The following is a 57671-nucleotide window of genomic DNA, read 5'->3' on the forward strand; positions in this document are numbered from 1 at the left end:
ATGAAGAATGACACTCTAAAAGGGCAATACAGAATCAATGAACAGATTCGTGCCAAGGAAGTTCGCATAGTAAGCGATGATATTGAACCGAAAGTATATCCAATCTTTCAGGCTCTGAAAATGGCTGAAGAAAAAGAATTGGATTTAGTGGAAATTTCTCCTAATGCTCAACCCCCTGTTTGTCGTATTATTGATTATTCTAAATTTCTTTATCAATTAAAGAAACGTCAGAAGGAACAGAAAGCGAAGCAGGTGAAGGTTAATGTGAAGGAGATTCGTTTTGGTCCCCAGACAGATGACCATGATTACAACTTTAAGTTGAAACATGCTAAAGGATTCTTGGAAGACGGTGATAAGGTGAAGGCTTATGTATTCTTTAAAGGTCGTTCTATCCTTTTTAAGGAACAAGGTGAAGTATTGTTGCTTCGTTTTGCGAATGATTTGGAAGACTATGCTAAAGTGGATCAGATGCCGATATTGGAAGGTAAGCGTATGACTATCCAGCTTTCTCCGAAGAAGAAAGAAGCTCCTAAAAAGTCTGCAACGGCCGGAGCACCGAAACCTGCTACTCCTGCACAAAAAGCAGAGAAGCCGGAAACGAGCGAAGAATAAGAAAAGGATGCGTAACGCGCAGGTATAGTGCGTTGCCATTATATATTTAATAATTTAAAAACAAGTAAGATGCCAAAGATGAAGACTAACTCCGGTTCTAAAAAAAGGTTTACCCTTACCGGAACAGGTAAAATCAAAAGAAAGCACGCTTTTCACAGTCACATTTTGACTAAGAAATCCAAGAAGAGAAAAAGAAATCTGTGCTACTCTACAACTGTTGATACAACAAATGTAAGCCAGGTTAAGGAACTCTTAGCAATGAAGTAATCAAAAGCGTAAAAGTATTATTAAAGTATTAACCGAATGCATTAGCCTGAAGTTCGCTGCGTGAAGTAGCGGCGCTAACATTCAAAAAAAGTAAAACTATGCCAAGATCAGTAAATCATGTTGCTTCAAAAGCAAGAAGAAAGAAAATTTTGAAATTGACCAGAGGTTACTTTGGTGCAAGAAAGAATGTATGGACCGTAGCTAAAAACACTTGGGAAAAGGGTTTGACTTACGCGTTCCGTGACCGTAGAAATAAGAAAAGAAACTTCCGCGCTCTTTGGATACAACGTATCAACGCTGCTGCACGTCTTGAAGGAATGTCTTATTCTAAATTGATGGGCGGTCTGCACAAAGCCGGTATTGAAATAAACCGTAAGGTTTTGGCTGATTTAGCTATGAATCACCCGGAAGCTTTCAAAGCTGTAGTTGCTAAAGCTAAAGCTGCTTAAGCATCAATAGTTTACGAGTTACAAAGTGTCAGTTACTAAGCTAGTAACTGACACTTTTCTTTTGTTAGGCGGATAAAAGGGAGTGAAAAAAATGTTAGTAGGTAAACAAATTCCTTTTTTTTCTTGTTAGTCTCATAGATTCTTATTACATTTGTGATACAAAAATATTAGCCGTATCGACTGGATCGGGAAACTCTTCAAATTAATCTGATGCACCGAGAAAGCTTCGTTCTTCAATGGCGGGCCACATCCTTCGGGACAGCTTTAAGCCGGTGGATTACAAAGAGGGCGAGCGCTCAAATCTTGTTCTATCAGAGTTTCATCACATCGTCGATGCGGCTTTTTTTATATACTTTTCTATGATATTTTATTTCTCCGGTACAGGTAATTCTAAGTGGATTGCAAATCAGCTTTCCAAAGAGCAAAAAGAAGAGTTGGTTTTTATTCCCGATGCGCTAAAGAATGAAGCATTGGAGTTTAGTTTGCAGGCAGGTGAAAAGATCGGTTTTGTATTTCCTATCTATTCGTGGGCTCCTCCTGAAATCGTACTTAATTTTATTCGGCAACTCTCTTTAAAGGGGTATAAAAGACAATATTTGTTTTTTGTTTGTTCCTGTGGGGATGATACCGGGCTTACGCAGCAGGTGCTGGAGAAGGCTTTGAGTCATAAAGGCTGGAAGTGTCATGCAGGCTTTTCTGTGACTATGCCCAATAATTATGTATTGCTTCCCGGTTTTGACGTAGATAAGAAAGAATTGGAGGAGAAAAAACTGGCAGATGCTATTCCGACTCTCAATCAAATAAATGCTTCAATAAGTAGGAGAGAGGAGTTGTTTCTTTGTCATGAAGGGAGTATTCCTTTTATTAAGACGAGGATTATCAATCCTTTATTTAATCGCTTTCAGATGTCTCCCGGGAATTTTTATACTACGGATGCTTGTATTGGATGTAAGCGTTGTGAGAAGAGTTGTCCGGTAGGGAATATTATGATGATGGGCAGAAAGCCTGTTTGGGGGATGGATTGCACCTCATGCCTGGCATGTTATCATGTTTGTCCGCAGCATGCGGTGCAATATGGGAAAAGAACGAAAGATAAAGGGCAGTATTTCAATCCTAATTAATCTACTCGCCAATTAATCTACTCGTCTTTGATTTTAATGCAGCAATTGGATAAGTCTTCAATGATAGCCAGGCTTTCTACTCTGACGCTTTGCTCCTCAAGTTTTTTACGCCCATTTTGGAAGGCTTTTTCAATAATGAATCCCATTCCTACCAAGTTTGCTCCGGATTGCTTGATGAGGTCGATAATGCCTAATGCGGCATTGCCATACGCGAGGAAGTCATCCACGAAAAGAACATTGTCATTTGGAGTGAGGAAATCGGCACTGATAACGACTTCATAATCACGATCTTTAGTGAATGAGTGCACAGTGGTGCTTAGTGCATTCTGGATGGTTTTAGGAGACTTCTTCTTTGCAAATACAACTGGTAAATCCATCAGGTAGCCTGTCATGATAGCAGGGGCGATGCCGCTGGCTTCGATTGTCATAATCTTATTTACGTTTGTGGCTGCAAAACGGCGGACAAACTCAACTCCGATTGATTTCATCAGGACAGGGTCCATTTGATGATTAATAAAACCGTCTACTTTCAGGATACCTCCTTCGTAGCACTTTCCGTCTTGCAGAATTCTTTTTTTAAGTAATTGCATGCTGTATGATATTAATTAAATAATGTGCTAATATTCCATTCCGCATGGTGAACAGCGGTTGGTATATTAGCACATGGAAATTTGAATTGTTACTTGTTGTCTCTTAAGTCTTTTACTCGGACGGCTTTTCCTTCGCTTTGCGGGAGAGAGCCTTTTTTTACCAGTTTAACTTTGGGAGTCACCAATATTTCATCCTTTAATTGGCGGGTTATATCCTTGCGGATCTTCTCCAGTTCAATATAATTGTCAGTGGAAAGGTCGCTTAATTCTACTTCGACGATCATCTCGTCTTGGTTGTTGACTGTTTCCAGTGTAATCAGGTAATTGCTGCCTAATTCGGGAAATTGTACGAGTATCTTTTCTACTTGCATCGGGAAGATATTTACTCCCTTGATAATGAACATATCATCACTGCGCCCCTTGATACGATCAATACGGATGTGCGTGCGGCCGCAGGGGCATTTTCCCGGAAGAATACGGGTTAAGTCACGGGTGCGATAGCGGATTAACGGCATCATCTCCCGGTCGAGAGTCGTAAGTACTAATTCTCCGATTTCTCCTTCCTGAACGGGTTCTCCTGTTTCCGGATCGATAATTTCTACCAGATAACAGTCTTCCCAGAAGTGCATTCCGTTTTGTTCCTGACATTCGAAAGCAACACCGGGACCGTTCATTTCTGTCATACCGAAGCTGTTGTATGCTTTTACGCCCAGCATCTTTTCTATTTTCCGGCGTTGTTCGTCGGTGTGAGGTTCAGCACCGATAACCAGCGTTTTCAGTGTGGTTCCTTTGGGATCAAGGCCTTCTTCCTGAAAGACTTCGGCAAGGCGGATGGCATAGCTGGGGATAGCATGTAAAGCGGTAGTCTTGAAGTCGTTGATGAATTTAATCTGTCGTTTACTGTTTCCGGCTGCGGCAGGGACTGTCAGACAGCCCAGGCGTTCTGCACCGTATTGGAAGCCTAACCCTCCTGTAAACATACCGTATCCGGAGCTGTTTTGGAAGACGTCGGTCTTGCGTATTCCTACTGCGTACAGGCAGCGGGCTACCAGGTTGGCCCAGGAGTCGAGATCGTGCTGTGAATGGACAATAACTGTCGGGTTTCCGGTAGTACCACTAGAAGAGTGAATACGTACACCATCATTGCTCATATCACCTGCTACCAGCCCGAAAGGATAGTGGGCACGCATATCGGCTTTGGTAGTAAAGGGCAATTTGCGGATATCGTCTAATGATTGTATGCTATCTGCAGTGATGCCATGTTTGCTGAAAACTTCTTTGTAATATGGGGAGTTTGCAGCTATATTGATTGTTTTCTTAAGCCGTCGAAGTTGTAATTCCTGCAACTTCTCCCGGCTCATGGTTTCTAGTTCTTCTTCCCAGTATTGTGTATTCATGATAATGCCTGTTATTACATTAGCTTTTCTGCAATTTCCTTGCCGGCAGCCAATGCTTTAAGATTCATTTCTACAATTGCTTCTCCCTTGCGCAGGAAGATTTCACGGATGCTGTCTTGTACTTTTCCGTAGTCGATGCCAAGGAATGGAATGGTTGCTCCCAGTAAGACTATGTTGGCAACGCGGGCGGAGCCTACTTCTTTGGCTACTTTGTCTACGTTCAACACAATTTTGTGAGGCAGCTTATTGATTTCTGCCATTACTTTGTCTGCTTCCGGATAATTGGGGATATTGACAAACGGAGTTTCGTTAGTCACTAACCAACCGTTAGGGCTAAGATAAGGGAGGTAGCGCAATCCTTCCATGGGTTCCAATGAAATGATAAGGTCGCATTTACCTGATGGGATCAAGTCTGAAGCAATCGGCTGGTCGCTGATACGGAGGTTGGATTGAACATCTCCTCCGCGTTGGCTCATTCCGTGCACTTCTGCTTGTTTCATATATAATCCTTCTTTCAAGGCAGCTTTGCCGATCACTGTAGCAATAGACAGAATTCCCTGTCCACCGACTCCTGATAATATAATGTCTTTCTTCATGGCTTACTTACTTCTTTTTTTGCGTGCTAATGTCTGGATACACTCTCTACGTGGAATAATGACAGATACACCACGGTATTCGATCTCTTCGCGAATGATTTGCTTCATCTCCTCATAGTTTTTCTTCAACGGAGTAACGACGCGGATATGAGCCGGATCTACTCCGATACCTGCACAGATCGCTTCGATACGTCCGGTTCCGGCAGAGTCCTGTCCGCCTGTCATGGCGGTAGTTTCATTGTCGGAGATGACGATGGTTACACTGGCATTCTCGTTCACACAATCTAATAGTCCGGTCATTCCGGAATGGGTGAATGTGGAGTCTCCGATGACAGCTACAGCCGGGAAAAGACCTCCGTCAGCCGCACCTTTCGCCATCGTGATGGAGGCGCCCATGTCTACGCATGAGTTGATTGCATTGAAAGGAGCATTCGCGCCTAATGTGTAACAGCCGATGTCGCTGAATACTTTATGAGATGGGTATTCTTCTTTCAGAACTTCGGTTAGTGTGATATACATATCGCGATGTCCGCAACCTTCGCAAAGTGCAGGCGGACGCATTTCTACGACAGAAGGAATGCCGAATTCCGATTTATTCTCTTTGCCTACGGCGCGGGCTACAGAGTCCGGATTTAATTCTCCATCCTGTGACAGAGTGCCGTCCAAGCGTCCTTTTACTTTAACGCCGATGCCCAGATAACCTTTCAATTGTTTTTCTACAAATGGTTGTCCGTCTTCCAGAACGAGGATTTCGTCACAGGAGTCAATCAATTGATGTAATTGCTTTTTAGGCAATGGATACTGGCCGATTTTAAGTACCGGATATTCGCAACCTTCAGGATAGTTTTCCATCAGATAGTTGTAGCCGATGCCACAAGCGATAATTCCTAACTTTTTGTTAGGACCATCTGTATATTTATTATAAGGTGATTCTTCCGAAGCTTTGATAAACTCGTCTTGGCGCGCAAGTAATACTTTGTAGCGTTTACGGGCATTTCCAGGTAACAAGATGAACTGACGAGGATCTTCGCTGAAAGAGATGCCATTCTGTGGTTTTTGTGCTTTGCGTTCTACTCCAGAGCGGGAGTGTGCAAGGCGGGTTACCATACGCATCAAGATAGGTTCGCCCAATTTTTCAGAGAATTCGAAACCACTGTATACCATATCATACGCTTCCTGCTGATTGCTGGGTTCGTACATAGGAATCAGTGAGAAATCTCCGTAGAAACGGCTGTCTTGTTCGTTCTGCGAAGAGTGCATGCTGGGGTCATCTGCTGCTATCACGATCAATCCGCCTTTCACACCTGTGATGGCAGAGTTGACAAAACAGTCGGCAGCTACATTCATACCTACGTGCTTCATACAAACTAATGCCCGTTTACCAACGAATGACATACCCAACGCAGCTTCCATCGCTGTTTTTTCATTGGCGCACCAACGGTTGTGTATATTCTGTTCGGTCGTTATTGGGGCCATTTGAATATATTCCGTAATTTCAGTTGAAGGAGTACCAGGATAGGCATAAACACCTGAAAGTCCGGCATCCAGTGCAGCTTGTGCAATGGCTTCATCGCCAAGTAAGAGTTGCTTGCTCATATATATTTCTTTTATTTAGTGTTGATCACAGTTTGTTAATCTATCGGGCAAAGATAGGCTTTTCCGTTCGTTTTATCACAAATTTACTTGAAAATCTTTCTTTCATTCAGGGCTTTCCAGTATTTTCTTGCATTTGCCATGTGGTCAGCATAATTGGATGCAAAGTTGTGAGTTCCGGAAAAATCTTCTTTAGCACACATGTAGATATAGTTATGTTTGGTATAGTTTAATACGCTGTCTATTCCCTTTTTAGAAGGGATACGGATGGGGCCTGGAGGCAGTCCGGTATTTATGTAGGTGTTATAGGGGGAGTCGACTTTTAAATTTTCGTTGGTGATTCGGCGCAGACCGAAATCCTGTAGTGCAAATTTGATGGTAGGATCTGCCTGCAAAGGCATATCTTGATGTAAACGGTTGATATATAATCCGGCTACTATTGGCTTTTCTTCGTTGTTGTTGGTTTCTTCTTCGACGATGGAAGCAAGAGTGCTGACTTCTTCCGGTGTCATGCCGATAGCGGTGGCTTGTGCCAGACGTTCTTTGTTCCAGAAGCGTTCGTGCTCATTCTTCATTCGTTTAAAGAAATCGTCTACGCTCATGTCCCAATATACCTGATAGGTTTCCGGTATGAAAAGGCTGGGGAGTGTTATGGTTGTGTATCCCATTTGAGCCTGGAAAGTAGAGTCGAATAACTGGCTGGCGATTTCGGCAGAGTCTATCATGAGTTGTTTTCCAATGCTTCGTGCTAATCGGTCTAATGTCCGGACACTTCCTATGGTAAGGTTGATCGCTTCCTGATAGCCTCTGGAAAAGCGGCTATATACATGATAAACATTGTCATTGGGGCGAATGGCATAACGACCGGTATGGATATTCTGATCGAAATCCTTGTATTTTGCCATCCACTGGAATCCGGTGAACTTATTGACATGCCCGAATTCTTTTATTTTATGGTAGATAGAATCGGCAGTATCATCCCGGTCTACATAAATATATACGGTTTTAGATGGGTGAAATTGGGGGGCAAACAGATAATAATAAAAGGTGCCTCCGGCAACTGCACAAAGGAGGAATGCTCCGATTAGAATTGATAGTAGAATATTTCTCTTTTTTTTCTTCATCTTTTGAGGTGTATTTAAAAAGTTCGTCAAAGATAAAAAGAATTTGGATAGGAGTGTTCTCTTTTTAGGATGAATCATAAGAAGACTATATCAAAAGTATGTTTTCTTTCGATGCGGTAATGAATCCATTCTTTCACGTTGCGTTTGCCTTGCTTGATTTATTCAGTTGCTTATTGTGCTGCTTGGCATTCATTGCAATTATCTTTTTGTTTCCAGCGTAGTTCCATTATTCCCATATATTGTGGGACTATTTTCTCGCAATATATGGGAATGTTTTCTCATAAAATAAGAGAATACTTTCCCACAATATGTGGGAATAAGACAATCTCTTGACGTTACAATGTGAAACCTTGAGAGTAATACAACAACTCCCTTTTATTGAAGTGCAAGTCTGTTTGTAACTAGAATGCCATTGGCACAGGGAAATGAATTCATTTCAGAGAAACGAGTTTTGCTACTTAATTAGGCCACAGGGAGTAATTAATATCTGCTTCTATTTTGTTTTCTATCTCATCGGGCAGAGGTGCGAAGAAATCCATGTTAGTCAGGCTCTCGATGCTATCTATTGTTACCGTATAGGATGATAGAGGTTCTACTGCCTGCTCATTATTGAATAAGAAACCGATAGCTCGCATCGGCTTGACAAAAGGAGAAAGGACTACTTTAAAAAACTTTTGAGGTACTACGACTTTATTCTTTCCGATTGTTTTGGGATGTTTTTCAATAATAGGGCCACATATAATAATGATGGCGCTGTCTGCTATAGCCCAATCCCGGATCTTTTCTTCCAGGTTTTTCCATCCTCTTCTGTTTAGTTGTGGATGTTGCGGACACATATTGCTGAAATAAAATGATTCTTTCATGGCTTCAGGACTCCATTTCATATCTGCTGCGGGAGCCATGTGTCCTTTGTCGTATCCTGAACGGGTATAGTCGGCATTTGTGGCAATCGGACCTGTCACTAGTGGATCGGCAATAAAGCGATTACCTCTTTTTTCTTTTCCTTTGGTTTCTTCCCTGGTTAATTCGTAAGAAACCCAGTTGGGAATTTTTAAATCTTTGTTATATGATACCGTATATCCGCTATGGCGGATGATTTGTTCTTGCCGGGGAACTAGTGATACAGGTGTCTCCAGATCTTTGCCAAGTGGAATTTGAAGGGAGACATCGGTTTGAGGTTCATTATTATTCTGGGTATTAATCTGTTGGCAATATAAATAGACGCCAAAAAGAATAGGAATGAGCACAATGATGGCGATGATACATCCTAATCTGTTATTGGAATGTGATTTCTTTTTGAATAGCTTTCTGTTTTTACCTTTTTTACTTCGATTCATTGGTTAGCTAGTAATGGCGGGTTTGTTTTATTCTTCTTTTCTCATGCTGAATTCACAACCGCAATATTGTTGGTTGTAGAAGTTATACTCTTTAATGATGGCGATGCGTCGTTCGCTAAGTCCGCCTTTCCGCCAATTCTGTTCCCAGTATGTGACATCCGGGTATGAAGCGGTGGCATATTGTCCGGCTTCATTAATCTGCTCCAGACTTTTCCAACGACTGGAAGCAAGCGTTGTGGTTATTACGGAAAGGCCATGTTCATGCGCATAACGGGCGGTCTCCAATAAGCGTAGTTTAAAGCAACGTAGGCAGCGTCCTCCTCTTTCGGGTTCCTGCTCCATTCCTGCTATATGGCATCGCCAGTTTTCATGATCGTAATCAGCATCTATTATCTCCAATCCCAATGATTGGGCATAGCGTGTACATTCGTCTTTTCTTATCATATACTCTTCCAGCGGATAGATATTAGGATTGCAATAATAGATAACAGGGGTGATGTGATGTTGCATCATACATTCAATAATGGCTGATGAACAAGGAGCACAACAGGTATGAAGTAAGACTTTATCGGCTCCTCCCGGAACTTCGAGTTGGAATTTCTTTTTCATGCTGTAAAGTTAGTACATATTTACGATACGAGTCAATGGTTTATGCTTTATTCAGAATAGTTTTTTATAAAAATAGGAGGGAGGATATCTCCTTTATACTGTTTTTTATAAAATCTTGTTTATTGAACTAATTCACTAAATGAGTATGAATTAACTAATTAATCTCATCTTTTTTACTATTTTTGTCCATTCAAGTTTATAACAATTCAATAATGGATGAATTAAATTGCGGGCAAGGAGAGCAAAATGCAGGCCCGGAGAAGAAAAAAAGTACCTCGAAAATAGTGAAGAGAACTTTAGTTGTGACTGCATTGGCTTTGGCGGTATATGTTGTATATTCCGTAGTTTATTTATTTGTCTCACCTGATCGTAATATTCAGCAGATCTATCTGGTTCCGGAAGATGCGGCATTTATTATTCAGTCATCGGCTCCGATTGAAGATTGGGAGAAGTTTAGTGGAAGCGAGACGTGGCAATGCCTGAAGAAAGCGAAATCTTTCGAGGAAGTAACGAAGAGCGTAGAGAAGCTCGATTCGGTTGTCAAAAGCAATAAGGTGCTATTGTCGCTTGTCGGTGAACGGGATATGCTTATTTCGCTTCATAAGACTCGTGCCACAGAGTGGGATTTTTTGCTTATCTTGGATATGCAGAAAACATCGAAGATGGATTTATTGAAAGACCAGGTTGAAACCGTATTGGTCATGAGTGGTTTTACTGTGACTAACCGGATGCATAATGGTATTAATATCCTTGAAATGCGCGATTCCGAGACGAGGGATATTTTCTATATTGCTTTTGTCGATAATCATTTGGTTGGTTCATACACATCCGGACTTGTCGAGTCGGCTATTGATTCGCGTAATAAACCTAAAATCGGGCTTGATCAGTCTTTTATTGAAACAGAGAAGTTGGTTTCCGGTAAGGGACTTGTCAGAGTCTTTGTCAATTATGCGCGTGTACCTCAATTTATGTCTATTTATTTAGGTACAAGAAATGAGTACATTGATCTGTTTAGCAATTCCATGAATTTTGCCGGACTTTATTTAAATACGAATAAGGAGCGGATGGAAGTGAAAGGATATACATTGAAAAAAGATTCTGCCGATCCTTATGTCACTGCTTTGTTGAATTCGGGAAAACATAAAATGAAAGCACATGAGATTCTGTCCGGGCGGACAGCTCTTTATACGAATATAGGTTTCAATAGTCCGGTGACCTTTGTAAAGGAACTGGAGAATGCACTGTCGGTTCACAATAAACAGTTGTATGATTCTTATCAAAGTTCCCGGAAAAAGATAGAAGGGTTATTCGGTATATCTTTGGAAGAAAACTTTTTGAGTTGGATGTCAGGAGAGTTTGCTATTACCCAATCCGAACCAGGTTTGTTAGGACATGATCCCGAACTGATTCTGGCTATCAGGGCTAAAAGTATTAAAGATGCCCGTAAGAACATGGAATTCATTGAAAAGAAGATTAAGCGACGTACTCCAGTTAAGATTAAGACTGCTAATTATAAGGATTTCGAGATTAATTATGTCGAAATGAAAGGCTTTTTTCGCTTGTTCTTTGGAAAGCTATTTGATAAATTTGAGAAGCCATACTATACTTATGTTGACGATTATGTAGTTTTTAGTAATAAAGCTGCTTCTTTACTTTCCTTTGTAGAAGATTACGAGCAGAAGAATTTATTAAAAAATAATCCGGGTTTTGAAAATGCACTGTCATATTTAAAATCAAGTTCTACTATTTTCTTATATACAGATGTGCGCAAGTTTTATTCCCAGTTGAAACCGATGATGAATCCTGCTACATGGAATGAAATACAATCAAACAAAGACGTTTTGTATTCATTTCCTTACTGGACTATGCAGATTATAGGAGAGGATCAGTCGGCTTCTTTGCAGTATGTGATGGATTATAGCCCATATCAACTGGAAGAGGTTGACGTTGCTATTGCTACCGATGAAGATGATAAGGAAATGAACGAAGATGCAGAGACCGAAAAAGAGCAGATGAGCGAACTGAAACGTTTCTATATCGAAAAGTTTGAAGGAAACGTTTTACGGGAGTTTTATCCGGAGGGAGCATTGAAGAGTGAAGCGGAAGTAAAAGAAGGGAAACGCCATGGTCGTTACCGCCAATATTATGAAGATGGGACATTGAAACTTCGTGGAAAGTATGCAAATAATAAACCGAAGGGTACATGGAAGTACTATACCGAGGACGGAAAATTTGAACGCAAAGAAAAGTTTTAGATAACGTCAACAAAAGTTGATTTAAAAATTAAGCTCAAAAAATAATCGGATTCTTTTTGTTTTCTCAAATAAAGCTGTAATTTTGCACGCCGTAAACGAGAGACAAACGCCGCTATAGCTCAGTTGGTAGAGCAACGCATTCGTAACGCGTAGGTCGCCAGTTCAAGTCTGGCTAGCGGCTCTCAAATTAGAACGCTGATTATTATTTAATAATCAGCGTTCTAATTTTTACAGGATTTCCTGTTCTTAAAAAGGAAAATCCTGTGTATGTAATAGATGTGAAATATAAAAATGTAATCTATGTTGAGTCGTATTATTGTTTTAGTTGTCGCCGGAGTAGCTGTAGTCTATATCGTTCGCTTTATAGATAACTTTTTCTCCCAGCGTAGAAGATAAAACTAGCTTTCAAACATTCTACTGCGTGCCAACATGCACGCGCCGACGATTCCTGCTTTATCTTTCAACTTAGAGGTGATAATGGCTGAATCTTTATTAACCAGATTTAGAGAGTACTTGCGTACAGCTGTTTTTATAGGTTGTGTGATATAATCACCGGTTAAAGATAAAGTTCCACCTATAATTACTAGTTCCGGATTGAAGATATTGATTAACCCGGCAATCTGTTTGCCTAGTTTCTGCCCGATTTCTTCTACGATTTCAATGCAAAGCAGGTCTTCTTTATTCACGGCAGCAATTATCTCATCAAGAGTGATCGGGTTTTCCTCGGTTGTGATTCGCGTAGATAGTATGGAACTTTCCCCACTTTGAATACGCTCCAATAAAATACGATGAAGTGCTGAACCGGAAGCTTCCGTCTCCAGACAGCCTTTTTTGCCGCAATGGCAGATTATTTCATTATCATAAGCACTCATGTGTCCAAATTCACCGGAGAATCCGGATTTTCCAGTATAAATCTTACCATCAATAATGATTCCGATACCTACTCCCCAACTTACATTCACAAAAATGATATCTTTTTCTCCTTTCACGCAGCCTTGCATATATTCACCATAAGTCATTGCACGCGTGTCATTATCAACAGTTACTTTATATCCCAATTTTTCGGATAATACATCTGCTAACGGCCTTTCCTCGAAATTGAACTGGCTGAAGCTATACCCTGATTCAGGATTTACACGTCCCGACACATTGACATTAATATTTAAGATCTTCTCTTTATTAATAGTGAGCTTCTTTATAAAATTAAGAATATGTTTGCATAACTCATTCATCCCTTCGATTGAGTTCTCAAACTTATAAGGTATATTCATTTTCAATTCTACCATATCGCCTTTGAAATTTATTAGTCCGATATTGACGGCGAATCTTTTGATGTCTACCCCCAAAAAGTAACCGGATTCCGGATTGAGCCCATAGAGATTGGGATGGCGTCCACCACTTGTTTCTAATTTGCCATAATCATTAATATATCCGTCATCACACATTTCACCAATAAATTTGGTGACGGTCGGTACACTTAAATCCAGCTCTTTTGAAAGATCGGGAATTGTAGAACTGCCATTATATATATAATGTGTAATAATCCTCTTTTTGACGAGAGCGCTTTTAGAGCCCTTTTCTATTTCTTTCAAGAATTGTTGGTTCATAACTATGCATATTTGGTAATTCACACAAAGATAATTAATTTTTTTATTAATATGTGGTTTTGGAGCCTTGAAAATTAGAATATCTTGTATGTTATATTCCCTATATATTGTGTAATGGACTTATATATAGGATAATATAGTTATGGTTGAATGCGGATATAATAAATAAAATATGATGATTTATAAGGTAATTACCCCATCTATTAATTAATAATGTAGGCAATAGTGATTTTATTAATAAAATATTTTATTATCTATTGTTTATTTAATAAATATAGCTATATTTGTGCCGTGATATTATTAATAAAAGTCTATATCCTTAAATGAATTAAGTATGAGAAACTATTTTTTAGGTCTGTGTTTATTATTTGCTTTGTGTTTCACGGCATGCTCTCATTCAGATGATTCTGTTGATGTGCTAATTATTGGTGGTGGTGCTAGTGGGGTAACTGCTGGTATTCAGTCTGCTCGAATGGGGGCTGTGACATTGATAGTGGAAGAAACAGAATGGCTGGGTGGAATGCTCACTTCTGCAGGTGTAAGTGCTGTTGACGGAAACTATAATTTACCGGCAGGCCTATTTGGAGAGTTTCGCGGACATTTGGCAGATTATTATGGTGGACTTGATTCTCTAAAAACCGGTTGGGTGAGTTCAGTGTTATTTGAACCTTCAGTTGGAAATAAAATTTTCCATGAAATGGTTAATGCAGAGGAAAATCTAAAAGTATGGCATAATGCTACTTTGGTCAAATTGGAGAGAGAAAATGATTCTTGGATTGCTCAAATTCAGATGCAAGATCATACGATTAAAAAAGTAAGTGCTAAAATATTGATTGATGGTACCGAGTTAGGGGATATAGCAAAAATGTGCGGTGTGAAGTATGATATCGGTATGGAAAGCCGTCATGATACAAAGGAAGATATTGCTCCGGAAGAGAAAAATAATATAGTTCAGGATATTACATATGTAGCAATTTTAAAAGATTATGGCAAAGATGTGACTATTCCTTGTCCTGAAGGATATAATAAGGATGAATTTGCTTGTGCTTGTGCCAGTCCTGTTTGTATCACGCCTAAAGAGCCGGATCGTGTATGGTCTAAGGAAATGATGATAACTTATGGAAAACTTCCTAATAATAAATACATGATTAATTGGCCGATAGAAGGCAATGATTATTATGTAAACTTGGTCGAAATGACCCGTGAGGAACGTGAAGAAGCTCTGAAATATGCAAAACATTATACGATGTGTTTCGTCTATTTTCTGCAACATGAATTAGGTTTTAATACATTGGGCTTAGCTGACGATGAATATCCTACTGCTGACAAATTACCCTTTATTCCTTATCATAGAGAGTCTAGGAGAATCCATGGATTAGTGCGCTTTAATCTAAATCATGTTTGTGAACCGTTCAAACAGTCCCAACCTCTTTATCGTACTTGTATCGCTGTAGGAAATTATCCTGTGGATCATCATCATACCCGTTATCATGGATATGAAGAATTGCCTAATCTTTATTTTCATCCGGTACCTTCATACGGTTTGCCTTTAGGAACTTTGATTCCAAAAGATGTTGAAGGATTGATCGTTGCTGAAAAATCAATATCTGTTTCTAATATAATTAATGGTACCACTCGTTTGCAACCGATGGTTATGCAGATCGGACAAGCAGCGGGAGCATTGGCAGCCCTTGCAGTGAAAGAAAATAAGAGTATTAGCGAGGTGTCTGTTCGTGAAGTGCAAAATGCAATATTGGACGCGAAAGGATATTTATTGCCTTATTTAGATGTTGCAATAGATCATCCGATGTTTAAATCGTTGCAACGTGTAGGTTCTACAGGAATTTTGAAGGGTATAGGTAAAAGTGTCGATTGGGCTAATCAAATGTGGTTCAGAGCAGATACTTTGTTATTGGCGAATGAACTGGAAGGATTAGGTGATGTCTATCCCTTTGTCAATAAGCAAGTTATTGAAGGTAATAACACCATATCAATTCAGAAAGCTACAGAGATGATAGGAGAGATTGCCGAAAAAGAAGGTATCGAAATAAAGGAGGGTAGAGTAGAAGAGATATGGGATGAATTTGATTTGAAGAATTTTGATATGGATCGAGATATTCTACGAAGTGAAATGGCAATTTTGATTGATCAGATATTAGATCCTTTCAATAATAAAAAAGTAGATATTACAGGACAGTATATTCAATAGGTAATGATAATATAAGTGTTAACTGCTGTTTTAATTAAACTAATATGAAAACATTAGATCGAAGAGATTTTCTAAAAAAAGCGACATTAGCTGGTGCATCAGCTTTGGCTGTACCAACTTTGTTTGAATCTTGTACTTCAAAGGCTAGTGCCAGTACAGTAGTGGTAGCTGATGGTTTGGAAAGTAAACTCATTGTTCCTAAAAACAATGGATTAAAAATCACCGGAACTTTTTTGGATGAGATTTCACATGATATTCCACATCAAAACTGGGGTGAGAAAGAATGGGACATGGATTTTCAGCATATGAAAAATATAGGAATTGATACGGTAATAATGATCCGTTCGGGTTATCGTAAATTTGTAACTTTTCCTTCTCCTTATCTGCTGAAGAAGGGGTGTTATATGCCTTCTGTTGATTTGGTAGATATGTTTTTGCGTTTGGCTGAAAAGTACGGAATGAAATTCTATTTTGGACTATACGATTCGGGCAAATACTGGGACACAGGAGATATGACTTGGGAGGTGGAAGATAACAAATATGTGATTGATGAGGTCTGGGAAAATTATGGTTCCAAGTATAAAAGTTTCGGAGGATGGTATATCAGTGGTGAAATAAGTCGGGCAACGAAAGGTGCGATTGGTGCTTTCCATACATTAGGAAAACAATGTAAGGATATATCTAATGGATTGCCGACTTTTATATCGCCTTGGATTGATGGAAAGAAAGCAATAATGGGAACGACGAAAATGACTAAAGAAGATGCCGTTTCTGTACAACAACACGAAAAAGAATGGGATGAAATTTTTGATGGAATTCATGATGTGGTAGATGCATGTGCATTTCAAGATGGTCATATTGATTATGATGAATTGGATGCATTCTTTTCTGTCAATAAAAAATTAGCAGATAAGTATGGTATGCAATGTTGGACAAATGCTGAATCTTTTGACCGTGATATGCCTATTCGTTTTCTACCCATTAAGTTTGATAAACTTCGGCTGAAACTGGAAGCTGCCAAACGTGCCGGATATGATAAGGCTATTACTTTTGAATTTTCTCATTTTATGAGTCCACAGTCAGCCTATTTGCAAGCTGGTCATTTATATGACAGATATAAAGAATATTTTGAAATAAAATAAATGCTATGAAGTCTACAATCAACTTTGGTTATCTTATATTCCTTTCTGTTGTGGCAGCATTGGGAGGCTTTTTGTTCGGATATGATACCGCGGTTATATCGGGAACAATTGCCCAGGTGACTCAACTATTTCAGTTAGATACGTTGCAACAGGGATGGTATGTAGGATGTGCTTTAGTAGGCTCTATTGTAGGTGTTCTTTTTGCAGGAATCCTAAGTGATAAGTTAGGAAGAAAACTTACGATGGTTATTTCAGCCGTATTGTTCTCTACATCAGCTTTGGGTTGTGCACTATCTGCCGATTTTACTCAATTGGTGATCTATCGGATAATAGGTGGAGTAGGGATAGGGGTTGTTTCCATTGTTTCTCCTCTTTATATATCTGAAGTAGCCGTAGCACAGTATAGAGGACGCCTAGTGTCATTGTATCAGTTGGCTGTAACAGTCGGTTTCTTAGGAGCTTATTTAGTTAACTATCAATTATTGGCATGGGCGGAGAGTGGTACGCAATTGAGTGTGGATTGGTTGAATAAAGTATTTATAACTGAAGTATGGAGAGGTATGTTGGGTATGGAAACATTGCCAGCAATCTTATTCTTCATAATCATATTCTTTATTCCGGAAAGTCCTCGCTGGTTAATCGTGCGTGGAAAAGAATTGAAGGCTGTAAATATATTAGAAAAAATATATAATTCAATTACAGAAGCGAAAAGTCAATTAAAAGAAACGAAATCTGTACTGACCTCTGAAACGAGATCGGAATGGTCGTTATTAATGAAGCCTGGAATCTTCAAAGCTGTTATTATCGGTGTTTGTATTGCCATTTTAGGGCAATTTATGGGAGTGAATGCAGTGCTTTATTACGGCCCTTCTATTTTTGAAAATGCAGGACTTTCAGGTGGCGATTCTCTTTTTTACCAAGTTCTGGTAGGACTAGTCAATACTTTGACCACCGTTCTGGCTCTTGTCATCATTGATAAGGTAGGCCGCAAGAAACTTGTTTATTACGGAGTTTCAGGAATGGTTGTTTCTCTGATTCTCATCGGCCTGTACTTCCTCTTCGGAGATTCCCTGGGAGTATCCAGCCTCTTCCTGCTTATTTTTTTCCTGTTCTATGTATTCTGCTGTGCCGTTTCTATCTGTGCCGTGGTGTTCGTGCTCCTCTCTGAGATGTATCCCACCAAGGTTCGCGGACTGGCCATGTCGATAGCAGGATTCGCTCTGTGGATCGGAACGTACCTGATCGGACAGTTAACCCCCTGGATGCTCCAGAACCTTACCCCCGCCGGAACATTCTTCCTGTTCGCCCTCATGTGCGTGCCGTATATGCTGATTGTCTGGAAACTCGTGCCGGAGACTACCGGGAAGTCGCTGGAAGAGATTGAAAGATATTGGACCCGTTCGGAATAGTAAAACAAAAAGACCTTAATAACTTAATAATAAAAGATGTATGGATTTTAAGAAACTGGCAAATCAATACAAGGATGAACTCTTGGATAATGTTCTTCCTTTCTGGCTTGAAAACTCACAAGATCATGAATATGGAGGCTACTTCACCTGTTTGGATCGTGAAGGAAGAGTTTTCGATACAGATAAATTTATCTGGCTGCAAGGCCGCGAAGTGTGGATGTTCTCTATGCTTTACAATAAAGTGGAAAAACGTAAGGAATGGCTGGATTGTGCCGTTCAAGGTGGTGAGTTTTTAAAAAAATATGGACATGATGGAGACTATAACTGGTATTTTTCCCTTGACCGTTTGGGTAGACCATTGGTAGAACCATACAATATCTTTTCATATACATTCGCTGCCATGGCTTTCGGGCAATTAAGCCTTGCAACCGGTAATCAGGAATATGCTGACATTGCCAAGAAAACCTTCGATATTATCCTTTCCAAAGTAGATAATCCGAAAGGTAAATGGAATAAACTTCATCCGGGCACTCGTAATCTAAAAAATTTTGCCCTGCCGATGATACTATGCAATCTTGCTATGGAAATTGAGCATATTTTAGGCAAGGACTATTTGGAACAAGCGATGGATACTTGTATTCATGAAGTTATGTCTGTCTTCTATCGTCCCGAACTTGGTGGTATCATTGTTGAGAATGTAGATGTGAATGGTAATCTGATAGATTGCTTTGAAGGACGGCAGATTACCCCTGGCCATGCGATTGAAGCCATGTGGTTTATAATGGATTTAGGGAAACGCCTAAACCGTCCGGAATTAATCGAAAAGGCTAAGAATATCACTCTTACAATGCTTGAATATGGTTGGGATAAAGAATATGGAGGTATCTACTATTTTATGGATCGTAACGGTTGTCCTCCCCAACAACTGGAATGGGACCAGAAACTCTGGTGGGTGCATATTGAAACACTCATATCTCTTCTGAAGAGTTATCAATTGACCGGAGATAACCAATGTCTGGAATGGTTTGAAAAAGTACACGATTATACATGGACCCATTTTAAAGATAAAGAGCATCCCGAATGGTATGGATACTTAAATCGGAGAGGTGAAGTGCTACTACCACTCAAAGGAGGAAAATGGAAAGGATGTTTCCATGTACCAAGAGGGTTATACCAATGCTGGAAAGTATTGGAACAGCTATAAACAATAATGGATATGTTAACCAATCTATATTAATAATCTAAAAATTAATTCTATGACAGAGTTTAACTCAAAAATCAAGAAGAACTCTCGTATATTGAAAATATTTATGTTTTCAATCTGCGCGCTATTTGCATGTGCTATCAGTAGTCATGCACAGAGTTTAGTGAAAGGAACTGTTACTGATGGTATAGGAGAACCGCTACCAGGAGTAAGTGTTGTCGTAAAAGGAACTACTAATGGCACTATTACAGATGTAAATGGAAAATATAGCATTCAGGCCACCGCAAAAGACATTTTATCATTCTCATATGTTGGAATGTCAGATCAGGAAATAAAGGTAGCAGGTCAGACGACCATTAATGTGGTTATGAAAGATGATGTGGCAGCTTTGGATGAAGTGATTGTGGTAGGATATGGTACTGCCAAGAAGCAATCTTTAACCGGAGCCGTATCTGCGGTGAAAGGCGACGAACTGCTGAAAGCACCGGCAACCAATGTGTCGAGTCTTTTAGGTGGACGTTTGCCAGGTATTTCATCTGTTCAAGTATCTGGTGAACCCGGAGACGATCAGGCTACATTACGAGTTCGTGGCTCTATTTATAATGTTACTTATATAGTAGACGGAATGCCTCGTTCTATTAATGATATTGACCCTAATGATATCGAAAGTGTATCTGTTTTGAAAGATGGAGCTTCTGCAGCTGTTTATGGATTAAAAGGAGCCGGTGGTGTTATTATTATAACTACAAAAAAAGGTCAGGAAGGAAAATCCAAAATCACTTATAATGGTTCAATAGGAGCATCTATGAATGCAAACTTCCCGCAGTTTATGAATGGACCTCAATTTGCATATTATTATAATATGGCTGACATGATGGATAAAATGGCTAATGGAAGCATTTCAAACATTAGTCAATATAATCCCGTTTTTACAAAGGCGAATGTGGAAGCTATGTTGAATGGTGATCCTACTGACGGATGGGATAATGTTAACTATATTGATAAAGTATTTGGAACTGGTATCAACCAGAAACATAATGTAACCATACAAGGAGGCAGTGATAAGATGCGTTACTTTGCTTCTGTGGGTTATTTAGGTCAAAAAGGTAACATTGACAATTTCTCTTACAAGAGATACAATTTAAGAACTAATCTTGAGACTCAACTGGCTAAGAACTTCCAGTTAAGTTTAGGTATTGCAGGAAATGTCGGTAAACGTGAAACTCCGGGATATGCTTCAGGCGGTACGGATTCTAATTCCGAATTGGGTGAACAAGGTTGGTTGTCAGTAGCTCATCAGACTATAATGATGCATCCCTATTTGCCGGAAACATATGACGGACTTTATACTGCTACTACACAGAATAACACAAGTCTGCCCAACAGTCCGTTGGCTGCTATTTATGAATCCGGATACAAGCATACCAATAGCTTTGATTTGCAGACCAACATCTCATTGCAATACAATGTGCCTTGGGTTAAAGGTTTGAGTGTAAAAGTAACCGGAGCTTATGACTATACAACTTCTCATAATAAGAATTTGAATACGCCTTACTCCACATATATACATAAAATGCCGACTTCGACAGCAGATTGGACTTGGTCTAAAGCAGACGATCCTCGCGGCACAGCAAATGGAATAAATTTAGGTGAAGGACAGTATAGTTCTCATCAAATGGTAGGCCAAGGAAGTATAAACTATGCAAGCTCCTTCGGAAAACATAATGTAGAAGCAATGGTATTGGCAGAAATCCGGGATTATAAAGAAAACAGTTTCTCCGGCTATAATAAGAACATGAGTTTCTCTGAACTACCGGAATTGAGCTTTGGACAACCGGCAGACTCTCCAATCTCGGGATACAGTGATGCAAACCGTAGTATTGGTTATGTTTTTCGTTTGAAATATGACTATGACAATAAGTATTTGGCAGAGTTTACAGGTCGATATGATGGTTCTTACAAATTTGCCGGCAATGTTAGTGGGAAACGTTGGGCATTCTTCCCGTCAGCGTCAGTAGCGTGGAGAATATCTAAAGAAGATTTTATGTCTAGTCTGACATTTCTGGATGATATGAAGATACGTGCATCTGTCGGTTTATTAGGAAACGATGCAGTGAGTCCGTATGCTTTCCTTAGTACTTACAATTTGATGGATGGTAACAAAAATGCATACCAGACAATTCTGAATGGAAAAGTAATGCAAGCATTACGCGCCTCTGTAATTGCCAATCCTACTCTAACTTGGGAGAACACCTTAACCTACAATGCAGGATTTGACTTTACGATGTGGAATGGTCTGTTGGGAATGGAGTTTGACGCATTCTATAATTATACCTATGATATTTTGACAGCAATGGGAGGCGATTACCCGCCATCTATGGGAGGATATTATTATACTTATGCCAACTATAATAAGGTGGATAGCAAAGGCGTTGAAGTAACGGTGAGTCATCGTAATAAATTAAACTTGGCAGGTAAGCCATTCTCCTATGGCGCAAGCTTCAATCTGACATTTGCAAGAAACCGTTATCTCCGTTATCCGGATAGTCCGAACACAGTAGAGTGGAGAAAACGCACAGGACGTAGTGTTGATGCTTCTGTTGTGTGGGTTGCAGATGGCTTATTCCGTTCGGAAGAAGAAATAGACAATTCAGCCTGGTATGGCACTCGTCCTAATGTCGGTGATATCAAATACAGAGATTTAAATGGTGATGGTAAAATAGACGAAGATGACAGAACACGTGTTGGACGTGGCAATCGTCCCGAATTAACTTACGGTTTGAACCTGAATTGTGCTTGGAATGGATTCGATTTAAGTGCACAATTTACTGGAGGTGCACTGTTTGATGTATCGTTGACAGGAACTTATTACAATGGATATGACGATAATACAGTCTGGACACAGGCATTTAAAGAAGGAGCCAACTCACCACTATATCTGGTTCAGAATGCATATACAGTAGAAAATCCGAATGGAACATTCCCACGACTTACACTGGGTAATCAAGGACACGGAGGAGATAATGGATTAGCTTCCACTTTCTGGTTGCGTAACGGTAGATACCTTCGTCTCAAATCCGCACAATTGGGTTACACATTCCCCAAGAGATGGATGAGTCCTGTCGGTATTCAGAATCTTAGAATTTATGTAGAAGGTTCTAATTTATTCACGATTTCCGGTCTTCCTGATGGAATCGATCCTGAATCTCCGGGAGTAAATAACGGATACTATCCTCAACAACGCACCATTATGGGCGGTATAACTTTGACTTTCTAAACCTTTAAAAGTTCTATTATGAAAACAAAAGTATTAAGTATCATATTGTTGGGAGCCTCTTTAGGGCTTGGCTCATGTAGTGATTATCTGGACATGACTCCAACAGACAGAGCATCAGATAAACTTGTATGGAGTAAACTCGACTATGCAGAACAGGCAGTCAACGATTTCTATCGCTATATAGATTATTTAGGAGTCTACAGGGATGGACAATGTTTGGCAGGAATGACAGAAGCTCTGACAGATCAGCTTAAATATGGTTCCTACAATTATATGGCTAAATGTCAGATACCTAGTGAAATTGCTTATGGAGGTTCTGTTCTCACAGTGAATTATGTTAGTACTTACCTTGGCAACTGGGGGACGATGTACGAATATGTGCGCCGTGTCAATGAAGGTATCAACAAATTAAAGAAATATGCTTCATTTGGTCAGGCTGATGAAGAACGCTTGGAAGCTGAAATGCGTTTCTTCAGAGGGTATCTCTATACAGATTTATTAAAGCGTTATAAAGAAGTGATTATATACGATGAGAATCTGGATAATATAAAAAAGGATATGCCAGTTAGTTCGGAAGCCGACGGATGGAATTTTGTATATAATGATCTAAAATATGCCGGTGAACATTTGCCTGTTGATAAAACTCCTAACGGACGTTTAACTAGCGGAGCTGCTTATGCAATGTTATCGAGAGCTATGTTGTATGCGGAAAGATGGGATGACGCTCGTATCGCAGCTGAAAAGGTGATGGGAATGGGCTATGAATTAGAAGCAAAAGAAGACTATTCAAATGCCTTTAAAGCAGGAAGCAAAGAAGCCATTCTACAATATTGTTATGATAAGAGTTCCACTGTGACTCATGACTTTGATGGATATATGGTTCCTGGAGGTGATAAAGCGCTCGACGGCAATTCCATGACTGGAGGATTCGGTACCCCGACACAAGAAATGGTTGAATCGTATGAATATGCAGATGGTAGTGGCTTCCCCGATTGGAGTGCATGGCATACTGCTGAAGGTACTACAACGATTCCTCCTTATGCCAAATTGGAACCACGTTTTAAAGCTACCATTCTCTATAATGGAGCAACATGGAAAGGCAGACCGATAGAATCTTTCGTAAACGGTACTGATGGTTGGGCTGCATGGAAAACAGATGCCAAACCGGAAGGACGTTCTACTACCGGGTATTATTTACGTAAACTGGTAGATGAAGCTCATAATTTTACTTCCATACAAGCCAGTACACAGCCATGGACCGAAATTCGTTACGCAGAGGTATTACTGAATCATGCAGAAGCATGTTATCATCTGAATGGCTATACGGATAAGGCAAATAAAGACATAAAAGATATTCGTAACAGAGTGGGATTGTCTTACACAGACAAAAGTGGGGATGATTTAATGAAAGCCATCCGTCAGGAACGCAAAGTAGAACTTGCTTATGAAGGACATTATTATTGGGACATGCGTCGTTGGAAATTATCTGCGACAGCATTTACCGGTATTCGTCTTCATGGAATGAAAATAGAGAAAAATGCAAATGGGTCTTTCACTTACATTTATACAGAATGTGATGATAAAGATCGTAATTTCCCGACTAAGATGTATCGTTTCCCAATGCCACAGGCAGAGTTGGACAATAACGGTGCGGTAACTCAATATGCAGAATGGCAATAAATCTAAAATGAAAACATTATGAAAAAGAATATACTATATCTATTATTAGGGATTTTGGCTCTCACGAGTTCTTGCCAGGATCCGGAATATGTGCTTCCTACTGCGGACAGACAGGGAATCACGAGCTTGACTGCACTCTTTACTTCTGGGCCATACGTGGATAAAGAGGCTGTGGTATATACTATTGCAGATGCTTCTGTAGATAAGTATGTAATTCCTATGCCATGGTATTATCCGGAAAATAGTGATAATGAAACTTCAGAATATATGAAAGCGATGAGGATTCAGGCAAAGTTGGCACCAAACTGTACTATTGAACCGGTTCTTTCAATTCTCGATCTGACTAAAGAGAATTATTTCACTTATACAGACGCTCAAGGATATAAGAAACAAATCTGCATCACAGGCGAAAGAGTTAAGTCTACTAAGTGTCAGTTATTAAGTTTCTCAATACCGTCTGAAGACATTACAGGCATTATTGATGAAGACCACAAAACTGTATCTTTAATCTCTGCGGAAGATTTATCTTCTTGCTTGGCAGATTATTCACTGTCGGCTCATGCGACCATGTCACCGGATCCTAAAACAGAGCCTCTTAATTTTAATTCACCTGTTGAGCTTACAGTGATTGCTCACGATGGAGTGACAAAGCAAACTTATACTATTCAAAAAGCAGTACCGGATAAGATTCCTTACGGATATAGAAAAGGTAGTGAGACAGAATTATTTAAATTGGATATGGGAGTTATCGGCTTACCTTGGACTGGAGCAAATGCACCTTCTTTAGCTGTTTCCGGAAATAATCTGGTAGTTTGCTTGGGTGATGGTACCACAACTCCTGCATATTACAATGCATCTACGGGAAATAAGATTGGTAATGTAACTTTGGGTAGTGTGAGTGTTGCATCTTTAGGATGTATGACAAGTGATAGTAGGGGAAATATATTATTAGCAACGAAGGCTACTAATGGCAAGTCTTTCTCAATCTATAAGACTTCTTCTGTTACGACTGCTCCAACTTTATTGACTACTTATACTAATAATACAGGGTTAGATATGGGTACGAAAGTGTCTGTTCAAGGAGATATTAATACTAATGCCTCTATTATTGCTACTTGTGACGGAACAGCCAGTTCAGGTTCCAATAAGTTTGTTCGTTGGATTATAACAGACGGTGTATTGGGAAGTCCTCAAGTAGTAACAGTGAATGGTGTAGGTAATTGGGGAGCTCCCGCATCAAACACTAAAGTTGTGACTAAAGGAACTACTGCTCAAAGTGATTATTTCTTGTCATACTATGATTCTAACATTCTTTATTGGGTGAATGGAACAAATAATAATGCAAGTAAATCTCTGGAAGACTCCGACAATGGTAATTCTTGGGCAATGAATAACAACTGTCTGGATACAAGAAGCTTTAATAATGCACAATATCTTGTATTGGTATGTACAGCTCATTTCCCGCAATGGGGTGGAACTCCATGCTTATATATGTATGATGTAACGTCAGACGGATCATTCACTGGTACAATATCTACTTCAGATGCTCTGTCATTCAATCCTTCACTTTCCTCATACAATTCATCCGATGGTGTAGCTGCAACAGGTGATGTATTGCTTGCTCCGACAACAGATGGATATAAGCTCCGTGCTTACTACGTGGATAACAACTGTAAGGTTATCGGAGGATATGAGTTTGATTGTATCGACAAATAATTAATTGATCTCTTTATCTCATATATGATGAGAAAATACCCATTCATCATATATGAGATAAAGAAATCTGTAAATCATTTAAAGGAGTAGCTATATGTCAACAAAGAAAAAAATGTTATGGTTATTATCATTACTGCCTTTTTTCATAGCATGTGGTGATGATAACACTGATATCCCGGATTGGCCATGGGCGGAGCCGGAGACTCCAACTGAACCTGTTGAAGCCAATCCTGATATTGTAAATTTAGGCTGGGCCAATGTGAAAAGCACTTATGGAACCTTGCCTGAACATATCAACGTATATAAATCACCAGAAACACTGGAAGGCAAAAAAGCGATAGCTTATATTGCGGTAGGTGATATGAGTAAGGCAGCATTTGGTGTATTAGGAGAAAAGACTGGATTGAAAAAGCCAAAAGAATTTTATGAAGAGAACAACTCCACAATTGTAATCAATGGAGGTTTCTTCTATGAGGGGTCATTAAGCCTAATATGGCGTAACGGTGAAATGGTGTGTAAGAACAATGATGTAACAGCAGAAGATTGGACTAACGGTCCATTCTGGTATCCTGTATTAGCTGCATTCTGTGAAATGAATGATGGCTCATTCAAATCAATGTGGACTTACACAACACTATCCAATGTTACTTATTGGTATTCGGAGCCCTCACCGGTAAAATCAGAAACAACTCCTAATGAAAATTTTCCGTCTACAGGAACTGTCTTAAATGCTAAAACAGGAATAGGCGGTGGCCCCGTACTTCTGTTGGATGGAAACATAAAGAATACATACGAAGAAGAAGTTTTATCAGATATTGGCGCCACGGTGAACAGACCTCGTTCGGCTATTGGTATCACCAATGATAAGAAAATGATTCTTTTTGTGTGTGAAGGAGATGGAATGACAACGGGAGTTGCCGGTATGACCACCGAAAATGTAGCTAATATCATGAAAACACTGGGATGTACGGATGCTATCAATTTGGATGGCGGTGGTTCCAGTTGCATGTTAGTCAATGGGCAAGAGACTATCAAGACAAGTGACTCCAGCGGAGACGAAAGATCCGTAGCATCAGTAGTCACTCTTAAATAAAAAATGTACTGCGGATATATCAGGCAGTATATACCTAATAAAACAAGTATGATATGAGAAAATTTCTAAAAATACTAATACTGACTTTCTTGGGAGCAGTTACAATAACCTCCTGTAGTGATGATTCTGATGGAATTCCCGGATGGCCGTGGAACGATAATTCGACAGAAAAGCCGGACGAGCCGGATGTTGCAGAAGCTAAGCCACGATATATTTGGATTGATGCGGCTGCTAATTTTCCTGACTATGCCAATAGTAAGGAAAACATAGCCAAAGATATGGAAAAGATAAAAGCGGCAGGATTCACTGATATTATTGTCGATGTACGTCCCACTACAGGAGATGTATTATTCAATACTAATGTTGTAGATCAGGTGAAACGTATGGATGTATGGGGTAATTCCGGATATAGTTATTATGAAAGGACGGAAACTTGGGATTACTTACAGGCATTTATTGATGAGGCTCGTATACAAGGATTAAAAGTGAATGCTTCTATCAATACATTTGTAGGAGGCTATTTATGTCCGTATAATTTGGGACATGATGGAGTCTTGTTCCGTGATGAATCAAAAAAAGGATGGGCAAGTGTAGCTAATCTGACTGATGGGCTAACGAATACAATGGATTTGTTGGATGATGAAACCGATTATGGAGCGAAATTCTTCAATCCCGCTAATGATGATGTACAAAACTTTGTTTTACAGTTGTTGGCCGACTTGGCTAAATATGATTTGGATGGCATCATATTGGATCGTTGTCGTTATGATGACTATGGCTTAGAAAGCGATTTTTCAGATATTTCCAAACAGAAGTTCGAAGAATACATCGGTGAAACTATAGCAAACTTCCCGGCAGATATTATGGCACCCGGTACGGATGAAATACCTTCTGACCAGCCTGTTTATTTTAAGAAGTGGTTGGAATTCAGAGCGAAAGTTATTCATGATTTCATAGTAAAGGCACGCGAGAAAGTTAAATCTGTCAATAACAATATCAAGTTTGGAGTTTATGTTGGTGCCTGGTATTCAACGTACTATACATCAGGCGTGAACTGGGCCAGTCCTAAATACAACACCTCCGCTTATTATCCGAAATGGGCTACTTCCGATTATAAGAATTATGGATATGCGGACCATTTGGACTATATCTTTTTGGGTGCTTATGCTTCCGTGAACAATATATATGGAAGTGGCGAATGGACCATGGAAGGTTTTTGTAAGAATGGACGTGAACTGTTACAAGGAGATGTACCTTTTGCAGGCGGACCAGATATCGGTAACAGTACCGGATGGACTGACGGAGGACAATCTGCAAAAATTCCGGATGCTATTGATGCTTGTATCAGTAATAGTGACGGCTTCTTTGCCTTCGACCTTTGCCACGTTAAGAAATACGACTATTGGAACGCTTTTAAAACAGGCTTTGATAAATATCTGGAATCTATCGAAGAATGAGGTTTGAACTAACCAACTAATTATGAAAATATATTTATTACAATTCTTTTTATTAATAGGTCTGGGCTTGAATTTACAAGCCCAGATTCCTTCTAACCCTATTCGCGGGAAAGTAACCTGTAATGGGACAGGAGTCCCGGGGGTAGTAGTGACCGACGGAATAGACTGTGTGTTGACTGACCAACAAGGCCAATATACTCTCCCCCCTAATAGGAATGTGCGTTTCATTTATTTATCCACTCCTTCCGGATATTTACCGAAAACAGAACAAACAATACCTTTATTCTATCAGAAGCTGAATCCGGCCAAGCAAGATATTTACGACTTCGAATTGGTAAGAAATCCGCAAAATGAGATCAATCATTTGTTTTTGGTGCAGGCAGATGCGCAGGTTACTTCCGAAGATGACGTAAAGGCTTATGCTAAATATCTGCAAGATATGAAAGAATATATTCGTCCGTATATGGGCAAAAAAGAAGTATTCGGCATAGATTGTGGGGATATCGTAGGAGATACTCCTTCTTTATATCCTTCCTATATAGATACGGTATCATCATTAGAGATTCCCATCTATCGGGCAATTGGTAATCACGACATGACGTATGGAGGGCGTACTTTTGAATATTCTTATCGCACTTTCGAAAGTTATTTCGGTCCTATCTACTATTCATTAAATAAAGGTAATGCTCATTATATCGTGCTTGACAATTGCTTTTATGTCAACCGTGATTATCAATATATAGGTTACATTGATGAACGTACTTTCCAATGGCTGGAGAAAGACCTCTCTTATGTGCCCAAAGACAAACTTGTCTTTGTAGTGATGCATATTCCTTCCAGTCTTCAGAAGAAGCTAAGATATAACACGCTAGATCAAGATGAAACGGTCAATACAGCTGCACTATATAAATTATTGGAAGGTTATAATGCCCACATCATTTCCGGACATACACATTTTAATGTAAACGTATGTTTTAATGACTCATTAATGGAACATAACACAGCTGCCGTATGCGGTACTTGGTGGCGTGCAGATATTAATGTGGATGGTACTCCGAGGGGATATGGGGTATATGAAGTAGACGGGAACCAAGTGAAATGGCTATATAAAAGTGCAGGCTACCCGAAAGAGCATCAATTACATGTATATCAGGCCGGATCATCTGACGAGTACCCTTCCGATATTATTGCTAACGTATGGAACTGGGATGAACAGTGGAAAGTGGAATGGTATGAAAACGGAAAGCGAATGGGAGAAATGCAACGCTACAAAGGATATGATCCTGCAGCCAAAGCAATCTGTTCTGACAAAGAAAAGGTGAAATATGAATGGATTTCCCCAGTTCTTACCGAACATCTATTTCATGCTACTCCCCGTAATAAAAATGCTAAAATAGAAGTGAAAGTAACAGATCGCTTCGGCAATGTGTATACTGAAGCTGTCGAAAACAAATAAGAATCATATGTTGAAAGCCAAATATTTTATATTATTGATATGCTTCTCCTTTCTCCTGAAAACAGAAGCGAAAGTAACCCTTACTTCCATTTGGGGGGATAATATGGTGTTACAGCAACAATCGGAAGTTACTTTTTCCGGAACAGCGACTTCGGGAAAACGTGTGCAGGCTACCGCTTCATGGAATAATAAAAAAATCCAAACGAATGTTGATGCAAAAGGTGAATGGAAACTTTCTCTCCAAACACCGGTAGCTGGAGGTCCGTATAGTATTACGTTCTCGGATGGAGAGGACCTCACATTGCAGAATATTTTAATAGGAGAAGTCTGGTTCTGTTCCGGACAGTCGAATATGGAAATGCCAGTGAAAGGATTCCGTGGACAGCCTGTGTTTGGTTCCCAGCCATACATTGTATCTGCTAATCCCAAACGTCCACTGCGTCTCTATACTGTAAAAAATGCCTGGAGTACCATTCCACAGGAAGCTGGGGTGGACGGAGAATGGAAAGAAGCCTCTCCGGAAGATGTTGCTGATTTCAGTGCAACTGCCTATTTCTTTGGCAATCAGTTACAGCAATCTTTGGATGTTCCTGTCGGTCTGATACATTGTTCCTGGAGCATGTCAAAAATAGAGGCTTGGATGAATAAAGAGACTTTATCGGGCTTTCCGGAAATAGCATTGCCTGATGTAATACAGAGAGAGTTCGGGTGGACGGCAGGGACTCCTACATTATTGTGGAATGCAATGGTGAATCCATGGAAAGGATTTCCTGTTAAAGGAGTGATTTGGTATCAAGGTGAAGCAAACACACCCGATCCCGGATTATATAAGAGATTATTTCCTGCAATGGTTTCTCAATGGAGAACATTCTTCAACAATCCCCAAATGCCATTTTATTACGTACAGATTGCACCATGGAAATCGGAAGGCAATGATAAACTGGATTGGGCTTGGTTCCGCCAGTGTCAGTTGGAGTTGATGTCAGCTGTTCCAAATGTTGGAATGGTGACCACAGGTGATGCCGGGAGTGAAAACTTTATTCATTCGCCCTATAAGATAAAGGTCGGTGAACGACTGGCTTATTGGGCATTGGCAAAAACGTATCATCGTAAAGGTATTCAATATTCCGGTCCTATATACAAATCCCACCGAGTAAAAGGGAATGTAGTAGAAATAGACTTTGAACATGGTGAAGAAGGATTGATCCCGGAAAATCAAAACGTGAAAGGATTTGAAATAGTGGGGACGGATGGTATATTCCGACCGGCCAAAGCGGAAATTATCAATGGTTCTTCTACTGTAGAGGTCTGGAATGATTCGATCAATGCCCCCATAGAGGTACGTTATTGTTTCCGGAATTATATGTTGGGAGAATTATGCAATAATGCGGCTATTCCTGCTTCTCCTTTCCGGATTGTAATCAAAAAGAAACCTGCGTTAATGTGGTTCGATGCCGAAGCTAACTTCGAACGTTTCAGCCATAAAGACTCGATTGACTATTATTTGGAGAAAATCAAATCAGTAGGTTTCACTCATGCAATAGTGGATATACGGCCCATTACGGGAGAAGTACTTTATCAAAGTCAGTTTGCTCCACAAATGAAAGAGTGGAAAGGCGCAAAGGCCGGGAATTTTGATTATTTGCAATACTTCATTAAAAAAGGGCACGAATTGGGTCTTGAGATTCATGCTTCATTAAATGTATTCTGTGCCGGACACAATTATTTCGATCGTGGAATGGTATATAGTGGACATCCGGACTGGGCATCCATGGTATATACTCCCGATAAAGGCATTATTCCGATTACGGAAGAAAAACAAAAATATGGTGCTATGATTAATCCTCTGAATGAGGAGTATCGTGCGCATATTCTAAATGTACTGAAAGAAGTAGTGACCAAATACCCTGATTTGGATGGTTTGATGCTCGACCGCGTACGCTATGATGGTATAACAGCCGACTTCTCACCGCTTTCACGCGAAAAGTTTGAAGCGTATATAGGTAAGAAAGTGGCGAAGTTCCCCGAAGATATTTTTGTTTGGAAGAAGAATACGGATGGGAAGTTTATCACACAACCGGGAAAGTATTTCCAGAAATGGATGGAATGGAGAACGAAAAACATTACTGATTTTATGGCATTGGCACGTAAGGAAGTGAAAGCCGCCAATCCAAAAGTTTCTTTCGGCACATATACCGGAGCTTGGTATCCGTCTTACTATGAAGTGGGAGTTAATTTCGCCAGCAAAAAGTATGATCCGGCTAAAGACTTCAGTTGGGCCACTCCCGAATATAAAAATTATGGATACGCGGAACTGATCGATTTGTATGCAACCGGAAATTACTATACAGACATAACGATAGAGGAATACAAGAAAACGAACCGCAACATCTGGAACGAGACAGATTCGCAGGCTCAAGCCGGTACATGGTACTGTGTAGAAGGTTCCTGTCAGCACTTGCGTCAGATTCTTAAAGACAACAAGTTTATGGGCGGCATCTTGGTGGATCAGTTCTATGATAATCCGGGGAAATTATCCGAAACAATAGAGATGAACCTTCGTCGATCGGATGGACTAATGGTATTCGATATAGTACACATCATCCAAAAGAATCTTTGGAAAGAAGTAGAAAAAGGAATGCGCGAGGGGGGAGCTTTATGAACAACAGAGCTTTAGCTTTAGATGCCTTACGGGGATATGCAATTATTACGATGGTGCTTTCGGCTACCATCGTAACGCATGTTCTTCCCGGTTGGATGAGTCATGCTCAAACGCCTCCGCCAGATCATGTGTTTAATCCTCTGTTGCCCGGTATTACTTGGGTAGATCTTGTGTTTCCTTTTTTCCTGTTCGCTATGGGAGCCGCGTTTCCTTTTTCCATAAGGAAGCGTGCTGAAAAAGGTGATTCAAAATTAAAACTTGTCTATGAAGCTGTCAAACGGGGGATTCAGTTGACTTTCTTTGCTATTTTCATCCAGCATTTTTATCCGTATATGTTAAGTTCTCCGCAGGATATCAGAGCATGGCTGCTGGCTATACTCTGTTTTGCTGTTCTATTTCCCATGTTCATGCGCATTCCTTTGAAAATGCCGGATTGGGTACATATTTCAATAAAAGTGGGAGCTTACATTGTCGCTGCCATTATGTTGGCTACCACTTCTTATGCGGATGGGAAAACATTCAGCTTATTCTCCAGCAACATTATCATTTTGCTGTTGGCTAATATGGCTATTTTCGGTTCTATCCTTTACATTTTCACAATGCATAATCGTTGGATGCGTTTAGGAATTCTGATATTGCTGATGGCTATGATAGTAGGGAGTACGGTTGACGGTTCGTGGACACAGAGTGTATTTAATTATACTCCTCTGCCGTGGATGTATCGGTTTGATTATTTGAAATACTTATTTATCGTTATTCCCGGCAGTATAGCCGGGGAGTATTTAGCGGAGTGGATGAAAGCATATCAAAAAGAGACGGATGATTATGCTACATCTCCTTATCGTAAAATGAGTATTATGTTGATGATATTATCCGTTGTTATCATCATTAGCAATCTTTACGGTCTATACACTCGTTATTTGGTTGTCAACCTTGTATTTACTGTTTTATTGTTATTAGCTGGTAAGTGTATATTTCCACGTAAAGTGGATGGAATAGCTTTATTATGGAGAAAGTTGTTTAACGCAGGGGCATATTTACTTCTTCTGGGTTTGTGCTTTGAGCCTTTCCAGGATGGTATTAAAAAAGATCCAACTACTTTTAGTTATTTCTTTGTCACTTCCGGATTGGCTTTTCTAGCTCTTTTATTTCTAAGTATCGTTTGTGATTATTTCCGGTGTGTGAAAAGTACTCGTTTTTTGGTGATGTCCGGTCAGAATCCGATGATAGCTTATGTGGTCGGCGATTTGTTGATTATGCCATTGGCTAATATACTTGGAATTGCTTCATTATTATCTTATTTTCAACAAAATGCCTGGTTGGGATTTCTTCAGGGAGCAATCCTTACTTCTTTAGCTGTTTTAGTAACTATGTTCTTCACAAAAATCAAGTGGTTTTGGAGAACATAAATATCAATATGAGTAGTTTATATCAAATTGATCGACAAACTGTCGTTTTTTCTTTGATTTTATTATTTCTCACTTTTTGTAAATGAGAGAAAGTAGAAAGAGAAAACAATAAAATACGGTATTTATATACATAATTACGAATAAAAGAACGGTCATTTGCATATAAATTACCGTATTATTATAGAAAAACACACGCTTGATTGTAATGAAACGTACGGTTAGTTTTAAAGAAACACACGGTTGGTTTTAAAGAAACGTCACGTACATTTAAAAGGAAGCATATTCTGCTCGTAAAAACATGATTTATTGATTTATTAGAAGTGCTTTGATGAATTTGTTTTATTAAACAAAAAGCACGAAAAGATTGATAAATATATTCACTATGTAATGCATGATATTAAATAGAAATGATTGTGCTCTATAAAGGAAGGATTTCTTTAATTTCTGAATAATACTAATGCTTAATCTACGCGATTCTTTTCTATGTCCAGTTAACAAGCTGAATAAATTCAATTATAACATCATTCAAATACCAAAATGATATTTTACCATTTTGATATTTGGAGATTTGTTTTTACCGATATAACATATAAAAAGCCATCTATTAGGAGTATTAAAAATAGTGACGCTATGTCAATAGGATAGCGTTGCTATAAGCTTCATATAGTGACGCTATACCGAGCCGATAGCGTCACTATTTTATTTGATTGCTTTCTTAATGATTGGACAAACTAAATCTGCATATCTCATCATGCCTAAATCTGTGAAATGAATACCATCAATTGTGGCTTCTCCATCTTCTCCCAGCATATTCTTTGAAGAGATTAAAATGATATTCTTCTCATTTTTCTTTTTTAGCCGATTGAATATCTCTTTTAATGTGTCATTCTTTCTTTGCACTTCTTTAGCTATTCTCTCATCATAAAGTGTATGAGTGAAAATAGGATCTTCTATAAAAATAACTGGCGTATCCGGATGTTTACTACGAATGATACGATAGAATGTCTCCATGCGTTCTTTCATCTGTTCTACAGAAGCATTAGGCACAAAGTCCAAAACAAAAACACTGGCATCTACCTCGGCTATCACTTTGGCAACTTCTAAATCTAAAAATGCATTTCCACTGAATCCCAAATTGATACATTCACGATTTAATCTTCTTGATATAATGTTTGTATGTGCCATTCCGGGACGTGAAGCACAACCTCCTTGAAGAATACTGGTTCCATAAAATACAACCGGCTTCTGGCGAATCGGATAATCAATTAAAGGCTGATCGATAGTAGCTAACGAATCAATCCCTATAGATAGGGAAACCAAACCGTCATAGAGAGGAAGATAAAGCATATATTCTCTCTCTTCCGGTTGCATGTTAGCAATGATTGTTGCTTGATTTGTTTTTCCATTCGGACGGGCACTGTTTACAAAACGCCACTCCCCATTCTTCTGAAGACAATAAAGGTCTAGACCTTTTGCACCAGTGTCAGTCATGTGATTCATGTGAAAATTGATGAGTGTTTCCCATTTTGCGGCTATCGTGGTAGAATTGCTACGGAAACGTATTGCCATTCCGGCAGAATTACGACTTAAATTCCATAATGGAGCACGGGAGATATTTTTCAATGAATCCGGAAGTCTTTCATATCGTGTTCCGGTGGCTTCGGTGGCTTTTCCTAATAGAGGGAACTTTGATGCATCATGATATACTAGTTGGGCATATATATGACACATCAAAAGAAGCATTATAAAAAAACAAATTCTTCTTTTCATATTTTGAATATTATTGTTTCAAGTTCTCCAAAAGTATTTTATTCGGGTAAAGAACATCGTTACCAATACTGATAATGCCGTTAATACTACCCCTCGTAAAAATCCCATCCATGCATTCTCATTGAAATAAGCAAGCAATGATGCAATTCCTAATAAATTGATTACAGGCATAATCAATAGATCTCCTACTACATAGGCCATCATGGGATTTTGTCCGGGCATTACAAGAAAACGGGTACTCTTTACACAACGAAAATAATCACATATCACATTTAAAAGCAACAAAGCCATAAATGCCAGACCTGAAGTGAGAAATAAATAACTCAAAGTGGCGGGATCTTTTTTTATACCTCCCTGAAAAGGTTCAAAGCATAATCCCAAAACAACTAAGAAAGCTCCGGCTGTAAAAAGTTCTCTCCAAAGCTTTATAAATCCTGTGCCCTTTCTCAATAAAAAGACTCCACTTATCAATAACGGAATATTTATTATCAGGTTCAAGACTATACAATGCGTATAAAGTCCCGCCAAATTTACAATAATTATAGCTAATGTCAAAAGAATCATTATTATAGCTTTCCATTTATCGGTAGATTCAACACACGAATCATTGTGTTGCTTCAGCCAGCCCATCAAATATTCTCCCGCAATGCTTCCCGGAATCACAATAAAGAGATATTGTAAATATTCAAAATGGAAAACCCAAGGCAGAGGCGTGTAGGTGTATACTGCTTGTGTCCAGGAGTTTTCGACTTGTCCGCTTAATAGCAAGGCCATCAATATCAGCAATATACCTATTCGTGCCCGGAGATTTTGCATGGTGAAAATATATATGACCGAACCGAAAACAGCCATATTTGCCAACAATAATATGATAATATTGCTGAATGATACATCAAAAGTTCTTTCATTTGCATATTGAGTTGTCAGTAACAAGACAATGGCTATTACATAGGCCGTTACCTTGATAACTGTACGCATCCAATCTGGCATTTTCAGAGGGATGCGAATGAACATAGGAAATAGTATAATAAAACAAAGAATGGACAATAACCAGGCACGCACGTCTTGTGGATTACTCAGAACATGCGGATAAAAATGTTGAATAAAAATAGCAAAGAAAGTCAATTGCACACCTCGCTTGATAGCTTCATATACCAATCGTAACTTAGTATCCCCTTTCTCAAATCTTTTTTTGATCGAAAAAGGGAAAGCAGCACCCATTGCAAACAGAAAGAATGGAAAAACAAGATCCACCCAGGTGATTCCCGATAAACTGGCGTCGAAAGCTCTGTCCGGAGGAGGAGTTTGTGCGTGATACATCCATCCGGGTAGAGAATTCCATGCAACAGTTGCCGAAAGCACCATCGTGATGATAGCATAACCTCGTAGGGCATCTAAAGCATAAGCGCGTTTATTCATATATCTATGGATTGATTGTTTGAATATATTCTTTGCCAAAACGGTCGGTTACTTTAACCGTTACATGAGCATCTTTATTTTTAGGAGTTGCCCGAAACATATGTTGGGTAGGTCTTGGGGTAATCCATGTATATACCATCTTTTCCCGGTCCGAACATACTACTGATGCGAACGGATCTAAACCTGTATATCGTGTCATGTTTCCCATCAACTGACCGTCTTCCAGCCATTCCACTTTCCACAGTTTATCCCAGTTCCATACATTAGCAATAATATCTGACGGATGCTCCTTAGAAGCTCCTACAGGATAAGAACGAAATTGATGTTCTTTTGGATATCCGGAACTTTTGTAATACCATTTTACATCGTTGTCATTTACTTCATATACGCCATAACCACGTGGAGTACCATCCAGACAAATATCCGCTTTCCACCACGTACCACAAACTGCAGCCGTATTATGTTCCATCAGATTGTCATCGAATACGATATTAAGATTGTAATGAGTATGTCCTGTGATAAGATGTGCTTTGTAGGGTTTCAACATCTGATGCAGTGCACCTGCATTGACCATCTGATTACCAATCATATCATAGTTATACAAAAAAGCTTCTTGTTTTTCTGTTTGGCGGGAAGGGATATGCATAATAAAGAATACGAGTGACCCTTTCGGTACGTATGATAAATCCTTATCAAGCCATGCAAATGTTTTCTCATCCAGATAACCCATATAGAAATAATCACGTCCGATAAAGAAATTATTGTCTACTACAATATAATGGGCGTTTCCCTTATTAAAAGAATAGTAAGAAGGGCCAAAAGTATCTTCAAAAGTCTTGTAGGAAGTTTCATGCGTGCGACCGTCATAATTCATATCATGATTGCCAACTACACGATAGATAGGTATATCCAGTTGATCGGCTCTTTTCAAATAATCGGGATATAATTCTTGATGATCGCCTACAATGTCTCCACAATCAATTCCAAAAACTTCTGTTGTTGCATAAGAAGAGAGAAGTTGTTTGCAATCGTCGACTACATGTTGATAAATAGCCAGTTCGTCTCTGGAAGTAACCTGTATATCAGATTGAGCTACAAAAACATGGGAAACATCATCTTTGGGATTCTTCTTCAGATTAAAATTATAGTTTTGCTTTTTAGAATAATCAATAGGTAGATAGAAAGAAGGGATAGTTCCTTTCCGGTCTGTCAGATAGCCTGAAGGAGTACAAATATATACAAAACGACTGTCTCCCAAAGTGGGGATACTATATTTCCCTGAAGCGTCGGTCTGCACACATATATGGCCGTCGGTAACCATTACTCCCCCCATTCCTTTACCTTCGCAGGTGACTTTACCTTTGATAATGTTGATAGAGGCTTCCGCCTGAACTGAAAGGTTCAGGCAGAAACACATTAAAAGAAATAAAAACAAGTGTAGTTTATTCGTTCTCATATTGAGGTATACTTTATAATTTTATCGAATGATTTCTTTTGCGTATTTTTTATAGATTTGGCGGGCTAGTTTTATTCCGTCACCGCCTTCGTTGTAGCTGATTCTGTTACTAGGATTTACCCATTCGTTTTCATAAATCCGTGATTGATTAAAGAATTCTTCTTCATCAAAATTTTTCTTCTTTTCAGCAGCCTCGATTACTTTATTTATAAAACGATCCCACCGAACAGAATAATATTGATTGGTTAGACCTGCCCATGATCGATTAGCATAGTCGGTCAGGTGATAGCTATCTCCCCAAATGGTAATCAGAGAACGGGCATTCATTTCATAATAGTTTTTAGAAGCGGTATCATGTCCCATATCACGAGCATCAGTGATCCATTTATGCAGTGAGAAAGTTGGATGACAGCTAACGAGTTTATCAAGGTCAGCAAGAATCTCTCTCATCTTATTCCCCCGGTTTTTCATCATCGGTATATCTCCCGCTTCATATGCAAGGGTGAACTCATCACGGACTACATTAAAATAATTCCCTAAAACTTGTCGTCCAATATTGACCAGATCAAACTCATAACTATCCCGTTGACAGTCTTTTACAGATAATAGCAATCTCCATGCTTCAACTAAATCTTTTGGTTGATATTCAATCGTTGGTTTGGTAGTCCAATGTCCATTTCCTTTCAAACAGGGGCGCGCATTGGTGAGTGTGCCTTGTCCCACTTGTGCTGGTTGGACGTACACTTTATTTGCTAGTATTTCCCATGCTTTTCTCGCTTCAGGAGATATCTTGCCGATTCGTCTGTCTGCCAGTTTAAAGAACCATTCTTTATCTGTCTGACCTCCATTCCATGCTTTGTCAAGAACAAATTCATACATAAACTGATTCAGGTCTATGCCTTCGAGAGTGGAACCTACTCCTTTAAGATTACTGCCGCCATTCTTTAAAGCATCTGCCAATCGTTCGCTCACCAAATTTACCGGACCTGACAGAAAGGAATTGCCACCAAAATTACCCAGATAACACCAAAGATAAGGTTGACCGAAATAACTGTCTGTCTGTTTCCAGATTTCTGTATATTCACAGAAATAGTCTAATAGAATCAACCTGTCTTGAGGCACAGAACGAAGATAGGATTTGATACGTGGAGTGGTCCAATGCTTGATGTCAGCATAAAACAGCCATGTCATCTGCAACCATACCGCTTCAGGATCTACAGCAGCTACAGATTCATAGATATGCTTAGCCATCATTCCCAAAGAATCGGCATCCCATGAAGGAGGATCTATTTCATTGAACGGATCGATGCCATAGATATGGTTTGTACCATATAAACGAGTCTGTTCGGTAAGATATTCTTTTTGTATGATCGCATACAAAGAATCCATGGGATTCAGGAAAGTACAACGATATTGATCGGCAAAACCTCCCCATTCGCTTACTCTGGTTGTTTTTATATTGGGATAAACCCGTTTCAATGCTGTCGGTACATGCCCGGCAAAAGCCGGCAATACAGGTCGCATATTAAATTCACGTTCACGGGCAACAATCTGTTCCTGCAACGCTGCCTGACTTGACAACCACTCTTTAGGTAAAGGACTTTGCCAGCCATCCAAGTTACACATTCGATGCCATGGAAGATGTGCAGGACCTGTAAAGTATCCCCGTATTTCTTCATCTGTCAATCCCAGTTTACTCCAGACTTTATACCAGATAGCTTCCTGACCGGTAATAGCAAGAGGCATATTGATTCCATTTAAAGCCATCCAGTCGATAAAATGTTCCCAATCACTCCATTTCCACCAAGTCATTGAATACCCGAACGTACAATAGTTTAGAAAGAAACGGGTTGGGACATTTGCCTTAATAGTGACTTCTGTTGATATGAAAGGGAGAGTATTAGGTAATTCTATCGGATCATCCTTATACCATGAAATAGTGGTCAGACAGTAGTTTTTCAAATAATGATTCAAACCTACTGCCATAGAGTTAGCGTTATTTCCGGAAATAATAATTTTATTCCCTTCATTTTTGATGGTAAAAGTGTCTGCAGAAGTATTATTCAACAGACGGAAATCAAAAGATGAAGCATGTTGAGGAAACAACCGTTGTGTCATTTTACGCATGGTAGTGATATTAGCATCTTCCGCACGTATTTGGCAGACAACAACTAGAAAAAGGAGTATACTTAGTATTTTCTTCATAATCATATTATTGTTTGATAAAACGAATAGCACATCCACCGCTTGTTGCCAGTTTGACATGAAGCGTGTCAGAAGCTGTTACTATTTTCTCTCCATACTTGAAAGAAGTCGGATTCGTTTTCCATTCCGCATCGTCACCGTCAGCATATATTTGCGCAGTATACTTTGAGTCCGCATCCAAAAAGCTCAAAGGAACATCTAGCTCTCTTGCATTTTCGTCTGTGATGCAGCCTACATACCAATCGCTGGTGTTACGGTCTTTCCGCGCAAACACGGAATAATCACCAATTTTGGCATCTACCACATAAGTTTTATCCCAGTCGGTAGGTACATCTTTAATGAAATCGAACGCTTTGATGCCTTTGTAGTTTTCTGGTAAATCCGAGGCCATTTGTAAGGGGCTGTAGATCACGACAAATAGCGCTAATTGCTTGCAAAGTGTAGTATTGACACGAGTCCCCGGATATGCTTCGTTAGTAAAGTTGAAAGTTCCGAATGTGAAGTCCATGGGGCCGGCTAGTCCTCTGGTAAAAGGAATAACAGTTGTATGTTCCGGCGGATTTCCTCCATCGGGAGACCATGCATTGTGTTCCTGTCCGCGCACGCCTTCCTGGGTCATAAGATTAGGCCATGTGCGCTCAATACCGGTAGGCATAACAGGCTCGTGGTTGTCAATAGCTATTTGATATTTGGCAGCAGTTTCTATCACTTTCCGATAGTGACGTACACCATACTGCCCGTCATGAGCTTCTTTAAAATCCATTAGGCGATTCACATATCCGGTTTTCACGACATGCACTCCATATTGTTGATAGAAAGCAAAGGCCTTGTCTAATTGGTTCTCGTAGTTGCGGGTTGCAGCTGCTGTTTCATGATGTCCAATCAATTCTACGCCTTTCTCACGTGCATAATCAGTGATTGCCTTAATATCAAAATCCGGATAAGGTTTGGTGAAGTCTAAAGAATCCCCGTGTTTCATCCAGTTTCCTTCCCAGCCGACATTCCATCCTTCTACTAACACACCGGAGATACAATTTTCTGATGCAAAGTCTATATATTTCTTTGTATTAGCAGTGGTAGCGCTGTGTTTGGGACCATAATACCATGTTCCTTTTCCTAAATGCATTTCCCACCATATACCGATGTATTTCCCTGGTTTTATCCAGGAAGTATCTTTAATTTTGGAGGGTTCGTTGAGATTCAACATCAAATAAGATGTAACCAGATCACCCGGTTTATCACCAATAACAACTGTTCTCCAAGGGGTAACAAATGGAGCTTTGATGTATGCTGCTACTCCATTAGACCAAGGAACTAATGAAGCGCAGAGTGTGGCAGAATCCTTGACTGTCAGATTCATTTTGGGATAATCTGTCAGGTTAGCTTCGTGAATGGCAAGATACTTTCCTTCTGCAGTTTCCATTGTTAGAGGAGTGCGTACAGTATCCAGTTCATTTATGGAAGAGAATGTTGCTATACATTCATAATATGGATCGGATGCGGGAATCCACCATGCTTTATGTATACGCGGCATTTTAAACTCTGTTGCTTCGCTCATAATAACTAATGAATCCATGGATTCCTGTTGCGGAAACTCATAACGATATCCGATACCATCATTAAAGAGACGGAATATTACATTAAGTTTACGTTTTCCTGCTACCTCTTGAAGTAGTACTTTCAATTCATTATAGTGGTTACGTACATATCGGCTCTCTCCCCAAGGTTGTTCCCAAGTTTCGTCCAAGGAGGAACGTTCGGTGCCTTTAATTACAAAATGGTTTAAGCTATCTCCATGTTCCAGGATAAACCCTAATTTAGAAGGGAGTATCATGGTTTCATTCTCTTTATTTACTGCGTATGATATTGTATTATCATTCTCTGTGACTGTTAGTTGTATCTTACCATCCGGGGACTTTAGTACCAGATTATCAGTTTGGTTACAAGCTGAAAGGAAGCTGGTGATTCCCACAATATAAAACACTTTTCTTAATGCAGTTAGTTGATTCATTTTCTTTCCTTTTTTATGTTTTTGCTTATTTAGGTTGCTGCATTTTACGGGTATATACATTACCGCAATGATCTGTAACTTCTACACGTATTTCGGAATCCTTCATTTCAGGAACCGCATAAAACAAGTGTTCAGTAATGTCTGCTCCCAAATACTTATGTTTAAATGTAGAACTGTTTTTATCACAGTATTCATAAATAGCAGGGTCGTATCCGGAAAAACGACTCATTTCTCCTCTGTCAATACCGTTTTCATACCATTTCACTTTCCAGGTTGGGTCGTAATTCCAAACATTTGCCACCACTGCTTCCTTTTTATTTCGACTGGCACCTACCGGATAAAGTTCAAATTGATAGTCCTTATCTTTTCCTACACATTTGTAATACCAGTTAACTTTACCTCCGTCAAACTCGTAAACGGCATATCCGCCCGGAGTTCCATCACAAGCCCAGGGAGCTTGCCAAAACAATGTTGACAAGGGGGCGTGCACGTGTTCGTAAAGATTGTCTGCCAACACATAATTTTCATTATAGTGTTCATGTCCTGACATGATATGAGCATTGTAAGGTTTTAGCAACTCATACAAATGAGAGCGGTTATTCATTACTTTCATAGTAGACTCCTTTCCCCATTCCTTTCGGCGTGCTTCTCTTGAATAGGTAGGGATATGTGTAGCAACTACTACTGTGGATCCCGGAGTGACTTGTTTCAAATCCTGTTCCAACCACTGGAGTTGTTGTTCGGTAAGATAACCAACATACAAATAGCTTTTTGCAATAAAGAAAATATCATCGAGAACAACATAATGCACATTTCCTCTATTGAATGAATAGTAAGTGGGACCATAATAAGATTTATAAGTAGTACGTGCATGTTCATTGGAACGTACATTTAAATCTAAGTCATGATTTCCAATTACATAGAAGAAGGGAATTTCCGTTTCGGCTATTGCATCTATCATGGGCGCAAAATAGCTGGGCTTTTTATTGATGTCACCAATAATATCTCCACACACTATTCCATACGCAGGGATTCCCTGATAACTAGTTGCCAACAGCTCTTTCACATCTTTTGAGGCCTCTCGTACTTGTGGCATTTCTTCGTCAAAATACACTTGTGGGTCAGCCCATACAACCAAAACGTGCTTTTGGTTATTCGTAGATGATTGTGTCAGCTCAAAATCAAAATGTACTTTCTTTGAAGGTTGAGCAGGCACTTTTTGAAAGAATACAGGGACTTTACCTTTCATCGGAACGTCATAGCCATCAGGAAGGGTAATATAGATGTATTCTGCATCAGAGGTACTTGTCATAGAGTATCGTCCTTTATTATCTGTAAGGACAATCTGCGTACCATCTGTCACAGGTACATTAGCCACTCCCTTACCTCCGGACAGTACTTTCCCGTAATAGACTACGGGAGTAGTTGCAGCCTGTACACTAACGCAGGAAATACTCCATTGGAACAGACATAAAAGTAATAATAGTCTTAATTTCATTCTTTAATCCTTTCTATTTTAATCAAACGCGTAAGAGGCTTGTTTATTTTATATATTTGAGTTATCAACTGGGCTATTTCAGCCTGCCAGGCTTCACGTATCTGCGGAAACATGGCTTGAGTATAATTGGTATATAAATACTTCACCAGATAATGACTTTCCCGTTCCGCTTTGGCAGCATCAAGAGCAGCTTTATTATCTGCAAAAAGTAATCCTCTATGTTTAAAAAAGACATACTGCATAGCCATATACTGACGTAAACGTTTTTCTATGGCGCACCTTTCTTCATTCAGATACATGATAGACAGACTCTGTTGGTATTGGGGCGTACATGATATTTCTGCCAGATTAACTCCTTTACTCAATTCGTCGCCACTCCAACAGCCAATTTCTATTCCATCAATAGTAACCCGGAAAATGCCATGCAAATCAGTTACTTTCATTATTTCCTGATTCATTTCCTGCATAAAGGGAATTTGTCTGATAGCATCCCGAGCTGTACCTTTCGTTCCCCAGCGAGGAATCGTGTCGATAGGGAAAGGCAATGAACGGGATAAATATCTGAAAGATATTGTGTCATTTTCATTCTTTATATGAGATATTCGGCAGTTTCGCTCTTCCATTGCTTTCCTGTTAGTGGCATTGATTTGGAAAGAAGCGATTTCCTGTCCTGCAAGTCCCTGTGCTTTCAGGAATAAGTATGCCATTACCATATGACCGTCTTTATCAGGATGAATCCGGTCACCGCCACAGAAAGTAGCTGTAGAATCAGATAGCTGAATCTGCTTATTCAACCCGCACATCACAGTATTGAAATTGACAAATCCCCATCCTCTCTTTTGGGCAACTTCTGCCTGCATTTCAATAATTCGTTTGATCGTCTCATTCTTTCCGTGTAGTACTTCTACTCCTTTCAATTTCACATTCTCATCATAGGGAGGAGAACCTAGAAGTACTACGCTTTTTATTTTTTTGTCAGCAAGAATCTGTCGTTGCAGTTTTTCAAACTCTGTGTGAGCATACTCTACCTGCTGATTCGCATACTTATCATATCCGGGCTTATTATATCCGTCGAATCCGGAATCATTCATCCCGAAAGAACAGATCAAATAGGTCGGCTTTTTGATTTTAATATCTGAATCGAAACGATAAACCATGTGGCTCACACAATCACCACCAATTCCTCCATTATACATACGAAGAGGTAAATTGGGGAAGTGCGTCATGTAATACAGCCATATATAAGAATGATAATGCCCTCCTTCCGTTATACTATTTCCAAGAAAAACAATTCTGTCATTTGCTTTAAATGACGGAATTTGCTGCGCACTTACAGGAAACGATAAAATGCAACAGGTATATAATATAAATAGTATTTTCTTCATTACTAAACCTTTTTATTCAACTGGAGTAAGAATTGCTGCCCAACCGCCACCTTTAGCCATGGTGATGTTAATTAGTTCATCTTTTGAAACCATTACTTCTTCTGTTTTAAAATCCGAGGCGTAAACGTCTGCATTCACACCGTCTTTGAAAATTTCCATTTTATATTTGGATGCTTCAAGGAAATCCAGTTTCACTTCAATATTACGGGCATTCCAGTCTGTTAAACCTGCCAAATACCAATTCTTACCATTCTTACGGGCAATAACTAATTGTTCTCCGATTTTAGCTGTTATAGCTTTAGTATCTTCCCAAATGGTAGGTATACGGGAAATAAAAGAGGCAAATTCTGGAGCTTTATAATAATTTGAGGGAGAATCTGCTAACATTTGTAACGGGCTTTCATACACTACATATAAAGCTGCCTGATGGGCGCGTGTACCTAGACTGATCGGATGTACGAAATTGATGTAAAAGTCTTCCGCTGTTGCATTGTTTACTGCACCGGGAGTATAATCCATCGGACCGGCTACCATTCTTGTAAACGGAAGAATCAAGTCATGTACCGGATTAATATCTCTTGAATCCTTATCGTGCTCTAATCCAAGTACACCTTCAAAAGTCATCACATTGGGATATTTCTTCTGTAAACCGGAAGGTTTGAAAGAACCATGGAAATCAACGAGTAATTTACGCTCCATTGCGGCTTTTCCTACCCGTTCGTAGAAATTAACCATATATTGATCCGAACGTTGCATAAAATCTACTTTTATACCTTTGATTCCCCATTTTTCATAAACATCCAGAATTTCGTCCAATTCTTTATCAAGTGGGTTCCATAAAGTCCATAATACAAGACCTACATTTCTTTCCTTTCCATATCGTACCAGTTCCGGTATATCCAACCCGGGTATTGGCTCCTTAATATTCCAGGTTCCAGCTGACCAACCTTCATCTAATAAAATATATTCAATTCCGTATTTTGAAGCGAAATCAATGAAATATTTATAGGTATCCGTATTCACACCTGCCTTAAAATCTACCCCGTATACGTTCAATGTACTCCACCAATCCCAAGAAATCTTTCCGGGTTTTATCCAGTCTGTGTCTTGAGTAACAGATGGAGAGGCTAATTGATACACTAAGTTATTTTCAATAACCGCTTTGTCGTCTTCGTTAATCATTAACACACGCCAAGGGAAAGTTCTTGTTCCTTCAGTTTCAGCAATGTAAGAGGCTTTCTCCAATAATACTTCGTCACGGTCGGCACCTTCCTTTAAGGCACTTTTTAAAACTACAGGAGGAAATTCACCGGATAGCGTGTTATTACGATCACCCGTTAAAAATAGATTGGGATAATCGAAAAGATCGGATTCCATAATAACAACTTTCGTTCCTTTAGGAGTAGAGAGGTAAATGGGTAGATAGCCTTTCATATCCTTAGTGAGCGAGGAGATGTTTAATTCATCAAAAATGGCTTCGCAGTGTGTGAGGTATTCTTGATTCTTTTCTCTTGGCCAATATAGCTTACACCCTTCAGTCCAGTTCTGTTCAATAGTTTCGGTATTAATAATAACTTTAGGTTGCTTTAATGAAGTCTCAAAACGATAAGCGGCTCCATTGTTATATACTCTGAAGACTATTGCGTAGTTACCTTTACAAGTCAGAGTTAACTGGTTATATTGATCTTTGATAATTCTTTGTTTAAGTGGAATGACAGCTGTTTGCTCCGAATTTACTTTAAGTGTTTTAGCTTTTATTACTTTCGGATTTACTCCCGGTTGTTCAGTCTGCCCTTCAATATCCATCTGCATCAGACTGGGATTTAGTATACGTTCACCATTGTAATTAATACTCCAACTCAATTGTTTTCCGGCTGTTACCGTCACCTTGATTTTTCCATCCGGTGAACTTACAGTGTAGTTTTTGGCTTGAGTTACTATGCATGTGCATAAAATAATGTGTAATAATATAAGTACTCGTTTCATTTTATATATTATATTTTATTGAATATTCTCTATTTAAAGACTCTCTGCTCGTTGAATTCCTTCTTTAATGGGTGTCCATTGATTGAATTCTATTACTTGCACAATGTCAAACACCATTAATCCTTCGGATTGGGAAAGACAGACATAAACAGCATCTGCTATATTGTCCTTATGATTTAAAGCATACAAAGTGCCATAGACTTTACATGCTCCATGAACAATGCGTTGTGCACGCGCTATTCCATATTCTATGGATTCGGGATCGTTCAATCCAAATATTTTGGTTAAATAAGTTCCACATAGAAAGGTGTCTAACAATCCGGCAAAACCTGTATTTTTATATTCAGGTGAAGCCCAACTGTATTCTTTGGAAAAATCGTATTCGGTGGATGCCCAATTTTGTCCTTGCCCATAAATAGCATGAATCCATGAGGCAGCCCAATATTCTAATTGAATATCCGGTTTAATGTTTTTAATTTCTGTACGCACCCGTTCTACAAAATTACGTATGACCATAGAGCGGAACTCCCACCATTTCTTATAATAAGTCCCTGTCCGTTTAGTGCCATCTGTATTCCAAATGAAAATATCATCCGGGAACCGATCTAATTGCTTTCCGATGTATTGTTCGAAAGCTATTTTTGTTGCCTCCGAAAAATCACTTTCATCTCCCGGATAACGGCAATAGTCTAAGGCAAAGCCATCAAAATTGTAATTTGTAACTAACTCTTTTATAAAATTCAGACAAAAGTCTTGTACTTCCGGTAAAACTGGGTTTAAAAAGGCGGAGACTTTTGTTTTATCGTCCTTAATATCTATCAAACCCTGATCTTTGGTATATTCCAAACAAGTTTTTCCATCCCATGTATCATCACGGTACGCCATTCCATTTTTAGAAGAAGGTAAGCCTGCCGTAAATATAGTAGCAGAGACCGTTACTTTAAGTTCACGTTTATGAGCCTCATCAATAAAAAATTGAAGATAATCCCAATCTCTTTCGATATGTGTACCGGCAAGATCGGTCAATGGGGTTAAATAAGAACTTTTAAACAGGGCATCGCCTTGTACAGGACGCACATCTACTACAATTTTATTAAAACCTGTTGATTTGGCGAGATCAAGATAATATGTGATATTCTCTTTTTTTGAGAAACGTTCAAAATTTGCTTCTGCATCAAACCATAGCATTTTTTCTTTTTCAGGAGTGGGTTCTTCCGGAATGACAGGAGTGGGAGGATTTGGCTCGGGAAGCTCGGATTCTACAGTCTTTGTAGAACAACTACTAAATGATAGAAGAAAAAAGAATAATAAAATGCTTGGAATGTATTTCATACTTTATTGTTTTTATTTCTCGACTTCAGGCTGATATTTAGAAAAAAATACAGCCTGAAATCGAGAATAATAAGAAAGCTAAATAAAACAAACTTGTTATCCTAAAGATCTTTCGACCGTTATTTTAAAGCTACTGCCGTAGTTATAGCACGTTGGGCACCAGCACTTGGCTTTATCACCGGTTGACCGTTGACCAACATACAAGTTGAACCACCACCATCAAGATTCATAGCATCTACACAACCTAAACTCTTCAGGATATTAGCCATCATAGCCATATTCATACCTTTTACACCTTCCGTTACACTGCGGCCTTCACAAACGAAAAATATCACCTTATTATTGGCTGTTACTCCGATAGCGGTTCTTGGATGATAATTTTCGGGAGCAACTCCACTTTCTTCATCAAAAAGTTCTTCAATAAAAGTATTTCTCACACTTCCGTCTTTCAACAGGATCGGTCCACCTCCAATCGCCGTTTCTGCATTTAATTTCACGCCTCTCGTCGGAAAATAAGCCGAAGGTGCAGGTTGAGGCTCATAACCGGACTTATTGGGAGAAGGTTGTTCATAGGTATATGTCACACCATCAGTTGTTGTATAAGCCCAATCTGTGGAGAAATAACCATTCTTCGACAGCTGAAAGATACCTCGTGTAGGATAATAACTCTTTTGAGAACGTATTTCCTCCTGCGAGTTCACAGCTAAGACCTCTCCTTCACGGCATAGCAGACTGACAGACTTTCCGGCTCCCATTACAAAATATCCACCATTCATAATTATCGGATATTTTTGTTGTTCTGCTTGCCAGATTTGATTGGGAGTCTTAGAATATATCTGGTCTCCGATAGTTGCAAAATTTGCTTTTGACATATCCGCAACAGCAATAAAAGCTATGGCTTTCATGCCTTCCAGTTCTGACGGAGATTTGTATACACTTATGTATTCAGGTAACGTGCCAAACTCTGTTGTCTGTTTAACCCAGCCTAATGTTGTCGGATCAGGATCCGGCATTACCACCTTTTCATTATCATCATCTGAACAACTTGTTGCAGACATGGCAGCAATCATGAAAAGAAGCCAATATTTTGATATATTTTTCATTATCATATCGATTTAATCGTAAATATTTATTTCTTATCATCTCTGTGCTTCCGCACGTTCAATACCTTTTTGGATATCATCCCACAGATTCATTTCAATAACCTGTACTATGTCGAATATCATCAAGCCTTCCGATTTTTCAAGACAAAGACTTACTGCATCGGCTATATTGGTTTTATGATTTAAAGCATATATCGTTCCGAATACTTTGCAATCATTACCAACTAATCTCCGTGCACGGGCAATACCATACTCTATCGATTCCGGATCATCCATGCCATAGATACGTTCTAAATACGTTCCACATAAGAAAGTATCCAGATAAGGTGCAAATCCTGATTCATTGTAGGCTTTCGATCCCCACGGATAATTTAATGAGAAATCAGATTCTGGACTGGCCCAATTCTGGCCTTGTCCATAAATACCATGAATCCAGGAAGCAGCCCAATACTCCAGTTCTACTTTATTATTGATAGAATGAATCTCTTTACGCACTTCTTTCACAAAACTTGTGATAACATTAGCCCGGAATGCCCACCATTCTTTATAATAAACACCAGGATTTTTCGTTCCATCGGCATTCCATGTAAAAATATTATCTGGAAAGTTCCGGACTTTTTTTCCTAAGTAGTGTTCAAAAGCTTTATGACTATCAGCAGAGAAGTCACTATCATCTCCCGGATATCGGCAATAATCTAATGCATAAGCATCAACATCATAGTTTTTCACTATTTCACGAACAATACTTAAAGCAAATTTGCGGACATCTTTACGAACCGGATTTAAAAAAGCTCCTACTTTTTTCTTGTCCTCTCTGATGTCAAGCATCTTTCCGTCAGGTGTATATTCCAAGCATGTTTTCCCATCCCAACGTGACTCCTCATAGACCAAACCTTCGTTGGTAGCGGGATGTCCGGACGGAAACATTGCAGTAGAAACAGTGACTTTTAATCCTAACCGACGAGCTTCATTGATAAAATACTGCAGGTAATCCCAATCACGATGAATTACTTTGCCATTTACTGTTGTAAGTGGAGGTAGAATTTTACTTTTATACAGTACTTCCCCGTATATAGGTTTGACGTCTACTACTACTTGATTGAATCCTACTGACTTGGCTTTTTCCAAATAGTAAGAAATAGAATCTTTAGAGGCAAAGCGTTCAAAATTAGCTTCTGCATCAAACCAAAGGTATTTAGGTTGTTTTTTGCCCCTGTTCCCGGCAAAGGAACAGGTAGCAAATAACAATAGAAAAAACGATATAATGCTTTTATTCAACATATTTCAATTCTATATAATTAGGAGTATGCCTATTTCTCGTATTTTGTAAGTTCATAACAACGAATACCTACACCATAACCGTAATAGAGATATAATGATTCTCCGTCATCACTTGGTGAACAAGTAGTCCAGATACAAGAGTTGGTAGTCCATGGCTCGAGTGTTTCTGTGATAGGTAATGAATGATTACTAGACGGGTCTAGCAGGTGTAGTCCAACCCAGCCCCAACCGCAAGTTATGGTTGCTCCGTACCATCTGCCATTGAATGGAATACCTCTACCGGAAATAAGTACATGATTTCCCCAGCCAGCGTATCCTTTCTTATTCCACATGTCTATATATGGACCTGTGATGCTGTTAAATGCCCCTGCCGTATTTGCTTTATAACCGATTTCCGGTCCCATTACACCTCCGGCATTCACTGCGTCTATAACATAAAATGGCGGGTTATCTGACACTCCGAGTACAGCCACAATCTGTCGCCAGTTACTATCATTACTGGGACGACCGGTAACCAAGGTTGAAGTGCCTGTATATGTACCATTCTCAAATTTGTAAACTGCATGTGTACCTACACCATCAGGTTTAGAATCATAAACATATCCCACTTTGTCAATATCACCGATTGCAGAAACTTTATTTGCTCCGGGAGTTACATTAGCAACCTTTTGTGGAGCTCCCTCAACAGTAGTCCATCTGTATAATCCTACGTTTTTTACTACACCGATCAAATTACCAGCGTCATCATTGACTAACTGGCACAAAGAAGCGTCTATTCCTGTCACATTTAAAGTCTTATCTACTTTCTGCCCTGTATATTTATCATAGAAATTAAATTGGGTGTCTATTATATAATTACCAAACACTGCACCGAAACCATCTTTGTCTTTATTGGATGGAGTAGGTAGACTAATTTCCCATTTTTTGAAAAAATATTCAAAACCTTCTCCATCATTTACTTTTCCGCCATAAGTCCATTTTACGGTCCAGTCAGTGGTTGTGCCATCTTGCGCCTTCACTGTGTAATGTACATCTTTTGAAAAATCTTGAGGTACATCGGGGGTAGGTGTAACTGTTGCATATGGAGAGATAAAGAAAGAACAAGTAACTCCATTGAGTTTGCTCAAATCCAAGTCCGGAGTAATCTTAAATTCAATGATGTTACCATCCTTAATGGTACCCTGTTTATAATTACCCTCGCCCAATCTAACTTTGAATCCGGTTATATCGGTATCAGAGTATAATGTTGGATCATCCGAGCATGCGGAAAATGCAACCATTGTTGCCATGACAGCAACTTGAAGCCAATTATGATATTTTATTTTCATAACATCTACTTTTTTAGTTATTTGGGTGTTTAGCAGTCAGAGTATACTCCTTTTGCGTTCCATCACCTGCTACAATAGTTAGTTTAAATGGAGTAGATAAATCTTTAGCACCAGTCAATGAAGGATAAGCAAATGCTGCTACAGGCAAATTGGCTGTTACATATAATTCGCTCAATTTCACTTTTGCCGGAAGTTCGAAAGTTATATTTCCATTCTCTGATATAACCCCATCATAAGTAGTACCATCTTCCGGAGAATTAGCACGAACCATAATGGATATGATATCACAATCAGAATGATAATGGATATCATCATGCTTTTCACAAGAAGAAAAGGAAAAGCTAAATGCTATCATTAATATGATGTATGTAATTACTTTGAAATTTTTCATAACTATAATAATCTTTTAATATTACCAAGGAGCATTATTCTCACATAACGGATTATTCTGTAATTCATCTACAGGAATAGGTAGCAAGTAATAGCGTTCTGGAAAGAAGCGGTTTATATTGTCGTCACATGACACTTGTTCATAAGTATAAGAATTATCATCTTTTTTGGTTATTTTTGTTCCATGTGCCTGTTTTCCATCAATAACTTCGCCAGCCAAACGCCATCTGCGTAAATCCCAATAACGGAATCCTTCAAAGGCCAATTCACAAATACGCTCCTTACGTAATAGTTTCATAAATGAGTCTTTATCCGGTGCTTCCTGTGTTGTACGTTCCGGTAGGTCAACACGTCTTCTTACTTCATTGAGAGCTTCCAAGGCATCATCCTGATTTTTAGCATAATCCTGTTCTGCCAGAGCTTCAGCCAGATTTAACAAAACCTCCGCATAACGCATTTCAATCCAAAACTGATCGCTTCCCTTATCATCAAATTCGGTATTGTTTTCTTGTAGATATTTTCTGATGAAATATCCGGTAACAGTTTGTTTTTCTCCCGGATTCATATTATCTCTGTAAGCAGCAAAACCGTTTTCAGCGTCTACATAGGTATAAATAGTCTTTTCTTTCCAAGTAGCCCCATTATATATAATGGATGCATAGAAACGAGGTTCACGACCTACATAAGGATCTTTGGCCATGGAGCCGCTCCACGAGAAAGGAGTTCCGTCAGCCATATCATAAGAATCAACCAGTTCACTTGTCGGGACAGCTCTTCTTATTCCTTGTTTACCGTCAGGAGCAAAATAGCGATCGAAATAATGGGGCATATCCGGAATTTTGTATGCTATGGAGAAAATAATTTCTTTATTACCTGCCACTTTAAATACATCTTTATATTCATCCATTAAGTCATACTTATTGAGCTTTTTAATCTCATCAGCAGCGGTAATAGCAATATCCCAACGTTTTGCAAAGAGTGCTGTACGACACATATAGGCATACGCTGCTCCTTTAGTCAAACGCCCATCCCATTTGCTGTCCCATTCTTTCGGAAGGTGTTGGGCTGCGAATTCCAGGTCCTTCAGAACAAAATCCCATGATTCGGCTTCAGTTGCTCTTGCTTTTGCTTTTTCCCCTTCTGAATCAACTCCATTTGTTTCGTCACGAAGAATAACTCCTCCGAAAATTCTAATCATACGTGCATAATTCACAGCGCGAATAAAACGAATTTCAGCAATACGAGTATTGAGAAAATCTTCATTAAACTTACTTCCATAGATACCGGCATCACGCAAAAATACATTTTCTCTAAATATGTCAGTATAAAGTCCCCACGATGACATCGGATTATTATCTGATGTTATTGTGTTTTGCTGCAACAGAATCTTGTTATGAGCACTCCATGTTTGTGGAACTCCATTTCCATACTTAACTAAATCTGTATATCCATCGGTTAAGGATAAAGAAGAAAAGTTGGATAAGCCATTGAGAGGCTTATATAAGTAAGTCACATACATATCTAAAGAAGATTCCGAGCTCCAGGCTACTGTTTCTGAATATGAGTCTGTGGGATCTTTCTCCAACAAATCATGGCACGAGATTAGAAACTGTGACGTAAACATCAGCCCTATCCCTAATAGATATAATCTTTTTATTTTCATAATTATTGATTTAATTAGAATGTGATATTTAATCCAACACTATAATTCTTTTGTTGGGGATAATAACCATTATTTATAATAGCCATTTCAGGGTCGCAATATTTGAATTCTGTGAAAGTAAACAGATTGGTGCCTGCTACATATACACGAACGTTAGATAGTCCAATATTGGCTTTCGCAAGTATTTTTTTAGGAATTGTATAACCAAACTGTAAATTCTTCAAACGCAAGAAATTACCATTTACCAACCACCAGGAAGAGGTATATGCATTATTTCCATTATGAATGGCACTTAATCTGGGATAACGGGCACTCGTATTTTCCGGTGTCCATGAATCTTCTACCAGATAATAAGGAGCATTTCCTCCCGAGTAGAATGGTCGTGTATAGACCGTATTGTCCATTGAACCATGATTATAAGTACCATTCAACGTATAACTAACAATAGCAGCTCCTTGCCATAATGCACTCAAATTGAACCCTTTCCAGTTGAAGTCCATAGACAGAGAGTAGTTTAACTCTGGTAAAGTGCTGTGGCCGATTTTAACTTTATCCCCATCCTGCGTAATTTTACCATCTCCATTGATATCCTCATACATGATATCTCCTAAACGTTGAACTCCATTACCAACAAAAGGACGGTTATCCAATTGCTCTTGTGTTTGATATAAGCCTATAGCCTTATAGCCATAAATTTGTCCTAAAGGTTCACCTATGTTTGTCCGGTACCAAGGAGTACTTTCACTTTCAATCCGCGACAGAACTTTATTTCTAGCCCACGCTACACTACCGGTTATACTATAATAAAAATCATTAACGTGGTTTTGGTGCTTCAATACCAATTCAAAACCGCGATTGTCGATCTTACCCGTATTTCCTTTTTGAGCATAAATTCCTCCTAATGAAGGAGGGAAACCGCCACTCCGGCTTTCTTGTATATCTTTTGTCAGCTTATAAAATAAATCGAATTCTACTCCCAATAATCCATTCCACATTGTCAGATCAGCACCAATATTGTAACTGCGGGTAGTAGACCAGGTTAAGCTGGAAGTAATAGAGTTGGATGCACCTAATCCTGCATAAGGAACTCCTCCGAATATATACGCATTCTTCTCTACCTTAAAAATGCTTCTATGCAAAAAAGCATCTGTATTATCACTACCCAATTCACCGACAGAAGCACGCAACTTTAACAGGTTGATAGAAGAGAAATTGTTTTTTATGAAGTTTTCTTCAGAGATTACCCATCCTAAAGATACAGAAGGGAAGAATCCCCATCTTTTATCTTTTGCGAATTTATAGGATCCATCTACACGAAAAGCAAATTCTGCAAGATATCTTTTATCGAAAATATAATTGAAACGCCCTACATAACCAATAGTAGCTTTATCGCTATGACTACCTGTAGGATTGGATATAAATTCAGTACCTAATGAAAGATCAACCGGATCATTAAAATTATAGCCACCCATCTTTCCTGTCATTGTAGAGCCTTTCAGTTGTGTCTGTTCATATAAGAATAGGGCTGAAACTGCATGCTTGCCAAAGGTATTAGCATACTCCACACTCGGGCGGACCATAAATCTTCTGAAAGAAGATGCAGATTTAGTGTAATTACCTTTCTCGCTTGTAGAAGAGGCACGCATTAAATTATATGATTTAGAATCTGCACTATAAGCATTAACATTGTATCCTACCAAGAAACCGTTATCTTCCGAATAACTAGTATCATAAACTAAACCGAGAGAAGCTTTCAACCCTTTTACCCAAGGAAAGGCATAACTAATTTTCATTGTACCATCAAACTCATGTCTTTGTTTTTTCTGAAATCCGCTATTCCTTAAAGTAGCGAGTGGACTCTGTGTGGTGGAACTACCAGGACCAATCCAAGCTGTATATTCTCCTTGATAATAGATAGGAATAATAGGGGCTGAATAAACAGCCTGCTGAATGGGATTTTGTTCAGCCTGTGCGCTTGTGCTAATTCCGGGCCAGTTCTTTTCTTCATAAAAGCCAGAAATATTAAGTTCGAACGTTAAATCTTTGGTAATATTACCTTCTACGTTAGAACGGACATTGTAACGATCATAATTCACATTTTCGATGATACCGGATTGATCCAACATGCCTATACTGGTGAAGAAACGGATATTCTTGTTACCACCGGAAGCTGAAATATTATGTTGATGTGTGAAGCCATAATCCTTAAAAACTTCTTTTGTCCAGTTTGTATTTCCATATTTACCTTCTGGATCATAGTTGTTAGCCACTTTCGTCTGAATATCAGCTCCATAATATGGCCCGTTACCATCAAGTTCACTTGCCTTATTATACCAATAAATATAGTCAGGACCATTTAGCATTTCAGGCATGGCTGTATTTTTCTGGAAAGTAACAGAACCGTCATACGAAAGAGTTACTTTACCTTCAGTACCTTTCTTGGTCGTTACCAGGATTACTCCATTTGCCGCTGCCAAACCATAAACGGATGCTGTAGCTGCATCTTTCAAAATAGATATGTTTTCTACATCATTAGGATTCACAGTATTCAACATACGTTCAACGCCATCCAC

General features: G+C 39.2%; 40 protein-coding genes and 1 tRNA gene (1 of these 41 only partly in view). 18 read left to right on the plus strand and 23 right to left on the minus strand.

Annotated elements, in window-relative coordinates; genetic code table 11:
- The 4 genes from infC to AB5217_RS11970 all read left to right on the plus strand — a co-directional run bounded on the left by infC (position 1) and on the right by AB5217_RS11970 (position 2449).
- Positions 1 to 612 (plus strand): translation initiation factor IF-3, encoded by a 612-nt coding sequence (gene infC, locus AB5217_RS11955; RefSeq protein WP_032843324.1) that lies wholly within the window; start codon positions 1 to 3, stop codon positions 610 to 612.
- 69 nt (positions 613 to 681) lie between these two features.
- Positions 682 to 879, plus strand: coding sequence for a 50S ribosomal protein L35 (rpmI, locus tag AB5217_RS11960; RefSeq protein WP_004297539.1), 198 nt, complete (start codon positions 682 to 684; stop codon positions 877 to 879).
- Between the two features lie 98 nt (positions 880 to 977).
- The gene (rplT, locus tag AB5217_RS11965; protein WP_004297540.1) at positions 978 to 1328 is read left to right on the plus strand and encodes a 50S ribosomal protein L20; all 351 of its coding nucleotides are present in this window, start codon (positions 978 to 980) and stop codon (positions 1326 to 1328) included.
- 359 nt (positions 1329 to 1687) lie between these two features.
- Complete coding sequence (locus AB5217_RS11970) at positions 1688 to 2449, plus strand: EFR1 family ferrodoxin (protein WP_032843327.1); 762 nt, start codon at positions 1688 to 1690, stop codon at positions 2447 to 2449.
- A gap of 17 nt (positions 2450 to 2466) precedes the next feature.
- Here the strand turns inward: AB5217_RS11970 and xpt are convergent, their stop codons facing one another.
- The 7 genes from xpt to AB5217_RS12005 all read right to left on the minus strand — a co-directional run bounded on the left by xpt (position 2467) and on the right by AB5217_RS12005 (position 9695).
- Entirely contained in the window at positions 2467 to 3039 is a 573-nt protein-coding gene (gene xpt, locus AB5217_RS11975; RefSeq protein ID WP_004297542.1) for a xanthine phosphoribosyltransferase, read from the minus strand.
- An 89-nt stretch (positions 3040 to 3128) separates the two neighbouring features.
- Positions 3129 to 4436: a phenylacetate--CoA ligase gene (locus AB5217_RS11980; RefSeq protein WP_004297543.1), complete on the minus strand. Its 1308-nt coding sequence runs from the start codon at positions 4434 to 4436 to the stop codon at positions 3129 to 3131.
- Positions 4437 to 4450: 14 nt separating this feature from the next.
- On the minus strand, positions 4451 to 5032 hold the full coding sequence (locus AB5217_RS11985; RefSeq protein WP_004307241.1) for an indolepyruvate oxidoreductase subunit beta: 582 nt from the start codon (positions 5030 to 5032) through the stop codon (positions 4451 to 4453).
- Between the two features lie 3 nt (positions 5033 to 5035).
- A complete protein-coding gene (locus tag AB5217_RS11990; RefSeq protein ID WP_004319097.1) occupies positions 5036 to 6628 on the minus strand; it encodes a thiamine pyrophosphate-dependent enzyme in 1593 nt (530 codons plus the stop codon).
- A gap of 83 nt (positions 6629 to 6711) precedes the next feature.
- Complete coding sequence (gene mltG, locus AB5217_RS11995; RefSeq protein ID WP_368112872.1) at positions 6712 to 7749, minus strand: endolytic transglycosylase MltG; 1038 nt, start codon at positions 7747 to 7749, stop codon at positions 6712 to 6714.
- A 458-nt stretch (positions 7750 to 8207) separates the two neighbouring features.
- Positions 8208 to 9086, minus strand: a complete 879-nt coding sequence (locus tag AB5217_RS12000; RefSeq protein WP_118418589.1) for a DNA/RNA non-specific endonuclease — start codon at positions 9084 to 9086, stop codon at positions 8208 to 8210.
- A 27-nt stretch (positions 9087 to 9113) separates the two neighbouring features.
- Positions 9114 to 9695, minus strand: a complete 582-nt coding sequence (locus AB5217_RS12005) for an epoxyqueuosine reductase QueH (protein ID WP_004297549.1) — start codon at positions 9693 to 9695, stop codon at positions 9114 to 9116.
- 212 nt (positions 9696 to 9907) lie between these two features.
- Between AB5217_RS12005 and AB5217_RS12010 the strand changes: the two genes are divergently transcribed.
- Both AB5217_RS12010 and AB5217_RS12015 read left to right on the plus strand, forming a co-directional pair.
- The gene (locus AB5217_RS12010) at positions 9908 to 11950 is read left to right on the plus strand and encodes a toxin-antitoxin system YwqK family antitoxin (protein ID WP_368112873.1); all 2043 of its coding nucleotides are present in this window, start codon (positions 9908 to 9910) and stop codon (positions 11948 to 11950) included.
- A 108-nt stretch (positions 11951 to 12058) separates the two neighbouring features.
- A tRNA-Thr gene (locus tag AB5217_RS12015) sits at positions 12059 to 12131 on the plus strand.
- Between the two features lie 217 nt (positions 12132 to 12348).
- On the opposite strand, the gene AB5217_RS12020 is transcribed toward AB5217_RS12015, so the two are convergent.
- Positions 12349 to 13557: an ROK family transcriptional regulator gene (locus AB5217_RS12020; RefSeq protein ID WP_032854678.1), complete on the minus strand. Its 1209-nt coding sequence runs from the start codon at positions 13555 to 13557 to the stop codon at positions 12349 to 12351.
- Positions 13558 to 13891: 334 nt separating this feature from the next.
- On the opposite strand from AB5217_RS12020, the gene AB5217_RS12025 reads away from it, so the two are divergent.
- From AB5217_RS12025 to AB5217_RS12080, 12 genes are all read left to right on the plus strand, one after another.
- Positions 13892 to 15766 carry an FAD-dependent oxidoreductase gene (locus AB5217_RS12025; RefSeq protein WP_032846104.1) on the plus strand — a complete coding sequence of 625 codons (1875 nt, stop codon included), beginning with the start codon at positions 13892 to 13894 and terminating at the stop codon, positions 15764 to 15766.
- 44 nt (positions 15767 to 15810) lie between these two features.
- Positions 15811 to 16908, plus strand: a complete 1098-nt coding sequence (locus tag AB5217_RS12030; RefSeq protein ID WP_004297556.1) for a DUF4434 domain-containing protein — start codon at positions 15811 to 15813, stop codon at positions 16906 to 16908.
- A 5-nt stretch (positions 16909 to 16913) separates the two neighbouring features.
- Entirely contained in the window at positions 16914 to 18317 is a 1404-nt protein-coding gene (locus AB5217_RS12035; protein ID WP_032854679.1) for a sugar porter family MFS transporter, read from the plus strand.
- A 40-nt stretch (positions 18318 to 18357) separates the two neighbouring features.
- A complete protein-coding gene (locus tag AB5217_RS12040) occupies positions 18358 to 19521 on the plus strand; it encodes an AGE family epimerase/isomerase (RefSeq protein ID WP_008651671.1) in 1164 nt (387 codons plus the stop codon).
- Between the two features lie 52 nt (positions 19522 to 19573).
- Positions 19574 to 22798 carry a SusC/RagA family TonB-linked outer membrane protein gene (locus tag AB5217_RS12045; protein WP_004319081.1) on the plus strand — a complete coding sequence of 1075 codons (3225 nt, stop codon included), beginning with the start codon at positions 19574 to 19576 and terminating at the stop codon, positions 22796 to 22798.
- An 18-nt stretch (positions 22799 to 22816) separates the two neighbouring features.
- A complete protein-coding gene (locus AB5217_RS12050; protein WP_032846665.1) occupies positions 22817 to 24478 on the plus strand; it encodes a RagB/SusD family nutrient uptake outer membrane protein in 1662 nt (553 codons plus the stop codon).
- A gap of 18 nt (positions 24479 to 24496) precedes the next feature.
- Positions 24497 to 26194, plus strand: coding sequence for a DUF5018 domain-containing protein (locus AB5217_RS12055; RefSeq protein ID WP_004308394.1), 1698 nt, complete (start codon positions 24497 to 24499; stop codon positions 26192 to 26194).
- A 94-nt stretch (positions 26195 to 26288) separates the two neighbouring features.
- Positions 26289 to 27287 (plus strand): phosphodiester glycosidase family protein, encoded by a 999-nt coding sequence (locus tag AB5217_RS12060; RefSeq protein ID WP_032846663.1) that lies wholly within the window; start codon positions 26289 to 26291, stop codon positions 27285 to 27287.
- Between the two features lie 53 nt (positions 27288 to 27340).
- On the plus strand, positions 27341 to 28744 hold the full coding sequence (locus tag AB5217_RS12065) for an alpha amylase family protein (protein ID WP_032846661.1): 1404 nt from the start codon (positions 27341 to 27343) through the stop codon (positions 28742 to 28744).
- 22 nt (positions 28745 to 28766) lie between these two features.
- Positions 28767 to 30200 carry a calcineurin-like phosphoesterase C-terminal domain-containing protein gene (locus AB5217_RS12070; RefSeq protein WP_004308395.1) on the plus strand — a complete coding sequence of 478 codons (1434 nt, stop codon included), beginning with the start codon at positions 28767 to 28769 and terminating at the stop codon, positions 30198 to 30200.
- A gap of 7 nt (positions 30201 to 30207) precedes the next feature.
- Positions 30208 to 32862, plus strand: coding sequence for an alpha amylase family protein (locus tag AB5217_RS12075; protein WP_032846667.1), 2655 nt, complete (start codon positions 30208 to 30210; stop codon positions 32860 to 32862).
- Positions 32859 to 34271, plus strand: coding sequence for a DUF5009 domain-containing protein (locus AB5217_RS12080; protein ID WP_032846659.1), 1413 nt, complete (start codon positions 32859 to 32861; stop codon positions 34269 to 34271). The genes AB5217_RS12075 and AB5217_RS12080 overlap by 4 nt, the downstream gene beginning before the upstream one ends.
- Positions 34272 to 34970: 699 nt before the next feature.
- On the opposite strand, the gene AB5217_RS12085 is transcribed toward AB5217_RS12080, so the two are convergent.
- The 15 genes from AB5217_RS12085 to AB5217_RS12155 form a co-directional block, all read right to left on the minus strand.
- A complete protein-coding gene (locus AB5217_RS12085; protein WP_032846397.1) occupies positions 34971 to 36041 on the minus strand; it encodes an SGNH/GDSL hydrolase family protein in 1071 nt (356 codons plus the stop codon).
- An 18-nt stretch (positions 36042 to 36059) separates the two neighbouring features.
- The gene (locus AB5217_RS12090) at positions 36060 to 37460 is read right to left on the minus strand and encodes a DUF5009 domain-containing protein (protein ID WP_032846398.1); all 1401 of its coding nucleotides are present in this window, start codon (positions 37458 to 37460) and stop codon (positions 36060 to 36062) included.
- A gap of 4 nt (positions 37461 to 37464) precedes the next feature.
- Positions 37465 to 38916, minus strand: coding sequence for a calcineurin-like phosphoesterase family protein (locus tag AB5217_RS12095; protein ID WP_032846399.1), 1452 nt, complete (start codon positions 38914 to 38916; stop codon positions 37465 to 37467).
- A 21-nt stretch (positions 38917 to 38937) separates the two neighbouring features.
- Positions 38938 to 41121, minus strand: a complete 2184-nt coding sequence (locus tag AB5217_RS12100) for an alpha-N-acetylglucosaminidase (protein WP_050486455.1) — start codon at positions 41119 to 41121, stop codon at positions 38938 to 38940.
- A 7-nt stretch (positions 41122 to 41128) separates the two neighbouring features.
- Positions 41129 to 43132, minus strand: coding sequence for a glycoside hydrolase family 97 protein (locus AB5217_RS12105; RefSeq protein ID WP_032846415.1), 2004 nt, complete (start codon positions 43130 to 43132; stop codon positions 41129 to 41131).
- 25 nt (positions 43133 to 43157) lie between these two features.
- Positions 43158 to 44630: a calcineurin-like phosphoesterase C-terminal domain-containing protein gene (locus AB5217_RS12110; RefSeq protein ID WP_032846400.1), complete on the minus strand. Its 1473-nt coding sequence runs from the start codon at positions 44628 to 44630 to the stop codon at positions 43158 to 43160.
- Entirely contained in the window at positions 44627 to 46015 is a 1389-nt protein-coding gene (locus AB5217_RS12115) for an SGNH/GDSL hydrolase family protein (protein ID WP_032846401.1), read from the minus strand. The genes AB5217_RS12110 and AB5217_RS12115 overlap by 4 nt, the downstream gene beginning before the upstream one ends.
- 12 nt (positions 46016 to 46027) lie before the next feature.
- The gene (locus tag AB5217_RS12120; protein WP_004308405.1) at positions 46028 to 48001 is read right to left on the minus strand and encodes a glycoside hydrolase family 97 protein; all 1974 of its coding nucleotides are present in this window, start codon (positions 47999 to 48001) and stop codon (positions 46028 to 46030) included.
- 33 nt (positions 48002 to 48034) lie between these two features.
- Positions 48035 to 49333: a family 10 glycosylhydrolase gene (locus tag AB5217_RS12125; protein ID WP_080706947.1), complete on the minus strand. Its 1299-nt coding sequence runs from the start codon at positions 49331 to 49333 to the stop codon at positions 48035 to 48037.
- A gap of 119 nt (positions 49334 to 49452) precedes the next feature.
- Positions 49453 to 50436: a phosphodiester glycosidase family protein gene (locus AB5217_RS12130; RefSeq protein WP_182281641.1), complete on the minus strand. Its 984-nt coding sequence runs from the start codon at positions 50434 to 50436 to the stop codon at positions 49453 to 49455.
- A gap of 36 nt (positions 50437 to 50472) precedes the next feature.
- On the minus strand, positions 50473 to 51717 hold the full coding sequence (locus AB5217_RS12135) for an alpha amylase family protein (protein WP_032846405.1): 1245 nt from the start codon (positions 51715 to 51717) through the stop codon (positions 50473 to 50475).
- A gap of 29 nt (positions 51718 to 51746) precedes the next feature.
- Entirely contained in the window at positions 51747 to 53045 is a 1299-nt protein-coding gene (locus AB5217_RS12140) for a DUF5018 domain-containing protein (RefSeq protein ID WP_032846407.1), read from the minus strand.
- 13 nt (positions 53046 to 53058) lie between these two features.
- Complete coding sequence (locus tag AB5217_RS12145; RefSeq protein ID WP_004326844.1) at positions 53059 to 53436, minus strand: hypothetical protein; 378 nt, start codon at positions 53434 to 53436, stop codon at positions 53059 to 53061.
- A gap of 21 nt (positions 53437 to 53457) precedes the next feature.
- Positions 53458 to 55098, minus strand: coding sequence for a RagB/SusD family nutrient uptake outer membrane protein (locus AB5217_RS12150; RefSeq protein WP_032846409.1), 1641 nt, complete (start codon positions 55096 to 55098; stop codon positions 53458 to 53460).
- A gap of 14 nt (positions 55099 to 55112) precedes the next feature.
- Positions 55113 to 57671: the 3' portion of a SusC/RagA family TonB-linked outer membrane protein gene (locus AB5217_RS12155; RefSeq protein WP_368117366.1), read on the minus strand. Its footprint extends 564 nt past the window's final position; the window shows 2559 of its 3123 coding nt (coding positions 565-3123); its start codon lies off the right edge, out of view — the gene reads right to left on this strand; it ends in the stop codon at positions 55113 to 55115.

The organism is Bacteroides sp. MSSM.1001136sp1_RTP21357st2_D2_RTP21359_211015 (assembly GCF_040913205.1).
GTDB classification, from domain to species: Bacteria; Bacteroidota; Bacteroidia; order Bacteroidales; family Bacteroidaceae; genus Bacteroides; species Bacteroides ovatus.

Coding starts and splice junctions, on each gene's coding strand:
- infC (WP_032843324.1), top strand. CDS start 1: ATGAAGAATGACACTCTAAAAGGGCAATACAGAATCAATGAACAGATT.
- rpmI (WP_004297539.1), top strand. CDS start 682: ATGCCAAAGATGAAGACTAACTCCGGTTCTAAAAAAAGGTTTACCCTT.
- rplT (WP_004297540.1), top strand. CDS start 978: ATGCCAAGATCAGTAAATCATGTTGCTTCAAAAGCAAGAAGAAAGAAA.
- AB5217_RS11970 (WP_032843327.1), top strand. CDS start 1,688: ATGATATTTTATTTCTCCGGTACAGGTAATTCTAAGTGGATTGCAAAT.
- xpt (WP_004297542.1), bottom strand. CDS start 3,039: ATGCAATTACTTAAAAAAAGAATTCTGCAAGACGGAAAGTGCTACGAA.
- AB5217_RS11980 (WP_004297543.1), bottom strand. CDS start 4,436: ATGAATACACAATACTGGGAAGAAGAACTAGAAACCATGAGCCGGGAG.
- AB5217_RS11985 (WP_004307241.1), bottom strand. CDS start 5,032: ATGAAGAAAGACATTATATTATCAGGAGTCGGTGGACAGGGAATTCTG.
- AB5217_RS11990 (WP_004319097.1), bottom strand. CDS start 6,628: ATGAGCAAGCAACTCTTACTTGGCGATGAAGCCATTGCACAAGCTGCA.
- mltG (WP_368112872.1), bottom strand. CDS start 7,749: ATGAAGAAAAAAAAGAGAAATATTCTACTATCAATTCTAATCGGAGCA.
- AB5217_RS12000 (WP_118418589.1), bottom strand. CDS start 9,086: ATGAATCGAAGTAAAAAAGGTAAAAACAGAAAGCTATTCAAAAAGAAA.
- AB5217_RS12005 (WP_004297549.1), bottom strand. CDS start 9,695: ATGAAAAAGAAATTCCAACTCGAAGTTCCGGGAGGAGCCGATAAAGTC.
- AB5217_RS12010 (WP_368112873.1), top strand. CDS start 9,908: ATGGATGAATTAAATTGCGGGCAAGGAGAGCAAAATGCAGGCCCGGAG.
- AB5217_RS12020 (WP_032854678.1), bottom strand. CDS start 13,557: ATGAACCAACAATTCTTGAAAGAAATAGAAAAGGGCTCTAAAAGCGCT.
- AB5217_RS12025 (WP_032846104.1), top strand. CDS start 13,892: ATGAGAAACTATTTTTTAGGTCTGTGTTTATTATTTGCTTTGTGTTTC.
- AB5217_RS12030 (WP_004297556.1), top strand. CDS start 15,811: ATGAAAACATTAGATCGAAGAGATTTTCTAAAAAAAGCGACATTAGCT.
- AB5217_RS12035 (WP_032854679.1), top strand. CDS start 16,914: ATGAAGTCTACAATCAACTTTGGTTATCTTATATTCCTTTCTGTTGTG.
- AB5217_RS12040 (WP_008651671.1), top strand. CDS start 18,358: ATGGATTTTAAGAAACTGGCAAATCAATACAAGGATGAACTCTTGGAT.
- AB5217_RS12045 (WP_004319081.1), top strand. CDS start 19,574: ATGACAGAGTTTAACTCAAAAATCAAGAAGAACTCTCGTATATTGAAA.
- AB5217_RS12050 (WP_032846665.1), top strand. CDS start 22,817: ATGAAAACAAAAGTATTAAGTATCATATTGTTGGGAGCCTCTTTAGGG.
- AB5217_RS12055 (WP_004308394.1), top strand. CDS start 24,497: ATGAAAAAGAATATACTATATCTATTATTAGGGATTTTGGCTCTCACG.
- AB5217_RS12060 (WP_032846663.1), top strand. CDS start 26,289: ATGTCAACAAAGAAAAAAATGTTATGGTTATTATCATTACTGCCTTTT.
- AB5217_RS12065 (WP_032846661.1), top strand. CDS start 27,341: ATGAGAAAATTTCTAAAAATACTAATACTGACTTTCTTGGGAGCAGTT.
- AB5217_RS12070 (WP_004308395.1), top strand. CDS start 28,767: ATGAAAATATATTTATTACAATTCTTTTTATTAATAGGTCTGGGCTTG.
- AB5217_RS12075 (WP_032846667.1), top strand. CDS start 30,208: ATGTTGAAAGCCAAATATTTTATATTATTGATATGCTTCTCCTTTCTC.
- AB5217_RS12080 (WP_032846659.1), top strand. CDS start 32,859: ATGAACAACAGAGCTTTAGCTTTAGATGCCTTACGGGGATATGCAATT.
- AB5217_RS12085 (WP_032846397.1), bottom strand. CDS start 36,041: ATGAAAAGAAGAATTTGTTTTTTTATAATGCTTCTTTTGATGTGTCAT.
- AB5217_RS12090 (WP_032846398.1), bottom strand. CDS start 37,460: ATGAATAAACGCGCTTATGCTTTAGATGCCCTACGAGGTTATGCTATC.
- AB5217_RS12095 (WP_032846399.1), bottom strand. CDS start 38,916: ATGAGAACGAATAAACTACACTTGTTTTTATTTCTTTTAATGTGTTTC.
- AB5217_RS12100 (WP_050486455.1), bottom strand. CDS start 41,121: ATGAAGAAAATACTAAGTATACTCCTTTTTCTAGTTGTTGTCTGCCAA.
- AB5217_RS12105 (WP_032846415.1), bottom strand. CDS start 43,132: ATGAATCAACTAACTGCATTAAGAAAAGTGTTTTATATTGTGGGAATC.
- AB5217_RS12110 (WP_032846400.1), bottom strand. CDS start 44,630: ATGAAATTAAGACTATTATTACTTTTATGTCTGTTCCAATGGAGTATT.
- AB5217_RS12115 (WP_032846401.1), bottom strand. CDS start 46,015: ATGAAGAAAATACTATTTATATTATATACCTGTTGCATTTTATCGTTT.
- AB5217_RS12120 (WP_004308405.1), bottom strand. CDS start 48,001: ATGAAACGAGTACTTATATTATTACACATTATTTTATGCACATGCATA.
- AB5217_RS12125 (WP_080706947.1), bottom strand. CDS start 49,333: ATGAAATACATTCCAAGCATTTTATTATTCTTTTTTCTTCTATCATTT.
- AB5217_RS12130 (WP_182281641.1), bottom strand. CDS start 50,436: ATGAAAAATATATCAAAATATTGGCTTCTTTTCATGATTGCTGCCATG.
- AB5217_RS12135 (WP_032846405.1), bottom strand. CDS start 51,717: ATGTTGAATAAAAGCATTATATCGTTTTTTCTATTGTTATTTGCTACC.
- AB5217_RS12140 (WP_032846407.1), bottom strand. CDS start 53,045: ATGAAAATAAAATATCATAATTGGCTTCAAGTTGCTGTCATGGCAACA.
- AB5217_RS12145 (WP_004326844.1), bottom strand. CDS start 53,436: ATGAAAAATTTCAAAGTAATTACATACATCATATTAATGATAGCATTT.
- AB5217_RS12150 (WP_032846409.1), bottom strand. CDS start 55,098: ATGAAAATAAAAAGATTATATCTATTAGGGATAGGGCTGATGTTTACG.